This window comes from Streptomyces sp. NPDC001222 (assembly GCF_042896945.1).
Taxonomy (GTDB): Bacteria; Actinomycetota; Actinomycetes; order Streptomycetales; family Streptomycetaceae; genus Streptomyces; species Streptomyces gibsoniae.
The window spans coordinates 454671-510999 of the sequence record NZ_JBIAXT010000002.1 but is presented as its reverse complement, the minus strand read 5'-3'; the positions used below and the strand labels follow the sequence as shown (position 1 = coordinate 510999).

Below are 56329 nucleotides of genomic sequence, written 5' to 3'. Positions count from 1 at the left end.
GCCGGCTGCGAGTGGCGGGGCGGGAGCCGATCCCGGTGCAGGCCCGGATGGTGGGGGCCGACCGGGCCCGCTTCGTCGGGACCGTGCACGCGTCCCCGGACCCCGGACCCGACCCGGATGTCGTCGTGGAGCGCATCCGGTCCGCGGACGGCATCGAGCGGATCACTCTGTACAACGCGACCCCACGCCCCCTGCGGTTGCCGGTGGAGGTGGCCCTCGGCGCGGACCTCGCGGATCTGGGTGCGATCGCCGCGGGCGACCCGGGGCCCGGACTCACCGCCAGCGTGCACGACTCGGCGCTGCGGTGGTCCGGTCCGAAGGGCGACTGCGCGGTCACCGCCGACCCGCCGCCCACCGACGCAGTCGCCTCCGCGGGATTGCTGCGCTGGGAGTGGGTGCTCCCGCCCGGAGGCACACGGAGTCTGGAACTGAGGGTGCGGCCGGACGGCACGGGACCGCTCAGGGCCGTGGGGCGCGCCGCGACGAGCCCCTTCGCGCAGGCCCGGGCCGGCGGAGACGACCCCAGAGTCGAGCCGTTTCTGCGTACGTGTGTCGAGGACCTGCAGGCCCTTCTCCTGAGCGACCCGCTGCACCCCTCCGACATTCATCTCGCTGCGGGCGCACCCTGGCGCTGCGGACCGGCCCCCGCCGAGTCCCTGGCGGCGGCCCGGATGACGCTGCCGCTCGGCACTCGGCTCGCCGCGGGCACCCTGCGCATACTGGCCCGCACCCAGCTCGGGGGCCCGGGCCTCCGCTCGGGCATGATCCCGGGCCCCCGACGGGACGCGGGGCCGCACCTTCCGCCGAGTTGCACGGGCACCGAGGCCACCCTGCTGTTCCCCGTGCTCCTCGCGGAGGCCCGGCGCTGGGGGCTTCCGGAGCGGGATACGGCAGAACTACTGCCCGTGGCCGAGCATTGTCTGCGATGGCTGCGCACCACCGTCGGTGACGGCGTCTACCTCCCCGACCCGCAGCCGGGCGGCTTGCTGCGCTGCGAGACCCAGGCCCATGCCCACCGGGCCGCGGTGCTCGGTGCCGATCTGCTGGACGCGTACGGGCGTCCCGGCGGGCCGCACCTGCGCCAATGGGCCGAGGAACTGCGCGGCGCGTTCTACGGGGACTTCTGGATCGAGGACCGGTCGGGTGGCAGACCGGCGGCCGCGCGCACCCGCGACGGACGGCTGGTTGCGCACCTCGCCGCGGGCGCCGCCCATCTCCTCGACACCGGCCTGCTCGGCTCGGGCACGCCGGCTCCCGGACTGCTCGACAAGGTGAGGATCGAGCAACTCGCCCGGCTGCTCGCCGGTCCGGCCATGGACTCGGGCTGGGGACTGCGCGGCCTGGCCGCCACGGAGTCGGCGTACAACCCGTTCGGGCACCGCGGCGGAGCCGTGCGGGTCCCGGAGACGGCCGTCGCCGTCGCAGGGTTGGTCGCCGCGGGCTACGAGAAGGAGGGGAGCGGGCTGCTGCACGGACTGCTGGCCGCGGCAGAGGCATTCGGACAGCGGCTGCCTGAGATGTTCGCCGGAGAACCGCGCACGGAAGGGGGCGCGCCCCTGCCGCATCCGGCTGCCTGCCGCCCGGCCGCCACCGCGGCCGCCGCCGGGGTGCTGGTTCTGACCGCGCTCGCCGGCATCCGCCCGGACGTCCCGGCCGGGACCGTGACCCTGAACCCCGCCCGCAGCGCGCCGCTCGGAGAGATCGTGCTGAGGGGACTGAGACTCGCGGGAGCCCCGTTCTCCGTGCGCGTCGGGCGCCTCGGCCTTGCGATGGTGGAGGAGGCGGCCGTCGGTCTGCAGCTGAGGGTGTGACCTCGGGACTCGCCCGTGGGTGGTGCACGGTGGCGGCTGGTGACGGCTGTAGCGGACAGATGTGTATCTACCGTCGAAGCGGTTGACGAAGGGAGTGTTTATCGTCAGGCAGACGACTATGATCGCGGCATGCCCTACGACCCGTCAGCCTTTCCCCCCTTCGCTGTCACTGTGGACCTGGTCGTGCTGACCGTGCGCCGCCATGCCCTGTGTGCGCTGGCGGTGCGGAGGGGGGAGCCACCCTTCCAGGGGCGGTGGGCGCTCCCGGGCGGCTTCGTCAGGGCCGACGAGGACCTGGCGCAGGCGGCGGCGCGCGAGCTGGCCGAGGAGACGGGACTGCGTGCACACGACCCGGCGGCACCGGCACAGGACAACGGCGCCCACCTGGAACAGCTGGCCACGTACGGCGACCCCAAGCGTGACCCGCGGATGAGAGTGGTGAGCGTCGCTCATCTCGCGCTCGCCCCCGACCTGCCCGCACCCCGGGCCGGCGGAGACGCCAACAGCGCGCGCTGGGCGCCCGTGGACGAGCTGTTGCAGCAGGGCGGCTACGGCAGAGACGGCGAGCAGGCGGCGCCGCTCGCCTTCGACCACGCGCAGATCCTGGCGGACGGTGTCGAGCGTGCCCGCTCGAAGATCGAGTACTCCTCGCTGGCCACCGCCTTCTGCCCGTCCGAATTCACCGTCGGCGAGCTGCGACGGGTCTACGAGGCCGTATGGGGAGTGGCGCTGGATCCGCGCAACTTCCATCGCAAGGTGACCGGCACGCCCGGCTTCCTCGTCCCCACGGGCGGTACGACGACCCGGCAGGGCGGCCGGCCCGCGCAGCTGTTCCGTGCGGGCGGCGCCACGCTGCTCAACCCGCCCATGCTGCGACCCGAGGTCTGATCACGCTGCGGCCCGAGGTCCGAGCAGTGCGCCGACTTGCGCCTTCCGGTACGGGCCGCGCGGGACGGGAGCCGACGCCCCCCTGTCAGGGTGACCGAAAAAGCAGACATATCGCGCTATCTTGCTTCGAGTGATCCAGGCGATCGGACTGACCGGCGATCCCCGCAAGGACCTGTCGCCCGTCGTCGACGATGTGTCCTTCGAGGCACGCGCAGGTCAGGTGACGGCGCTCCTCGGAGCCAGCGGTGCCGGCAAGACGACCGTGCTGAGGCTGATGCTCGAACTCCAACCGGGCCGCGGCATCACGTACTTCCGAGGCCGACCGCTGCACGGCCTCGCCCATCCCGCGCACGAAGTAGGAGTCCTCCTCGGAGACGTCCCCGGTCATCCCGCCCGCACGGTCCGCGGACATCTGCGCATGCTGTGCGCCGCCGTGGGGGTGCCCGTACGCCGCGCCGACGAAGTCCTCGAAGCGGTCGGACTCACCGGTGTGCAGGACGAACGCCTGGACACCCTCTCGCGCGGCATGGACCGTCACCTCGGCCTCGCCTGTGCCCTGCTCGCCGATCCGCACAGCCTGGTGCTCGACGATCCGGCCGCCGGACTGTCCGCCCGGGAAGGCCGCTGGCTGCACGGCGTGCTGCGGGCGCACGCCGCCCGGGGCGGCACCGTCCTGTTCGCCACGGCCGACCCCAAGGAGGCCGCACTCACCGCCGACCGCGTCCTCACGCTCGACGAGGGCCGGCTCGTCGCCACCCAGGAGGCCGCCGACTTCGCCCGGACCCGGCTGCGACCCCGGGTGACCGTCCGCAGCCCGCACGCCGCCCGGCTCGGTGACCTTCTCGTCAAGGAGGCCAGAATCGCCCGGCGTTCCGTGGAGATCGTCCACGAGGACGGCAACCGGCTGTCGGTGTACGGCAGTACATGTGCCGACGTCGGGGAGACCGCCTTCCGGCACGGCATCCTCGTCCATCAAATCGCCGACGAGATCGCCGACATGGGGCCGACCGCTGGTGCCGGGACGACACCGTCCGCGTCGACGGAGGCGCCGCAGCCGGGTGATCTGCCTCCGCTGCCGCCGCCCCTCAGCGTCCGGTCCGCTCCCAGCCCTCAGCACCCGCTGCGCTATGAACTGCGCCGCGCCACCGGGATCGGCACCGTCTCCCTCGTGGCGGGCGCCGTGCTCGTCGTCTCCGCCGTCGTCTCCCTGCTCCTCGCCCGCGCCGGGCAGGCCCCGCAGCACCGACTGCTGGCCGCCTGGCCGTGGCTGTTCCCACTGCCGCCCGCGGCGCTCGGCGCCGGACTGCTCGGTGCCGCCGCCTTCGGGGACGAGTTCCGTCACCCAGCCCTGGCCGCGGATCGCGCCGGTGTCCCCCGCCGGCTGGGGCTCCTCGCCGCGAAGCTCCTCGTCACCGGGGCGACGGCGGTGGCGCTGGCCTTTCTCGCCGTCGGCTTCGACTTCGAGGTGCTCTCTGTCGTCTACGGACGGAAGGCCGCCGAGGTTCCCGCCGACTGGCTCTCCGCCAGCGCGAGTTGGGCCGGGATGGTCGTGGGATGCGCCTGGGCCGGGGTGCTGGCGGCCGGCATCTTCCGGTCCACGACCGCCGGGCTCGCCGCCGTGCTGGCGGTGCCCGTGGTCGTCGTACCCCTGGTGCGGAACGCGCTGGAGGCAGGGTCCGTCGGGACCGTGGCGGGGTTTGCCGCGCGGATGCGGGAGGTGGTGCTGTCCCGGTGGCCGTTCGGCGGGGAGCGGTATCTGGTCGCCGCGGTGCGGATGATCGCCCAACCCGTGGGTGGCGCACTGGCCTTGTCCCTGGCCGCGCTGCTCGGGGCCTACCTGCTCACCACACTGCGCGGCAGGGCCCGATGAACACCGTCCGTGTCGATCTGTATCTTCCCTGTGCGTAAGTTCCTCGCAGAACGCCCATTTCTTTCCGATAAGGCGTCAATTGCGACAGGGTGAGCGATCACCCTTTCGTGTGCTTTTCACCAAAGACCTCAAGGGAGTTGGAGAGGGCGCCGACAAAGGATCCGTGAGTACCCTTGCGCACACCATGATGACCGCCGCCCGTTCAGCAGACTCCGGCTTGGCCGGACCGGGCGAACTCGACCGCTACCCCTATGCCGAGGCGCCCTCCCCCGACCGCGTCGGCACGCCCTCCTGGGAGGGCGCGGAACAGGAACTGGGCCGCGTCGGCCGCCGCGCCGCGGGCAGCCGCGGACGCGGCCTGCACGGCCAACTCGTCCAGCAGCTCGGCCAGATGATCGTCTCCGGCGACCTCGGCGCGGACCGTCCGCTGGTGCCCGAGGAGATCGGCCAGCGCTTCGAGGTCTCCCGCACCGTCGTGCGTGAGTCGCTGCGTGTCCTGGAGGCCAAGGGCCTGGTCAGCGCCCGCCCGAACGTCGGCACGCGCGTGCGCCCCGTGAGCGACTGGAACCTCCTCGATCCGGACATCATCGAGTGGCGGGCCTTCGGGCCGCAGCGCGACGACCAGCGCCGCGAGCTCAGCGAGCTGCGCTGGACCATCGAGCCGCTCGCGGCGCGCCTCGCCGCCGGGCACGGGCGCGAGGAGGTGCAGCAGCGGCTCGGCGACATGGTCGAGATCATGGGCCACGCCATGGGTCAGGGCGACTCCCTGACCTTCTCGCGCGCCGACGCGGAGTTCCACTCGCTGCTCATCCAGGTCGCCGGCAACCGGATGCTGGAGCACCTCTCGGGGATCGTCTCGGCCGCCCTCCAGGTCTCCGGTGGCCCGGTCACCGGCTGCGACCGCCCGAACGACGCGGCCCTGGCCCAGCACAGCCGGATCGTGGACGCGCTCGCCTCGGGCGACGGCGCGGCCGCCGAGGGGGCGATGCGCCAACTGCTCACCGTCCACCCCGAGGTGGAGCGCGTGGTGCCCGCGCCTCGCGAGCACTGATCCGCGCCCCGCAGCCGGTGTGAACGGGGCAGGGCTCCTCGCCGGGCCCTACCCGTCCCCGCCGCGGCCGGGCGCCGATCTCCCGCCGTCGGGCTCCGTCGGATCCTTCAGGGGCCCGGCGGAGCCCGACGGAGGCCGGAGGCGGCCGGCGGTACCGCCGGGCCGGGGGCGCCGCGGTGGATGTCCGCCGACGGTGCCGGCCGCCGGTGGAATCGGGGGGCGCTCCCGGCCATGGACTCCCGCCGTCGGTCATGGACTTCAGGGCCGGTCGCGGGGCATTTACGGTGGAGGGGCCTGGCGCCGCGAGGACCGAGACATCGATCACGACAGCAATCGATCACCTCTGCCCATATCTGGGCGTTTTTAAGCGGTTACGGGGTGTGACTCGGGCCACGCAGATTGGGCGTAACACTCGTCGGAACTGCGCGATGACCTAAGAGGTGATAGCCGAGGAAGGAATACGGACGCCGTTCACGGCGCTGTCGATCTCCCCGGCCCCCGCCCGCGCCGTCGGCCCATCCCCAAGCCGGCGGTCGGCCCCTGTCCGTCGTGGACGGGGCCGGAAGCCGTTTTCCAACGTTCCGAGAGGTTGTTCGTGTCGGCCAGCACATCCCGTACGCTCCCGCCGGAGATCGCCGAGTCCGTCTCTGTCATGGCTCTCATTGAGCGGGGAAAGGCTGAGGGGCAGATCGCCGGCGACGATGTGCGTCGGGCCTTCGAAGCTGACCAGATTCCGGCCACTCAGTGGAAGAACGTACTGCGCAGCCTCAACCAGATCCTCGAGGAAGAGGGTGTGACGCTGATGGTCAGTGCCGCAGAGCCCAAGCGCACCCGCAAGAGCGTCGCAGCGAAGAGTCCGGCCAAGCGCACCGCTACCAAGGCCGTCGCGGCGAAGACGGTGACCACCAAGAAGGCCGCCGCCCCTGCCGCTCCGGCCGTGCCGGTCGCCGACGACCCGGCTGAGGACGCGCCCGCCAAGAAGGCCGCTGCCAAGAAGACGGCCGCCAAGAAGACCGTGGCGAAGAAGGCCGTCGCCAAGAAGACGGTCGCGAGGAAGACGACCGCCAAGAAGGACGACGTCGAGCTCCTCGAAGAGGAGGTCCTCGAGGAGGCCAAGGGCGGCGGCGAGGAGCCCGAGGGCACCGAGAGCGCCGGCTTCGTGCTCTCCGACGAGGACGAGGACGACGCGCCCGCGCAGCAGGTCGCGGCGGCCGGTGCCACCGCCGACCCGGTCAAGGACTACCTCAAGCAGATCGGCAAGGTCCCCCTGCTCAACGCCGAGCAGGAGGTGGAGCTCGCCAAGCGCATCGAGGCCGGACTGTTCGCCGAGGACAAGCTGGCCAACGCGGACAAGCTCGCCCCCAAGCTCAAGCGCGAGCTGGAGATCATCGCCGAGGACGGTCGGCGTGCCAAGAACCACCTCCTGGAGGCCAACCTCCGTCTGGTGGTCTCCCTGGCCAAGCGCTACACCGGCCGCGGCATGCTCTTCCTGGACCTCATCCAGGAGGGCAACCTCGGTCTGATCCGTGCGGTCGAGAAGTTCGACTACACCAAGGGCTACAAGTTCTCCACGTACGCCACCTGGTGGATCCGTCAGGCGATCACCCGCGCGATGGCCGACCAGGCCCGCACCATCCGTATCCCGGTGCACATGGTCGAGGTCATCAACAAGCTCGCGCGCGTGCAGCGCCAGATGCTCCAGGACCTGGGCCGCGAGCCCACCCCGGAGGAGCTGGCCAAGGAACTCGACATGACCCCGGAGAAGGTCATCGAGGTCCAGAAGTACGGCCGTGAGCCGATCTCCCTGCACACCCCGCTGGGTGAGGACGGCGACAGCGAGTTCGGTGACCTCATCGAGGACTCCGAGGCGGTCGTCCCGGCCGACGCGGTCAGCTTCACGCTCCTCCAGGAGCAGCTGCACTCCGTGCTCGACACGCTGTCGGAGCGCGAGGCGGGCGTCGTCTCGATGCGCTTCGGTCTCACCGACGGTCAGCCGAAGACCCTCGACGAGATCGGCAAGGTGTACGGCGTCACGCGTGAGCGCATCCGCCAGATCGAGTCCAAGACGATGTCGAAGCTGCGTCACCCGTCGCGCTCCCAGGTGCTGCGCGACTACCTCGACTAGGCCTCGGCCGACAGCGACGAGGGGCCGGTTCCCCGGGGAACCGGCCCCTCTGCGTGTGCGCGATCCGGCGAGCTGGATCACTGTGGGTGTTCCATCGGTACGTCACAGTGAGGAGTGCACATGCGCCGCCACTTCGCCCGAGCGCTGGTCCTGTCAGCCGCAGCTGCATTGATACAGCTGGGATCCCCTGCGCCCGCCACGGCGGACAGCGTCGTCATCGGGGGCTTCCCGGTGGACATCTCCCAGAGTCCGTGGACGGTGGCCATCGCCAGCCGTGACCGGTTCGGAGGTACGCGAGCCGGACAGTTCTGCGGAGGTGTGGCGGTAGGCCGGTCCACGGTCCTGACCGCGGCTCACTGCATGACCGCGGCCGTTCTGGGCGCACCGCCAGGACGGGTGCGGGATCTCAAGGTCATCGCGGGACGCACCGACCTGCTGTCCGCCAAGGGCGCGGAGATCCCGGTGCAGGCCACGTGGGTCAACCCCCGGTACAACGGGGAGACGAACTCGGGTGACTTCGCCATGCTCACCCTGGCCTCCCCGCTTCCGCCGAGTTCGGTGATCGGGATGGCGGCAGCCGGCGACCCCGGCTACAAGCCCGGTGCGACCGCGACCGTGTACGGCTGGGGCGATGTGTCGGGGGATGCCGAGTACGCGCACAGCCTGCGGGCCGCGAACCTCCAGGTGCTTCCGGACACGGACTGCGCACGGGCCTACCCGGGCGGTTCGGACGGGAAGTACGACGCCCACTCCATGCTGTGTGCCGGAGAGCCCACTGGCGGGCGCGACGCCTGCCAGGGGGACAGCGGGGGCCCGCTGGTCGCCAATGGGCGGCTCATCGGTCTGGTGTCCTGGGGCAGCGGCTGCGGGCGAGCAGGGAGCCCAGGGGTCTATACGCGCATCTCCGAGGTCGTCAGGACCCTGGGCGGCGTCCACTGAGCAGGGCTTTCCGTTTGCCGGACGTCGGGGGCCAGGCGCTCGCCGCGCGAGTCGACCCGGCCCGCTTCGTGTCTGCTGACGGCTGTCTCGAGAGAGTGCACCGGGCGGGCATCGCGAAGGATGCCGGCCGGCTGCGCCCCTACGAGTACGGGCGGCCATCCCCGTGTGAGAAGGGTGGTCGCCCGTTCACCGGCCTCGGCGCCGGCGTCGGCTCGTCGTGATGCGAGGTGTCAGCGTTCCTCTTCGGAAGCGTTCGCCGGAACGGAGGTGAGCCGCTCCGTCTCGTCCTGTATCTCAGCGGCGATCTTCTTGAGTTCCGGCTCGAACTTGCGCCCGTGGTGGGCGCAGAAGAGCAGTTCTCCGCCGCTCAGGAGGACGACGCGCACGTACGCCTGGGCGCCGCAGCGGTCGCAGCGGTCAGCGGCCGTCAGCGGGCTCGCGGGGGTCAGAACAGTAGTCACGTCGCCTCTTCTCTAGCTCGACGAGCTGTCGTACCAGGGTCAACATCCAACCAGGCCGAAAACGTTCCCGCTCGCGGCTTTTCCTCGAAAATTTCTTTCCGAGCCGGCTGTCTGTTGCCGGTTGGCGGCGAATGTGCCGTATTGCGTGTCTTGTGTAGTACGGATTCGCGCTGTCTGTCGATTGTCGCGTCCTCCCGGCGGGGTTGCCGGTTGTTCATGAGGACGTGCCCGGAGCCTAAATGGTTCATGCCTCGAAGGGAACGTGATGTGCGCTTCACCTCCCCATGAGGATCGAACGCTCGTGCGAGTCTGGACTAGTCTGGGTCCAGACGAGGGTGGCGGTACAACGGCTCTACCAGGCCTCGGTACCCTCGGACCGATGACCGAAGCCGGCCCCTTACCCAAATGGGCCCCATCCAAAATTCAGCGAGGAGCGAACCGCGTGACCGCCGAGACGTCCGTGCCGTCCACAGCGCTGCTGACCGGAGCAGACCGGGACGGTTCCAACTACACCGCGCGGCACCTGCTCGTCCTCGAAGGTCTCGAGGCCGTACGCAAGCGCCCCGGCATGTACATCGGCTCGACCGACAGCCGCGGTCTCATGCACTGCCTCTGGGAGATCATCGACAACTCCGTCGACGAGGCCCTCGGTGGACACTGCGACCACATCGAGGTGATCCTGCACGACGACGCCTCGGTGGAGGTGCGGGACAACGGGCGGGGCATCCCGGTCGACGTGGAGCCCAAGACCCGGCTGTCCGGCGTCGAGGTCGTGATGACCAAGCTGCACGCGGGCGGCAAGTTCGGCGGCGGCTCGTACGCCGCCTCGGGCGGTCTGCACGGTGTCGGTGCGTCCGTGGTCAACGCGCTCTCCGCGCGCCTGGACGTCGAGGTCGACCGCGACGGCCACACGCACACGATCAGCTTCCGGCGCGGTGTGCCGGGTGCCTTCGCCGGCGAGGGCCCGGACGTGAAGTTCGAGAGCAGGAGCGGCCTGCACAAGGCGAAGAAGATCCCCAAGACCCGCACCGGCACGCGGGTCCGCTACTGGGCCGACCGCCAGATCTTCCTCAAGGACGCCAAGCTCTCCCTGGAGACGCTGCACCAGCGCGCCCGCCAGACCGCGTTCCTGGTGCCCGGCCTGACCATCGTCGTCCGCGACGAGTACGGCCTCGGTGAGGGTGGCAGCAAGGGTGAGGAGTCCTTCCGCTTCGACGGCGGAATCAGCGAGTTCTGTGAGTACCTGGCGACCGACAAGCCGGTCTGCGACGTCCTCCGTTTCTCCGGGCAGGGAATCTTCAAGGAGACCGTCCCCGTCCTGGACGACCATGGCCAGATGACGCCCACCGAGGTCACCCGGGAACTGGGCGTCGATGTCGCGCTGCGCTGGGGCACCGGGTACGACACGACGCTCAGGTCGTTCGTCAACATCATCGCCACCCCCAAGGGGGGCACCCACGTCGCCGGCTTCGAGCAGGCCGTCACCAGGACGATGAACGAGGTGCTGCGCGCCAAGAAGCTGCTGCGCGTCGCCGAGGACGACGTCGTCAAGGACGACGCCTTGGAGGGCCTTACCGCCGTCGTCACGGTCCGACTGGCCGAACCTCAGTTCGAGGGTCAGACGAAGGAGGTCCTCGGCACCTCCGCGGCACGCCGCATCGTCACGAACGTGGTCTCCAAAGAGCTGAAGGACTTCCTGACCTCCACCAAGCGTGACGCGGCCCAGCAGGCCCGCACGGTCCTGGAGAAGGTCGTCGCGGCCGCCCGCACGCGCGTCGCCGCCCGCCAGCACAAGGACGCGCAGCGCCGTAAGACGGCCCTGGAGTCCTCCTCGCTGCCGGCCAAGCTCGCCGACTGCCGCAGCGACGACGTCGACCGCAGCGAGCTGTTCATCGTCGAGGGTGACTCCGCGCTCGGTACGGCCAAGCTGGCCCGGAACTCCGAGTTCCAGGCGCTGCTGCCGATCCGCGGCAAGATCCTCAATGTCCAGAAGTCGTCGGTGACGGACATGCTGAAGAACGCCGAGTGCGGTGCCATCATCCAGGTGATAGGGGCGGGGTCCGGCCGGACCTTCGATCTGGACGCGGCCCGCTACGGCAAGATCATCATGATGACCGACGCCGACGTGGACGGCTCCCACATCCGGACCCTGCTCCTGACGCTGTTCCACCGCTACATGCGGCCGATGGTCGAGGCGGGCCGGGTGTTCGCCGCGGTGCCGCCGCTGCACCGTATCGAGATCGTCCAGCCGAAGAAGGGCCAGGACAAGTACATCTACACGTACTCGGACCGCGAGCTGCGCGACAAGCTCCTGGAGCTGCAGAGCAAGAACATCCGGTACAAGGACTCCATCCAGCGCTACAAGGGTCTCGGCGAGATGGACGCCGACCAGCTGGCCGAGACGACGATGGACCCGCGCCACCGCACCCTGCGCCGGATCAACCTCTCCGACCTGGAGGCCGCCGAGCAGGTCTTCGATCTGCTGATGGGCAACGACGTCGCACCGCGCAAGGAGTTCATCTCCAGCTCGGCGGCGACGCTGGACCGCTCGCGCATCGACGCCTAGCCACCCGGGGGACGGTCGGAGGGCGGTCGGGGAAGGCATTCCGTGGACCGCCCTCGGGCCGTGCGGGGCCGGGCCGGGGCAGGGCGACCGGACAGCCGTCCACCCGTGGGTGGAGACCGAGGGCCTTCCAGGTTCCACCCACGATCCACCTCGGCTCCGATCCGGCTGACCAGCCGATCTCCGTAGCGTCATAGGCGTCGACAGCACTCGCCGTCGACAGCTCCTTTTCCGCTCACGGAGGCTGTGATGTCCGGGCTTGTCAACGGGGTGGCGATCGTGGCGGTGGCCGCGCTGGTGATCGTGCGGCAGTTCCGCGCTCGCCGGATAGACGCCGATCGGCGCTGGTGGCTCCTGCCCGTGATCCTGGCCGCCGTGGCGCTGCGCGGGGCCGGGCCGCTCGATGCCCACCATCGCACGGAGTCCGCCGTACTGCTGGGCATCGAGCTGCTCATCGGACTGGCCACCGGGGCCGGCTGGGCCTGGACGACCCGTGTATGGGCCGAGGCGGACGGCGTCGTGTGGAGCAAGAGCACCAAGGCGAGCGTGGCGGTCTGGATGCTCGGCATCGCCCTGCGCGTCGGCCTCTTCGCCCTCGGTGCGTCGCTGGGCGTCCACCAGGACGGTTCCGCCCTGCTCATGGCCCTCTCGGTCACGCTGCTGGTGCGCTCCGGGATCCTGGTCTGGCGTGCGCGGTCCGGCATTTCCTCGCCCCGTCAGGCCACGGCGTACGGTGACGGCGTGCCCCGGCCCACGTGGAAGGAGCGTGTATGACGGAGAGCACGTGGACACGCTGGCCCTCCCGTGAGGCGCTCGACCGGCGGAGGCTCTCGGAGCCCAGGCGACTGCTCGTCTGGATCGTGAGGATGCTGGTCCTCGGCATGCTGTTGTGGGGCGTCTTCCGCAGTGATCATGTCCACGGCTGGGGTGCGGTCGCGGCAGCGGCGGGCCTCATCGTGACCGCCCTGCTCGCGTGGGCCTTCTTCCGCACCACGCTGGCGCACAGACTCTGGCCGTCCCTGGGGCTTGTCGCCGTGCTGCTCGGGCTGGCGGTCGCGGCACAGGCCACCGGCTTCCGGGTGCCGGCCCTCGTGATCTGGTGCGGCTGCGGCATCACCGCCCTGGAGCGGCTGCCGCTCGCGGCCGCCGTGCCCGTGACCTCGGTCGCGCTCGCCTCCTATGCCGCGGTCGACGACGACGTGTGGCTGACCACCGCTGCCACGGTGGTGGGCATGGCGCTCGCCGGCTATGTGCTGCGCCTGGACGCGGAGGCCCGGGGCAACGCCCAGCGGCTCCTCGCCCAGGAGCGAGCCGCCCGTGCGGCCGAGAGGGAGTCGGCGGCGCTGGTGGAGCGGGCCCGGATCGCCCGGGAGATCCACGATGTGCTGGCCCACAGTCTCTCGGCCCAGATGGTGCATCTGGAGGCGGCCCGGTTGCTGATCGAGAACGGAGCCGAGCGGGACAAGATCCTGGAGCGGGTGGTGGCGGCCCGGGGCATGGCCCGGGAAGGACTTGCCGAGACCCGGCAGGCGCTCTCCGCCCTCCGGGGCGAGATGTCCCCGATCGAGGACTTCCTCAGCGACCTCGTCGCCGCGGCGCACGGTGCGGACGTCACCGTCGCGGGTGATCGCAGACCGCTGCCCGCCGAGGCTTCCCAGGCGGTTCGCAGGGTCGCCCAGGAAGCCCTGACCAACGTCCGCAAGCACGCTCCCGGCGCCAAGGTGCACCTACGGCTGGAGTACGCCGAGCACCAGGTGACGCTGGACGTCAGGGACTCGGGCGGTTCGCCGGGCGAGCTGACCGGATCGGGGGCCGGGTACGGTCTCCTGGGCATGCGGGAGCGTGCCGAGCTGCTGGGCGGGTCGCTGGACGCCGGGCCGGGCGAGGAGGGATTCGTGGTGACGCTGAAGGTGCCCCTATGACGGAGGAGGACAGCAGGAAGCCCGCCCGGGTCGTGGTGGCGGACGACCAGACGGTGGTGCGCGAGGGCATCGTGATGCTGCTCGGGCTGCTTCCCGGGATCGAGGTCGTCGGTGCCGCCGCGGACGGTGACGAGGCGGTGAAGCTCGTCGCCGAACTCGCCCCGGACGTCGTGCTGATGGATCTGCGGATGCCGCGCTGCGACGGTGTCGAGGCGACCCGGCGTATCCGCGCGGAGCACCCGGGGACCCAGGTCGTGGTGCTCACCACCTTCGCGGACGACGATTCGCTGTTCGCGGCGCTGAGAGCGGGGGCGCGCGGCTATCTCACCAAGGACGCGGGCGGGGACGAGATCGTGCGGGCCGTACGGAGCGTGCTCTCCGGGGACGCGGGTCTGTCACCGGGTGTCCAACGGCGCCTGCTCGAGCGGCTGTCGCAGCCCGAGCCGGAGCCGGCCGCCCCCGCGGTCGCGCCGGACGGACTCACGGCACGGGAGACGGAGGTGCTCATGCTGATCGCCGACGGGCTGTCCAACCAGGAGATCGCCCGCAGACTGCATGTCTCCACGGCCACCGTGAAGACCCACATCAACAACCTCTTCGCCAAGACGGGGGTCAAGGACCGTGCGCAGGCGGTCCGTTACGCCTATGCGCAGGGGCTGGCGAGACCCCCGTCGAAGTGAGTCACCTGATGGGGTGAAGAGCCCTGAGAAGAAGAGTCGGGGATCTTCCCGATCTGTCCATCCTTGTGGCATGAAGTCAAGCAATGGCCATTTCCGCAGCCGCGGGGAGGGCCCCGAGAGTTCGGTCGAGAAGCGCGAAGGCCGCGCTCCGGCCCCGGAAGGCGCCGGCACGGACGGCCAGGCGAGCTACGAGGACCCCTGGCAGGACGCGCTCACACCCGGCTGGGGCGAACTGGACGGAACGGGCGCTCCCGCACCCGATGTGCCGCGCATGCGCACGGAACAGGAGGAAACCGGCCGGGTGGCGGACGTCTACCTGGAGGTTCAGCGCAGCGAGGCGTTCCGGGAGGTGCGCCGCAGATACCGGCGGTTCGTGATCCCGGGTTTCGCCGTCTTCTTCACCTGGTACGTGGGGTACGTGGTGGCGGCGCAGACGGCCCCCGGGCTGATGGGCCGGCCGGTGGCGGGCTCCGTGAACGTGGCGATGCTCGCGGGGTTGGGACAGTTCCTCACGACGTTCCTTCTCACCTGGGCGTACGCACGGCATGCTCGGCTGCGCAGGGACCGGGCCGCGTTGGATCTGCGCTGGGACACCCAGGAGCTCACGCGAGGACTCAGGGGTGGCGAGCGGTGACCGGACACCATCAGGCGCTGGCGCTGGTGCTCTTCAGCGTCTTCGTCGCGATCACACTGGGGATCACGACCTGGGTGAGCCGCAACCGGCACGGGTCGGCGGAGGAGTTCTATGCGGGCGGGCGGCTGTTCTCGTCCATGGAGAATGGTTTTGCCATCGCGGGCGACTACATGTCGGCGGCCTCCTTCCTGGGTGTGACCGGGCTGATCGCGCTCTTCGGGTACGACGGGATGCTGTATGTGGTGGGCTTCCTGGTGGCCTGGCTCGTGGTGCTGTTCTTCGTGGCCGAACTGGTGCGCAACTGCGGGCGGTTCACGCTCGCGGACGTGATCGCGGCGCGGATGCGTGAACGGCCGGTGCGGATCGCTGCGGGCATGTCCTCGGTGACGGTGTCCGTGCTGTATCTGGTGGCGCAGATGGTGGGAGCGGGCAGCCTGGTCGCGCTGCTGTTCGGGGGCACCAGCGCGGGCGCGCGCGCCTGGACGGTGATCGTCGTCGGCGCGCTCATGGTGATCTATGTGTCGATGGGCGGCATGCGGGCCACGACCTGGATCCAGATCGTCAAGGCCATGCTCCTGCTCGGCGGCACGATCGCGCTGACCGTGCTCGTCCTGGTGCGCTTCCACGGGAACGTCGATGTGCTGCTGCACACGGCGGCGGAGCGCAGCGGGCACGGTGAGGCGTTTCTCGCGCCGGGCCTGAAGTACGGCGGGGACTGGACCGCGCGGATCGACTTCATCAGCCTGGGCCTTGCGCTGGTGCTGGGCACCGCCGGGCTGCCGCACATCCTGTCCCGCTTCTACACGGTGCCGACCGCCCGGGCCGCCCGGCGCTCGGTGGTCTGGTCGGTCGGGCTCATCGGCGGTTTCTATCTGATGATGATCGTGCTCGGCTTCGGTGCCGCCGCCGTCGTCGGACCCAGCGCGGTGCGGGAGTCCAACGCGGCCGGGAACACGGCGGTGGCCCTGTTGGCGCTGAACCTGGGCGGCGGAGCGAACTCCACCGGGGGAACGGTCCTGTTCGCCATGGTCGCCGCGATCGCCTTCGCCACCATCCTCGCGGTCGTCGCCGGAATCACCCTCGCGTCCTCGGCCGCCGTCGCCCACGATCTGTACGCGTCGCTGCGGCGGCGGCGCTCCAGGCCGCCCAGCGAGGTGGCGGTGGCGCGGGTCGCGGCGGTCGGGATCGGCGGCGTCGCGATCGGGCTCGGGCTGCTCGCCCGCGACCTCAACGTGGCCTTCCTGGTGGGGCTCGCCTTCGCGGTCTCCGCGTCCGCGAACCTGCCCGTCCTGATGTACGCGCTCTTCTGGCGCAACTTCACGACCAGGGGCGCCGTGTGGGCGGTCTACGGCGGTCTCGTGCCCGCACTGGGACTGGTGGTGCTGTCCCCGGTCGTCTCGGGCAGTCCCGGATCGCTCTTTCCGAGCGTCGACTTCCAGTACTTCCCGCTGCAGAACCCGGGCATCGTCTCGGTCCCGCTCGGCTTCCTCGCGGGCTGGCTCGGCACGGTCACCTCGGCGGAACCGGCCGACGAGGCCAAGCACGCGGAGACCGAGGTCCGGTCGCTCACGGGCGCCGGGGCCGTCTGACGGTCCCGGACGCTGGGGCTCCTCCGGTGACGTACCCGACGAGCCGGGGCGCCCGCGCCGAGGGTCCCGGTGCCGGCCGCATCGCCTCCCGGCGGGCCCCGGGGCAAGGCCCGGGTCCCGTCGGGCCGTTGCCCTACGGCGCCACCCACGTGTACTGGTGTTCCGGCCGCCCCGTGTCGCCGTACTTCAGGGAGAGCCGCAGGCGCCCGGCCTGTTCCAGGTGGCGCAGATAGCGTTGGGCGGTGGAGCGGCTGAGGCCCGTTCTGGTGGCCACCTCGTGGGCGGAGAGCGGCTGTTCGGCCTGGTGCAGCACGTCGCAGATGAGGTCCGTCGTGGGTTCCGAGTGGCCACTGGGCAGCCTGGGCGACGAGGCGACCGGGGTGGTGCGCAGCGCGCCGAAGATACGGTCGACCTGTTCCTGGCCCGCCACCCCCCGGCCGCCGACCCGGTCGACGGTGCGGCGCAGGGCGGCGTACGAGTCGAGGCGGGTGCGCAGGGCCGCGAAGGTGAACGGCTTCACCAGGTAGTGCAGGGCGCCCAGCCGCATCGCGTTCTGCACGGTCGCCACATCGCTCGCCGCCGTGATCATGATGACGTCCGTGCCGTGCCCGCGTTCCCGCATGTGGTGGACCAGTTCCAGACCCGTCTGATCGGGCAGATAGTGGTCGAGCAGGACCAGGTCGATCGGGGCACGCTCCACGGCGGCCAGCGCCTGGGCGGCGCTGTGTGCGCGGGCGGCGACCCGGAAGCCGGGAACCTTCCCCACGTACTTCGCGTTGATCTCGGCGACGCGGAAATCGTCGTCCACGACCAGGACGTCAATCATCGGGCCTCTCTCCCTCAAACCCAGGCGAGCGTTAAGCCCGTGTTTCGGCTCCGCTGTTGTAGCGCGAGCAAAATGAGCACAACAGACTCTTGCAAGCAGAAGACGGGGTTGCGCTCACAAGACTGCAGTTGTGGCCCGCACCACATCTACGGTCCCGGCCATGAGCACAGACACCAGCCCCGCCATCGAGCTACGGGGCGCGAGCAAGATCTTCAAGACCCCGTCGGGGGGTCTGCACACGGCCGTCCGGGACCTGAACCTGACGGTGGGGCGTGGCGAGTTCGTCGCCGTCGTGGGGCCCACCGGGTGCGGCAAGTCGACGACCCTGACCCTGGTCAGCGGTCTGGAGGAGCCCACCGAGGGCGAGGTCCTGGTGGCGGGCGAGCCCGTCGCGGGTGTCGGGGCCAAGGTCGGTTTCGTCTTCCAGCAGGACGCCACGTTCCCCTGGCGCACCGTGCTGTCCAACGTCATGGCAGGCCCCCGTTTCCGTGGCATGCCCAAGGCGGAGGCCCGGGAGAAGGCGCGCGAGTGGCTGGGCCGGGTCGGGCTCGCCGCGTTCGAGGACCGCTACCCGCACCAGCTCTCCGGCGGCCAGCGCAAGCGTGTGGCCCTCGCCGCGACCTTCGTCAACGACCCCGAGATCCTGCTCATGGACGAGCCGTTCTCGGCGCTCGACGTGCAGACCCGGGCGCTGATGTCCGACGAGTTGCTGGAGCTGTGGGAGGGCACGGGCGCCTCCGTCGTCTTCGTCACCCACGACCTGGAGGAGTCGATCGCGCTGGCCGACAAGGTCGTCGTGATGACGGCCGGCCCCGCGACCGTGAAGCGGGTCTTCGACATCGATCTGCCGCGCCCGCGCAAGGTGGAGTCGGTGCGTCTGGAGCCGCGGTTCATCGAGATCTACCGCGAGATCTGGGAGTCGCTCGGCGAAGAGGTCCGCATCACCCGCGAGAGGGGTGCCGCCCGTGTCGCCTGACGTCATCTCCGCGCCGGCCACGGTCGAGGCGCCCAAGACCGACCGCGTCCACTCACGCGCGCGTGCCGCCCGCAAACGCAGGGCCGTCGTCCTGCTGGCGCGTGTGCTGCTGCTGGTCGCCGTGCTGGGCCTCTGGGAGGTGCTCGCCCGGACCGAAGTCATCGACCCGTTCAACTTCTCGATGCCGTCGAAGATCTGGGACCAGATCTACACCTGGATCACCCACGGCACCGCGCTCGGTTCGCTCGGCGAGCAGATCTGGGTCACCCTCCAGGAGGCGCTGCTCGGCTGGATCATCGGTGTGGTGGCCGGTGTGCTCTGCGGTATCGCGCTGGGCCGGGTCGCCTTCCTCGCCGATGTCCTCGGCCCGTACATCAAGGTGCTCAACTCGATCCCCAGGATCGTTCTCGCGCCCATCTTCGTGATCTGGTTCGGGCTCGGCCCGTCGTCCAAGGTGGCGTCGGCCGTCGTCCTGGTCTTCTTTCCGGTGTTCTTCAACGCCTTCCAGGGCGCCCGCGAGGTCGACCGCAACCTCGTCGCCAACGCCCGCATCCTGGGCGCCAGTGACCGGCGTGTGACCCTTCAGGTCGTCATCCCGTCGGCCACCTCGTGGATCTTCACCAGTCTCCACGTCAGCTTCGGCTTCGCCCTCATCGGCGCCATCGTCGGCGAGTACATCGGGGCCACCAAGGGCGTCGGTCTGCTCGTCGCCCAGTCGCAGGGCACCTTCAACGCGGCGGGTGTGTACGCCGCGATGGTCATCCTCGCGGTCGTCGCGCTGGTGGCCGAGGGACTGCTCACCTTCGCCGAGCGCCGCATCTTCCGCTGGAAGCCGTCGGACTCCGAGCACTGACCCTTCTCTTCGCTCCTTCCCCGCTTGTCTCTCCCGCACCGCCATCTCACAAGGACGTGAAACGCCATGCGCAAGTCCGCCAGAATCGCCGCTCTCGCCGCCAGCGGCCTGCTCGCCGTCACCTCGCTCACCGCCTGTGCCAACGACGCCGCCTCCACCGCCTCCTCCGGTTCCGGCAGCAAGGGGGACGGCAAGGGCGAGAAGGTCAAGATCATGGTGGGCGGCCTGGACAAGGTCATCTACATGCCCGCCATGCTCACCCAGCGGCTCGGCTACTTCGACGCCGAGGGCCTCGACGTGGAGCTGCTGAGCGAGCCGGCCGGCGTGCAGGCCGAGACGGCGCTCGTCTCCGGGCAGGTCCAGGGCGCCGTCGGGTTCTACGACCACACGCTCGATCTGCAGACCAAGGGCAAGCACGTCGAGTCCGTGGTGCAGTTCTCGCACGCGCCCGGTGAGGTCGAGATCGTCTCCGGCAAGGCTGCCAAGGACATCGGCTCGCCCAAGGACTTCAAGGGCAAGAAGCTCGGGATCACGGGCCTCGGTTCCTCGACGGACTTCCTCACCAAGTACCTGGCGGTCAAGAACGGCGTGCAGGTCGACGAGTTCAGCCCGGTCGCCGTCGGAGCCGGTCCGACGTTCGTCTCCGCCCTCCAGAAGGGCTCCATCGACGCCGGTATGACCACTGACCCGACCGTCGCCACGGTCATCCAGAAGAACCTCGGGCGGGTGCTCGTCGACATGCGCACCCCCCAGGGGTCGCAGGAGGCGCTCGGCGGCCCGTACCCGTCGTCCAGCCTCTACATGCAGACGGACTGGGTCGACAGCCACAAGGACACGGTCCAGAAGCTGGTCAACGCGTTTGTGAAGACCCTGAAGTGGATGGCCACGCACTCCGCGAGCGAGATCGCCGCGAAGATGCCCGCCGACTACTCCCAGGGCAACCAGACGCTCTACGCGAGCGCCATCAAGAGCACGCTGCCGATGTTCACCGCGGACGGCGTGATGCCCGAGAACGGGCCCGAGACCGTCGAGAAGGTCCTCAAGGCGTTCAACCCCAACATCAAGAACGCCAAGATCGACCTCGACAAGACGTACACCACGGAGTTCGCCAAGAAGGCCGCCGGCTGAGCCCGCCGGCCGTGCCCTCAGGCGCGGGCCGTCCAGGAGTAGCGATGCTCCGGGCGGCCCGCGTCGCCGTACTTGAGGGTCAGCGTGGCCCGTCCCGTCCGCTCCAGGAGCTTCAGATAGCGCTGGGCGGTCTGCCGGCTCAGTCCGGTCCGGTCGGCGATCTCCTGTGCGGACAGCGGCTGTTCGGCGTTCATCAGGGCACGACGGACGAGGTCCGCGGTGCTGGGGGAGTGGCTTCTCGGGAGCCCCGACACCGAACCGGCCGACAGGGCCCCGAAGATGCGGTCGACCTCGGGCTGCTCGGCCTCACCGCCGCCGTCGAGGGTGCGGCGCAGTTCGGCGTAGGCCTCCAGCTTGGCCCGCAGGCCCGCGAACGCGAAGGGCTTGACCAGGTACTGCAGGACCCCGTGCCGCATCGCCGCCTGCACGGTCTGCACATCACGGGCCGCGGTCACCATGATCACATCGGTGTCGTGACCACGTCGGCGCATCTCCTGGACGACCGCGATCCCCGTGTCATCGGGCAGATAGTGGTCCATCAGCACCAGGTCCGGTCGGGGCGGGGCCTCCAACAGGCGCAGTGCCTCCGCCGCGCTGTGTGCCTTCGCGGCCACCCGGAAGCCGGGGACCTTCTCCACGTACGCGGCGTTGACCCGCGCGACGCGCAGATCGTCGTCCACCACCAGGACGTCGATCGGCCGGCTCATCGCGCCCCCTCCTCGCGCCCGTGCACGGCTGCGCGCAGGCCGGTTTCGCTGTCTCCGGGTGTCTTCTGCGTGGGAATGAGGCCCCGGCGGTCCTCGGCCGGCGGGCCCGGCTCCTCGAGTGCCTCCGGCAGTACGACGGTGAACTCCGCGCCGCCGCCCTCAGCCTCGTCCACATGGGCCGTGCCGCCCTGGCGTTCGGCGAGCCGGCGCACCAGCGACAGACCGATCCCGCGTTTGCCGTAGGCCGGGGGCTGCTTGGTCGACCATCCGTCGGTGAAGACCAGCTCCCGCCGCTCGGCCGGGATTCCGGGCCCCGTGTCGCACACCCGGAGGACCGCCGTACGCCGCTCGGCGCGCAGCTCGACCTCCACGCGCGCGTGCGGTGTGCCCGCTACGGCGTCCAGTGCGTTGTCGACCAGGTTCCCCACGATCGTGACCACCCCCCTCGGATCGATCAACCGGTTCGGCAGCAGCGTGCGGTCCGCGATCCACAGAGCCACACCGCGCTCCGCGGCGACCGTGGCCTTACCCACCAGCAGCGCGGCGAGCAGCGGATCGTGGATCTTCTCGGTGACCTGTTCCGCGGTGGCCCGGTGATCGCCCACCACCTCGCCGACGAACTCCACGGCCTCGTCGTACATCTCCAGTTCGAGCAGCCCCAGGAGCGTGTGCATTCGGTTGGCGTGTTCGTGGTCCTGGGCGCGCAGGGCGTCGATCAGGCCGCGTGTGGAGTCCAGTTCGCGGCCCAGCTGCTCCAACTCGGTGCGGTCGCGCAGGGTGGCGACGGCGCCTCCGTCGTCGGTGGGCATACGGTTGGCGACCAGGACCCGATGACCGCGGACGGTGAGCAGATCGGTGCCCGTGACCCGTCCGGCGAGCACATCGGTCGTACGGCCCTCGCCGAGCGCGTCGTCGAGGGACCGGCCGACGACCTCGTCGCCGATGCCCAGCAGCCGCTGCGCCTCGTCGTTGAGGAGGCGCACCCGGCCCGTGTGGTCAAGGGCGACGACGCCCTCCCGGATGCCGTGCAGCATCGCCTCCCGCTCGGCCAGCAGTGCCGAGATGTCGGAGAAGGCGAGGTCGCGGGTCTGCCGCTGCACCCTGCGCGAGATCAGATACGCGGCCAGCGCGCCGATCGCGAGAGCCGCGCCCGCGTACGCGAACAGCCCCGGTATCGCGTGGATCAGCCCGGCCCGCACGCTGTTGTACTCGATGCCCACGGAGACCGCGCCGATGATCCGGCCGTGCGCGTCCCGCAGGGGCACCTTGCCGCGGGCCGAGCGGCCCAGGGTGCCGCTGTCGATCTGCATGACCTCCCTGCCGGCCAGGGCCTCACTCGGGTCGGTCGAGACCTTCTTGCCGATCTGCGTGGGGTCCGTGTGCGACCAGCGCACATGCCGCATGTTCATCACCACGACGTACTCGGCCCCGCTGGCCTTGCGGATACGTTCCGCCTCGGCCTGCACGGGCCCGTCGACCGACGGCCGTGTCGACTGAAGGTCCTTGGCGATCTGCGGCTGGGCGGCCGTGGCCTGCGCGATCGCCAGGGCCTGACGCATCGCCTGGTCGTCCAGCATGTGACCGAGCGGGGCCAGGAACAGCCCGGTCGCGAGCACGGCGACGCCCGCGGCGATCGCCACCAGCATGAGCAGGAGCTGCGAGAACATCCGCCGCGGCAGCCCGAGACGCAGCCGTCGTGCAGGGGGAGATGGGCTCATGCGTACGACGGTACGGGGACGGACGGCCCCTGCCATAGGTGGGGTGACACCGATCTCCCGGGGCGCCCGCGGGGCCGGCGGCTCAGCAGTGCGCGTGGTCCGCGAGGGCCGTGGCAGGCAGTTCCCGCACCGACACGACGTCCATCCGGGCCGGCGAACCCAGCGGCGAACCGCAGCTTTCCTGGCGCGGCGGCAGAGAGGCGCCCTGCGCCACCAGAACGCGCCAGAGCCGGCCGTCGTTGTGGGCGACGGTGACCTCCCAGCGCGGCGCGGCACCGTCCGTGCGGACGACGGTCAGCGCGTCCGCCGCGTACTCGTGGGCCGATGTGCGCACCGCCAGCTCCGCCGCCTGCGCGGGCCGCTCCCAGGCGGAGCTGCCACGGCAGCCCTCCACCACGACCCGCCCCTCGCGAACGCCGTGCAGGACCTCCTTGACGTGCGGGGCCTGGGCCCGCCCGTACGCGTACCCGAACGGAAGGACGAGGAGTGTGGGGGAGAAGCGGTGGCCGCCGAGGTGGGTGACCTCCCAGACACCCTCGACCCCCGAGGCCGCCAGCTCGGCCGCGAGCGGGCGGCCCAGCAGGGCGCAGCAGCGGTCCCGCCTGCCGTTGGTGCAGACGAGCGCGAGGGGGGCGCCTGTGTGGGGCTCGCCCCGGAGCGATACGTCGAAGCTACGGGGATCGCCGCTCCCGAGCGCCGTGAAGTCCAGGTCGAGCAATCGCTCCGGCTCAGCCGTCGTGGCGGCGTGCAGCCATACCTTTCCGGGGACGGTGTGGGCCGCATACACCTGCCGTAGGGCGGGCGTGCCGTGGTCGGCGTGCCGGCCGGGGCGGCGGATGAGCGCGATGCGCACGCCGGTGCCGTCCGTGGCCGCCTCCAGGGCGCGGCCGAGCGCCTGATCCAGATGGCTCGATGTGAGCGCCTTCGGGCCCCAGGGGCCGGGCTGCTCCAGAAGCAGCCAGGTCCTGGCGGTCGCCGCGGTCCCCGCGAGGGGCTCGTCGAGGTCCCGGGACGCGGTCGTGCACGTACTCACAGAGGTGAGCCTAACCTGACTTCCTCTGTGCTGACTTCCAGCCTCGCGCTCCTGGGGCGCGTCGAGGCGCGCCAGAACCTCGGCCGGAGCGTGCGGAGGAGCGGCGATCACGCCGCGAGCTGCCTGAGCGTCGTGTCCGGCACCCGAAGTGACGCCCCGTCAGGGGGGCGACCGGTGATCCGCCCGACTCACCCTCCCGGCCTCCGGCGCCGGACTCGGCGGGCGCTCGTCGTGGCGGTCGTGCCGCAGTGGCGGGAGGGGCCGATCGACGCCACGCCACCCCCTTAGGGCACAAAGATTTGCCTTAGTGCGCGAAAGTGCTAGCCTGCTTCTAAAGCACATATTCGCGCTTTAAGGAACGGTGCGAGGTCGGGCAAAGCCGTCGATCGCATCCCGTCGCCGCTCCCGGAGCCGCACACCCGGAGACGAACATGAGTTCCACGCAGCCCTTGCTTCAGCCGTACAAGATGCATGACCTCGCTCTGGCGAACCGCGTGGTCATGGCCCCGCTGACCCGGAGCCGCGCACGCAACAGCGACCTCCTGCCCACCGACCTCCACGTCGAGTACTACGGGCAGCGGGCATCGGCCGGCCTGATCATCTCCGAGGGTGTGTGGATCAGCCGCGACGCGGTCGGATGGCATGACGTCCCGGGGCTGTACACCGACGAGCAGGTCGCCCACTGGAAGCGCGTGACGGACGCGGTCCACCAGGCGGGCGGTGTGATCTTCGCGCAGCTGTGGCACACCGGCTCGGCCTCTCACCCCGACTTCTTCGACGGCCGCCCGCCCCTTGCGCCGTCGGCCGTGAACCCCGGGCTGCTGTCTCCGACGTCGTCCGGCCGCCGGCCGACCGTGGAGCCCCTGGCGATGTCGGCGCAGGATGTCCGGCAGACGATCGCCGACTATGCGACGGCGGCCCGCAACGCCATGGCGGCGGGATTCGACGGTGTCCAGCTGCAGGCGGGCTTCAACTATCTGATCAGCCAGTTCCTCAACCCCCGCACCAACGTGCGCACGGACGTCTACGGCGGCTCGATCGAGAACCGTTCCCGGTTCCTCTTCGAGATCATCGAAGCCGTCGGTGAGTTCGTCGACCTGCGGCGCGTCGGCGTGAAGGCCGGACCCGCCTGGGGCGAGACGGGAGAGTTCGTCTCCGGGCCTGAGGCGCTGACCGAGAGCGAGTATGTACTTGGACGGCTCAACGACTACGGGCTGTCACATCTCCTGCTCATGGGCATGATGGCCGATGCCGCCGGAGGGCCGTTGGAGGACATGGCCGGCGACGGGATGTTCCGGCACTTCCGCAAGGTCTATCAGGGCACCGTCATCGCGAACGTCGGTTTCGACCGGAGTCGAGGGAACGCGGTCCTGGCCGACGGCCTGGCCGATCTGGTCGCCTACGGGCAGCCGTTCATCGCAAACCCTGATCTGCCGGCCCGGTTCGCCGCCCGTGCGCCGCTCGCCGAACCGAAGAGGGAACTCATCTACGGTCCGGACGCCGCCGGCTACATCGACTACCCGTCGCTGGAGGCGTGAGGCGGGCACCGGTGACCGGATGGCCGGTGTGCTGCCTGCCGGGCCCGGGTGCGCCGTCCGTGCGCGACCCGGGCCTGTCGGCGAGGTCCGCAGGGCTGCATCGGATCTTCCGGCCCCGAAGGCCCGAAATCCACGCAATTGCACCACTTCGGATAGTGTTGTCTGTATCTTTCCTGACCGGTTTGACAGGTGGGGAGATGATGTCGGGCAAGAGCAGGCATGGCCCGGACGTGGCGGGAGCGGGCGGGGCTGCCGGCGATGTCCGGGAACCCCCGCCCCTGGCGTCCGTACACAGTGCGGGATCGAGCACGTACGAACTGCTACGGAACGCACTCGACCGCGCGATCGCGGAACTCCAGGCACTGGGTGGCATGGTGCATCTCGGGACCCCGGGGAGCCGCAGCCTGTACCTGGCAGTGGACGATGGCCTCCAGGGGCCGTCGGCCCGGCACTGGGACGAGGTCGACCGCGGCTCGCCGAACGCGCCTGCCTGCGCGGTCCGCACGAACGCCCCGGCATGGACGGCGGTGAGTCCCGGCCTCGACCCGTCCCCTCCGGGCCTGCCCACGGGAACCGGACTGCTCTCGGTGCCGATACCGGCCCCGGACGAGCCGCTCGGCGCGCTCTCCGTCTTCACGCGCAGGCCGCAGGAGCCGGTACTGCACCGGCAACTGACGGCCGTGGCGGTCCGGATCGCCGACTGTCTGCACGGCGGCGCGGGACATCCCGGGCCCGCGGACACGGGACGCCCGGGGTGCCACCCCGCTGCGGCCCCCTCCGTCGGATTCTGGGGCTGGGACTTCGGTACCGGCAGGGTGATCTGGGACCGTGCCGCGCTCGACATCCTGGGGATCGACGCGAAGGGGTTCGACGGGCGGATCCGTACATGGCGGCGGCTGGTCCATCCGCAGGATCTGCCGACGGTGCTGGCCCGGGTCGACGAGGCCATCCGGGCCCACACGCTCTGCCAGGTGGAATTCCGGGTCCGCCAGCCGGACGGCAGCCTGCGCCGGGTGGAGGTCCGGGGGCAGGCTTCGAGCCTCGACGACAGCTCCGGCCCTCGTCTGGCCGGGATCGTGCGGGACGTCAGCTCGGGCCACCTGGCCGGGGAATCGGCGGAGCAAGCCCTACGACGTATGCGCGACGGATTCCTGGCCGTCGATCGCACCTGTCGGATCACCTTCGCCAATCCGGAGGCCGAGCGCCTACTCGCGCCGTCGGGGCAGTTGCTCGGGAGTGTGCTGTGGGAGGCGGTGCCCGCGCTGCGCGCGCTGGGTCTGCAGTCCGGGGCCGAGGACGTGCAGACCGAACTGGACATCAACTCGGACACCGGCCGGTGGCTGCATGTGCGACTGACCCCGCTGCCGGACGGCCTGACCCTGTGGGTCACCGACATCAGCAGCACCAGGCGGCGGCAGGCCGAGGAGGCCGCCGCCGAGGGCGCCGCCGTCGAGCGCACGGCCCACATCGCCGAGTTGACCCAAGCCCTGGCCGTAGCGGTCACCGGACACGATGTGGCCGATGTGACAGCCACCCGCATGGCGCCCCTGTTCGGAGCCAAAGGCGTCGGTGTGTGGGTTCACGAAAACGGGCGAACGTTTCTGGTGGGCAGCTGCGGCTACTCGAACGAGACCCTGCACCGGTTCGAAGGCGCCCGCGTCTCCGACCTCCCCGTGTCCGTCCAGAGCTTCATCACAGGCACTCCGCACTTCATCTCCTCTGTCGAGGAGTTCATCGGCCGCTACCCGGAACTCTCGGACCTGCCCGCCGCGAGCGGGGCCCAGGCGTGGGCCATCCTGCCGCTGATGGCCTCCGGGCACTCCGTAGGCGTCGCCTGCATCGTCTACGAGCGTCCGCACCTCTTCAGCAGCGAAGAACGCACCCTGTTCACAGCGATGAGCGGCATGGTCGCCCAGGCCATGGAGCGAGCCCGGCTGTTCGACGCCGAGCACCGCCGCGCCCATGAGTTCCAGCGCGGTCTGCTGCCCCGGACCCTGCCCGCCCTGCCCGTTGTGAGCACGGCCGCCCGCTACCAGCCCGCCGGTGACGGCATGGATGTCGGCGGCGACTGGTACGACGTCATCCCGCTGTCGTCCGAGCGGGTCGCCCTGGTCATCGGAGACGTCATGGGCCATGGCCTGGCCGAGGCCGTCACCATGGGCCGCCTGCGCAGCGCGGGCCGTACGCTCGCCGATCTGGAGCAGCCGCTGGACGAGCTGTTCTTCCACCTCAACGAAGTCGTGAGTACTTTCGGGGACGACTTCTACGCCACCTGCCTCTGCATCGTCTACGACCCGGCCGGCCAGGTGTGCCAGGCCATCACCGCCGGCCATCCCCCGCCGGTCGTAGTCCTGCCCGACGGAACCACCTACTTCCCCGACCTGCCCGTCAACTCGCCGCTCGGTGCCGCAGCGCCGCCCTTCGACACGGCCGAGTTCAGCCTGCCGGACGGCGCCCTGCTCGCGCTCTACACCGACGGCCTCGTCGTGTCCGGCGAGCTGGACATCGGCGAAGGCATGGACCGATTGGCCCGCCACCTGCGCCTCGACCGACCCGGTCCTGTGTGCGCCCAGGCGACGGAGACCCTCGACGACCTGTGCGACCGCCTGATCACCACCCTGCTGCCCGAGCAGCACATCGTCCGCGACGACAGCGCGCTGCTCGTCGCCCGCGCCCACGCACTGGCTCCCGAGGACATCTTCTGCCGGCAACTGCCGGACGACCCCAAAGCCGCCGGTCAGGCTCGTACCTGTGTCCGGGACCAGCTCGCCGCCTGGAACCTGGACGAGCTGATCACGACCACCGAACTCGTCGTCAGCGAACTCGTGGGCAACGTCGTACGCCACGCGGGAGGACCGATCACGCTACGGCTGCTGCGCGGACGGGCCCTTGTCTGCGAGGTCACCGACGGGAGCCCCACGATGCCCAGGATCCGCCGCGCGACCGACACCGACGAGAGCGGCCGCGGGCTTCAGTTGATCGCCGCTCTCACCAGCCGCTGGGGCGCCCGCTACACCGTCTCCGGCAAATGCATCTGGACCGAGCAGCCCTTGACCGCCGACCTGTCCTGGTGAGCCCGTGAGGACTTCCTACCCGCCGAGTTCCGCCGCGACCCTGTCAAGGCACGCCTGGTAGAAGCCCACCATGGCGGTCGTGGCCGCCTCCTCGGTGACTCCCGGCGCGGGCTCGAACTCGGCGGCCCAGTCGATCGCGGACCGGTCCGGGCCGAGCGCCGTCACCGTGAGGCGAGCGGTGAAGTCCCGGACGGGGACCGGCCCGGGGTCGTCGAAGCGGTAGTGGTGAAAGAGCGGTCCCTCTTCCATGAGCCTTTCGACGAGCCGCGCGCCGTCACGCATCGTGATGACACGGGTCTGCTGGTCCTCGTTCTTCTGGACACCGGCGACGCCCGGCATCCACTTCTCCACGGCGTAGAAGTCACCGATGAGATCCCACACCTCGGCGGCGGGGGCGTCGTAGTGCTGGTTCAGGCTGAAGGCGGTCATGTGCTCGGTCCTCACGGGTGCCGGTGTGGGCTATCGGTGGCTGAGGGCGTCCTTGCCGGCGATGTGTATGTCGGCTTGGTGGGTGACGCGGGTGCCGAGGTGTTCGGCGGTGGCGATGTCGGCGGGGTGGACGGTGTCGGTGCCGCCGTCCTGGGGGGTGGAGGCGGCAGCGCCGATCCAGTAACCGAGGCGGTTGAGGTCGTTCTCGTCGGCGGTGAGGGCGTTCCAGCCCGGGGGGAGGCCGAGGCCGACCCAGATCATGTGGTGTTGGGTGGCGAGGGCGGTCATGAAGGCGAGGGTGTTGGACTTGTCGCCGCTCTTGGAGGCGGAGTTGGTGAAGCCGGCGGCGATCTTGTCGGCCCAGGTGTTGTTGAGGTAGCGGCGGCTGGTGGCCTCCGCGAAGGCGTGGAAGGCGGAGGAGGCGCCGCCCATGTAGGTGGGGGAGCCGAAGATGATGGCGTCGGCGTCGTCGAGGCGCTGCCAGTCCTCGTCGGTGATGGTGTCGACGGGGATGGAGGTGACGTCGGCGCCTGCCTTTTCGGCGCCGCGTCGGACGGCTTGGGCGAGGACGGCGGTGTGTCCGTAGCCGGAGTGGTAGGCGATGGCGATGCGGGGGCGGCGGGTGGTGGTCATGCCGGATTGCTCCTTGAGTAGGTCAGGACTCCAAGCTAGATCTGACCTCTTTTAGAGGTCAAGCCCCTGCGGGGGTGCTGGGTGTAGTGTGAGGGTTATGTCACAAGAGGAGCAGGTGCCGGGCCTGGATCCGGAACGGCCGATGGACATCCTGGACGCGGCCTGTCCGAGCCGTGATGTGTTCGTGGACCTGGCGGACAAGTGGGCGCTGCTGATGCTGCTGAGTCTGCGGGAGCGGGGTGTGCAGCGGTTCTCCGAACTACAGCGGTCCATCGGGGGGATCAGCCGCAAGATGTTCTCGCAGACCCTGCGGACCCTGGAGCGTGACGGGCTGGTGGTCAGGACGGTCGACCCGCGGGCCACGCCCCCGCTGGTGCACTACGGGCTGACCGACCTCGGCAGCGAGATCGCCGAGGAGACCCGCGTCCTGTGCACGTGGACCCACACCCGCGCCGCCCAGGTCTACGCCGCCCGTGCCGCCTACGACCGACGCACCGCCGACTGACGGCCGGGAAACCTGGTGACGCCAGGTTTCCCTGGTGTACGCGTCCGGACCTGATGCGGGCTCACGATAGATTCAGGTCCATGACGACGAGGTCGCGGCGCAGTCAGTACGCGAAGGGAGTCGCCCGGCGCGCGGAGATCCTCCGAGTGGCGCTGAACGCCTACCAGTCCTCGGGTCGGCAGGGGCCGACGCTCCGGTCCATCGCGCAGGCGGCGGGGCTGACCGAGGCGGGGGTGCTCCACTACTTCGACAGCAAGGATGCGCTGCTCGTGGCCGTCCTCGAGGAGCGTGACCGCACATACGCCGAGACCTACGACCTCACGACCTTCGACGGTGTGTGGGGCGTGGTCGCCCACACCGTGCAGACGCCCGGCCTGGTCAAGCTCTTCGTCGACATGAGCGCGGCCGCCGCCGACCCTCGGCATCCCGCGCACTCGTTCATGCTCCAGCGGTCCGAGGCGCTCAACGAGCGGGCGCGAAAGCTGCTCGGACCCGGTCGTGCCGCCCAGGCCCGCGTCCTGATCGCGGCACTCGAAGGCTTGCAGATCCAGTGGCTCAGGGACCCTTCCGTGGACGTCGTCGGCGACCTCAAGGCCCTGCATCGTGCGCTGACCGACGGGGACGCACCCGCTTGACCGGGCGCCGACCCGATGGCCAACACGCGCTGAATTTCGCGCAGTCTGGCGAAAAAGAGCCGTCGGGTGTTTTACGCAAGGGGGAATTGCGGGCCTCAACCATCCCAATTCTCGCCGGGCGGCGACATTTTTCGCTCACCTGATCACCGGTCGGACAGTCCGGCTTGTGAAAGCGCCCGACAGCCACGGACACTGATGTTGTTTCAGGAGCGGATGGTGCCATGAAATGATCGGCCTACTCCACGGTATCCACTCTTAATTAACGCTTGGACATCGCATGAGGCAGACGCAAGGGAGTCCGGCAAGGGCCTCCGACACCGGCACGGACAACGAGGTCGAGTCCTGGGGCACCATGACCGGCGACGACCTCAGGGCCTGGGGCATGGACTCGCTCTACGAGGCCGCCGACGCGGAGACCGACGAGGAGCGCGCCCACCCAGGTGCCCCCGGTGAGGGTGGGGCGCCGGCGACGGCCACGGAGGACCACGGCCCGGTGGCGAGTGTCGCCGAGGACGGGGTCGCTCCGACAGCCGCGGAGCAGGCCGTCCCCGCCACGCCGGACAGTGAGGCCGAGGCGGCGCCGCAGCCGATGGAGGGGACCGCCGCCGGATCGGACAACCCTGCTCCTGTCCTCGTGGTCCCTGACACCCCGCCTCTGCCGTCGGAACAGCCGTCCCCCGTCGTCGCAGCCGCGCACGGCGTGGAGTACGGGGTGGCCGCGGCGGCCGCTCAGGAGGCGACGGCCACGGCAGAAGCACCGGAGCTCTCCGTCTCTGCCCCCGAGGAGATACAGCCGGACGACCTCGCCGGCAGCGCTCCGGTCTCCGCTGAAGGTCAGGCCGCTGCGGTGGGCACCGAGGAGGCTCCGGCTGCCGCGATCGGTGCCGAGGCGGCTCCGGCCGCCGTGGAACGTAAGGCGCCCGGGATCGGTGCCGAGGCGGCTTCGGGCGCCACGGAGGTTCAGGTCGCCGGGATCGGTGCCGAGGCGGCTTCGGGCGCCACGGAGGTTCAGGTCGCCGGGATCGGTGCCGAGGCGGCTTCGGGGGCCACGGAGGTTCAGGTCGCCGGGATCGGTGCCGAGGCCGCTCCGGCCGCCGTGGAACGCAAGGCGCCCGTGATCGCCGCCGAGGCGGCTCCGGCCCCGGCGATCAGTACGGAAGCGGCCCCGGTCGCCGCGGTACGTCAGGCCCCCACGATCGGCGCCCAGGCGGCTCCCGTCGCCGCTGACCGCGCCACGCGCAACGTGCGCCGCTCCGGCAGGCCGCTGCTCGCTGCCGCGAGCGCCGCGGGAGTCCTCCTCGTCGGGGGTGGCCTGCTGTTGTTCGGCCGCGGCCAGGAGGACCAGAAGCAGCAGGCCGAGCAGCACGACACCCCGGTTCGCGCCGTACTCGGCGCCGAGGACGCCGGCGCCGGGACCCCGGACGCCTCGGCCGGGACCGCCGGAACGAGCGCTCTCACCTCGACCGGAACCGGCAAGCACCGGGGACCCGCCGCGAAGAACGAGAAGCAGGCCGTGACAGCGTCCCCGAGCGCCGTGCCCCAGCAGCGGAGGACGCCCAAGCACGCCGTGCCTCGCAGCAGCGCGGTGCCTGTCCGGCACACGGTCACGAGCCCCAGGCACACCGCCGACCCGCACGCGCACGCGAGCACGGTGGTGATCCAGGCGACCCGTACCCTGTCCGCCGGGCAGTCGTGGTCCGCCACTCTCGCTCACCTGACGATGCAAGGTGACGGCAACCTGGTCCTCTACGACGAGCAGGGACACGCCCGGTGGGCGTCGAACACCTTTGGAGCGGGCAACCATGCCGTCTTCCAGGCGGACGGCAACCTGGTCGTGTACAACAGCGCGAACCAGGCCGTGTGGTCGTCAGGGACCGAGGGACACAACGGCGCCGAACTGGTGCTGCAGAACGACGGCAACGTCGTCATCAGCCAGGGCGGTGCCGCACTCTGGGCGTCCGGCACGCAGCACTGAGCGGGTTCGACGGTCCGGCACGGCGAGCCTGCTGCACGAGTGGGTTCGCCGCGCACGGGGCCACCCGCGCTGTGTGGGGTGGCTTGCTTCACACAGGGCTGCGGAATGCAAGCTTCCTTGTTGCTGGTTCTTCTCGACGACAGGCCGGAGCCACAGTGCCTGGGGAACCACGCATCGATCGGGAGCAACCATGAAGCGACACGGAGCCGTTCAGGAGATTCCTTGCCTCCGCCGCGTCCGTATCCCCGGCAGTGTTCTCGCCCCCCGTCCCTGTGCGCGGATGCGCCCGAACGACGCACTGGGGACGCCTTCCACCGGCACCGACGCACCGCGCCCCGCAGCCGGGTGACCGTACCCGGCCTCGTAGGCCGTGACGAGAAGGATTCGGCTACGCGGTACGCAGTGTGGAGAGCGCTGCGTGCGCCGTGTCCCTGAGGACGCTGTCGGCCATGCCGCTGCGGGCCAGGCAGTCGATGCCTCTGATCGTCGCCAGCATGAGACAGCCCAGGGCCCTCGCGTCCTTGCCCGGATCGACCTCGCCGGCGGCCTGGCCTTCCCGCACGGCCGCTTCGAGGGCGCCGGCGATCTCCTCGTAGGCACTCTTGGCGATCTTGGCCACCTCCTCGTCGATCGCCGCCAGGTCGACCGTGACCTTGGTGAGGTAGCACCCCCGTCGCGGGGACCGGAGGAACGTGCCGTCGATGACACCGAGGAGGTAGTCCTCGACGCGCCGCACCGGTGAGAGCCCGCTCTCCGCGGACAGCGCCTGCCGGGCTCCGGCGGCCAGCCCCTCGCAGTAGTCGCGGAAGGTGCGCAGGAACAGCTCGTGCTTGTTCCCGTAGGCCTTGTAGATGCTGCCCTTGCCCAGGCCGGTGGCCTCCATGAGGTCATACGTCGAGGTGCCGTCGTAGCCCCGGGACCAGAACTGGTCCCGGATGACGGCCAGCATGTGCTCCTCGTCGAACTCCCGTTTCCTGCCCATCTGGATCTTCACCCCTCCCGGCGTCGTCGGACGCTGTCACGGCATGTCTCACTGAGACACCATCGTACAGATTTGTTGACCGACTGGACCACATCGTGCTTCGATAGTGGTCCAGTTGGTCAACAAACCTTGTGGAGGATCCCATGCACGAGAACCGGACCCAGACCGAACGGAACAAGGCCGTTGTCCTCGAGTTCCTGACGACCGCGTTCAGCTCCAAGGACTTCACCGCGCTGGAGCGGTATCTGCACCCGGACTACATCCAGCACAACCCGTTCATCCCGCCGGCCAAGGCCGGACTGCGCGGGTTCATCGCCGGCCTGCCCGATGCCACCCGCTATGAGCCGGGCGCGATCATCGCCGAAGGCGACCTGGTCATGGTGCACGGCCGCTACAGCGGCGCGGCCGAGACGCCCCTCGTCGGCATCGACATCTTCCGCTTCGAGGACGGCCTGGTGGCGGAGCACTGGGACGTCCTCCAGGACGAGGTGCCCGCGAGCGACACCGTCGCGGGCAACCCCATGTTCACCCCGCGGACCGAACTGGCCGGCCGCTAGGGGGTGTCTGACGATTCGCGCCGGATCAGCGCGCGGCGTCTTGCGCAGGGGGCACCTCCCAGCGGTAGCCGGGGGAGCATCGCAAGGCGGAGGATCCCGCGTACCGGACGTACTCGGGTGATCGGACAACGCGGCGAGGTGCCGTGCCCGGGGCACCTCCCAGCCGCCAGGCCGGGGGAGTCGCGCGCGGGAATTGTCAGACACCCCCCAGCCCCACCCGGCGCAGAGCACCCCGAAGGCGCGTCCACCCGGCCGGGCGGTGCGCCGGGGGTGCCGCCGTCAGGTCAAGGTGCGTTGCGGAGAGCCGGCGGCCCACGCTGCGATGTCCTCGACCGCGTCCCGGTAGAAGACCTCGTACAGATCCCGGCTCACATAGCCGATGTGCGGGGTCACCACGGCGTTGTCCACGGAGCGCAGAGGGTGATCGGCGGGCAGCGGTTCGCGGTCGAAGACGTCCAGTGCCGCCCCCGCGATCCTTTTCTCCCGGAGGGTGCCCAGGAGCGCGGTCTCGTCGATCACAGGCCCTCGTGATGTGTTGACCAGGATCGCTGTGGGCTTCATCAGGCGCAGTTCACGCTCGCCGACCAGCCCGCGCGTGCGCTCGCTGAGCACGACGTGAACGCTCAGCACATCCGAGCGAGCGAACAACTCGTCACGTGAGACGTACGCCACGCCCTTCGCCCGAGCGTCCTCCGGTTTGAGGTTCTGGCTCCAGGCGATCGTCTCCATGCCGAAGGCCCGGCCGATCTCCGCCACACGGGTACCCAGCCGACCCAGGCCGAGGACGCCCAGAGTGGCACCGTTCAAGCTGGTGCCCAGCCCCACCTGCCAGCCGCCGTTGCGAACGGACTCGACCTGCTGAGGAATCAGGCGCGTGGCGGAGAGAATCAGGCCCCACGTCAGTTCGACCGTCGGATACGAGAAGTACCCTGTGCCGCACACGGTGATGCCCAGCTGCCGGGCGGTGTCGACGTCGATCGACGCGTTGCCCGGGCCGGTGGTGACGAGCAGGCGCAATTGCGGGAGTTGACGCAGTGTCGACGCCGGAAAGGGTGTGCGCTCACGCATGGCCACGACCACCTCGTAGCCGGCCAGAGCCGCCACGGTCGCCGTCTCGTCGGCGAACGCCTCGTCGAAGACGTCCACTTGAGCGCCCAGTGAATCCCAGTCCGCCAGACTCAGGGCTACGTTCTGGTAGTCGTCAAGAATCGCGATCTTCATCGTTGGTTTCAGCTTTCGTCATCGGCATCTACCGGTGTGCCGTGTGGCGCTCGGAGTCGAAGTCGGCCACCAAGATATTGGGACTGGTGAGCGCGTACGCCGCGCTGAGCACATAGATCTTGTTCTTGCTCAGAGCCACCGAGGTCGGGCCCTGCAGTCCGTCCTGACCAGTGAGAATGATGGTGTGGCTGCCATCGGGGTGGATCAGCGCCACTTCGTTGGCGAGGTTCAGCGCACCCACCACTTCATCGGAACGGCCGACGAAGGTGAAGTCGTCGAGCGTGGTGAGGCCGGTCGCCTTGGTCTGTGCCGCTCCGGCGCTCCCCTCCGGGTGGATGGGTACGCGCAGCAGCTCACCATGGTCCGTGTTGGCCGCCCACAGGGCCCCGTTGTGCAGTTTGAGGCCGTTGACACCCAGCAACTTGTCAGGCTCGTAGGCCGCACCCGAGGCCCAGGGGGTCGGTTTGCCACCCGTGATCGGCGCCCGCCAGATGATCCCCCGGGTGGAGTCGGCCACATAGAGCCGGCCGGACCGCCTGTCGAGCGCCATGCCGTTGGGGAAGCTGTTGGCCGGAAGCGCCACCACGCGCTGAGGTCTGCCGCCCGGCCGTATGCGCCACACACCCGTGAGCGCGTCGTCCCCGGCCGCGTACCCCACATACAGCGTCCCGTCGGCGGTACGCACCAGTCCGGTGGCGAGGCTGAAACCCAGCGCGGGAGTGTGGGCACCGCCGTCCGCCGGCAACGGAAGTTGCGCCAGCGGGCGCTGACGGCCGTCAGGTGTCACCTCCTGCACCTGAGCGGCACGGGCGAGCACGACGTCCAACGTGCCCTTCGGCGTCACGACCACGTTCTCGGGCTGCTGCCCGGCCTTGAGGTCGTACTGCACGAGGACATGGGGATGTGCGGCAGGGGGCGTCGCGGCCTGCGACGGCTGAGCCATCACCGACGTTGCCGCCAGGGCCCCGACGGTGGCGGCTGCGACGAGTGCGAGCCCGGGTCCGCGCATGATCACGATCACTCCTGGATGCTGATCCGTTGAATGTGTGGGTGGCCAAGCAATGAGCGGCCGGGACCAGGGCTGAGCCAGTGCCCCGACGCCAGCCGCGTGTTCGTGCGCATCCGCCGTCGAGGGGAGACCCCGCTCCGGATGGTTCAGCCGACGGTGATGTCGGCGAAGTCGATGCTGACGAGGATCGGCTCGGGCAGGGCCCGGCCGCCCTCCTGCACGGGGACGACGTACCGGTGGGTGGGGAAGACGAGGCCCGCGGCGGTGATGTGCTGTTCCGAGTAGTGAGCGGCCGGCGCGCCACCGAGGACCTCGGCGGCGTAGTCATGGCGGCGCAGCAGGCCGGAGGCGTCGTAGTGGAAGACCTGTTCCTTGCTGTGGGTGGCCATGTCCTGGGGGAAGCGGGCGTGCAGTCGGCGCCACTCCTCGCCGGCCTCGTTCCACGGCTCGAGTTCCTGGACCTGTACGCCGGGACGGGTGAGCAGGTAGGGGGCCGTCAGGTAGTTCCAGAGCGCGTAGCCGCAGAAGTAGAGGGCGTGCAGCTGGTCCCACGGGGTGTCCGGGCCGTGACCGGCGAAGGCGTCGCGGGGCGCGGTGCGTTCGGCGAGGACTTCCCCGTCGGGGGTTTCGACGGCGACTCGGCCGGGGGTGAAAACGCCTCGGAGCCCTGCGCCGGTGAAGTTGTCGCTGACCGCGTGCTGTTGCTGGACGTCCACGGTGATGTCCGTGTCGGCGAAGATGCCTTCCTGACCGCGCATGCTCCACAGCAGTCCGCCCACGGAGCCCTGTGCGCGGATGGTCTTCGCCTCGCGCCAGCGAGGAAGACCTCCGTGGGCGTCGAGGACGAGATCGAGTAGCTCGGTCATGGTGATGTTCTCCATTTCACGTGGACGAGTCGGCCGCCCACCGCCGAGGCTGCGGCGCGGACCCTTTGTGCGGCGGGGGAGGGGAGAGAGAGGCGACGTCGGCGCTGTTGGGGACCGGTACGTGAAGGTCGTGTGCTTCCTCCGCAGCTTCGATTATCTGACACACCTCAATCGCTGTCGCGGGCGTCATACGGTCCCTCGGACCGCCGCGCGAACACACCGTGACGATCAGGCTCGGCCATGTGTGGCGGCGCTGACCTGCTCGGCGATCCAGGACGCGGCGAAGCGGGTCCAGGTCGACGCCTCACCGGCATCCTGGGCAAGGCCCAGACTGTGGGGTCCATGGGGGAACACATGCACCGTGTGGGGCACGTTGTCGGCCGCAAGCGCCGTGGCGAGGCGGTAGGTGTGCTCAGGCCACACATAGGGATCCTCCGCCGTGTGCCATAGGAAGAAGGGAGGAGCCGACGGAGTGACCAGTGTGTCGAGCGAGGTCGCACGACGCAGCGTCGGCGACGCGTCCTCACCCAGGAGCACGACCTGTGAGGGGCGGTACGTCTCGGTCTCCATCGAGGTGATCGCGTAGCCGAGCACGGCGAACTGGACCGACGTCAGCTCGCCGGCGTTCGGAGCGAGGGCCGCCAGGCCCGCGAGGTGCCCACCGGCCGAGAAGCCCACCAGCCCGATCGTGTCGGCGCCCTCGGCTCGCAGCCGCCCGATCTCGGCTTGAAGTGCCGTGAGCGGTGCGGGATGCCGCACACCGAGCGGATACCGGAAGACGCTCGCCTCCCAGCCCAGCCCGTTGAGCCAGCCGACCACCGGCTCGGCCTCGTGCGGCGCGTGCTGCACATAGCCGCCCCCGGGCAACACGATCACATGCACAGACATCTCGTCGTCCCCTCCCCATGACCGGGCACCTTCCTCCAGTTGACCATGACCACGTGATGCCGCTGCATCACATGAACAGGTGACACGGCCGATCGCCAAACACACCAAACATCAACCTTGCAGACGCTCACGGCAAACGCCGTCGGTGAACCGCCCCGAACACCCAGGAGTGCTTGGCTATAGTCTGGACACCACACACTTGGAGGCAACCACTTCACCGAGGCTGCACGGCGTAGCGACACCTCTGAACAGGAGTTTGAGCAACGTGGCACCGTCTCCGGTTCTCCGCGGCAGGTCTGCCGCCATCTCGGAGGCCCTCGCCGAGCTGCGCCGCACACGACGAACCGGCCAAGGCAGAGTGGTCGTCATCGGCGGGGAGGCCGGCATCGGTAAGTCGGCGGTCCTCGCCGCGCTACGGCGTGAGGCTCGCGCGGCCGGCTGCCGGGCGACGTGGGTCAAGGCGCGGACGGCAGACCGGCTCTCTCCCGGCTCAGCACTGCTTCTGGCGCTGAGCTGCGGGCGGGAGCCTCTTCTGTTGAGCAGTCAACTCGCTGCGGTCTCCAGCCTGGTGGACGAACCGACGGTGTTCATCGACCATGTCGCCAAGCTGCTCGACGAGGCGGTCGGTGAATCACCCGCGCTGATCGCCATCGACGACCTGCAATGGGTGGACCATCTGAGCCGCATGGCCGCGTACGCGTTGCCCGAGCGGCTGTCCGGGAGCCCGATCGTCTGGATCTACACCACACGTGACTCCGCTCATGACGTCGCCGAGAGGCTGCACGACGGCCACTCGCCGGTCCATGTGCTCGATCTCGGCCCGCTGTCCCGGAGCGCCCTGGTCGAGCTGGGCCGGGACCTGCTCGGTGAGGAACCCGACGCATTCGTTCTGGATCTGCTCGGACGGGTGGGGGGAAACCCTTTCTACGCGGTTCAGATGCTGAAAGCGGTGGCTCACGCGCGTGAGCGAGGGGAGGCCTTTCCCCATGTTCCGCCGGAGTTCATCCGTGCCCTGCGTCGCCGTCTGGCCCCCCTGTCCGATGTGGAGCTCCTGCTGGTCCGCCTCATCGCGACACTGGGCAGGCCGGCGACCTTCGGTGAGCTCACCAGGCTCCTCGACACGTCCGAAGCCCCCCTGTCGACAGCGATCGAGACACTGCTCGGGGTCGGGTTGCTGGAGTACGAGGGACACGCGCTCACCTTCCGCCACGACCTTGTGCGCGAGTCCGTCTACGAAGAACTCTCCTCCGGCATCCGGCGTGGACTGCACCAGAGGTGTGCAGACTTCCTGCTCGCGGAGGGCGCCGGCCCCCTGTCGGCCGCAGCCCATATCCGTGTCGCCGCCTCGAACGGCGACGAGGACGCAGCCGAGTTGCTGATGCAGGCCGCCGAGGAGGCTCGGGGCTCGATGCCCGACACCGCGGCCGAACTGGCCCTTGCCGCATTCGAGCTCCTCAGGCCCGACAGCCGTGCCCGGCACGGCCAAGGACTACGCGCACTGCGTGTGCTCGCCGCGGCGCAGCAGGGATCGGCCGTCATCACCGTGGCCGACGCCATGCTGGCACACGCGACCTCGCCCGAGTCGATGGCGGCCATAGAGATCGAGGCGTCCCAGGCACTGCGCCAGGGAGGCAGAACCGCAGACCTCGTCGAGCGGGTGAGGGCGCGGCTCGCCGATGACATCTCCGAGGGCGCACGCGCCCGCCTCATGGCCAACTGGGCCCTGGTGGCAACGGGGTACGAAGGTGGCGACGCCGTGCTGGCACGGGCCCAGGAGGCCCTGGAGCTGGCCCGCCGTGCACAGGATCGTGCGGCGGTGGAGACCGCGGAATACGCACTCGCGGAACTCGCGATGAAACGCGGATCGCATGCCGAGGCGCTGCGGCGGACACGCCGTGTGCAAGCGGCGGCCGGTGACGCCCGCCCGTCCGCCGAGGTGCTCTCCCTCCAGCTTCTCGATCGGTTCCCCGAGGCCCAGGAGGAGATCTCGGCGGCAGCGCGGACACAGACCTGCACCCTCCCCTCCGTCGCCTACGCCCGGATGTGGCAGGACTTCGGTCTCGGACGTGGGGAGGACGCCAGAGCCGGGGCACGCACGGTCGTCGGAATGACGGAGCAATTCGGTGATGCCGAGTACGGGCTCGCCGCGCATCTGATCCTTTCCCTGCTTGCCCAGGCGGCAGGCGATATCGATGAGGCCCGCGCCGAACTGGCGGCGGGTGTGCGGCTGAACAAGCACAACGATCCCGTATGGGCCCAGGCCGCAGACGTGGTCGACGCGGCGCTCCTGGCCGCTACGGGAGACCTCGACGCCGCACTGGCGCTACTGCGTCCCCGTCTGGCGGAGGCACTCGACCGGGGAGCGTACTGGCCGTGGCAACCGGGACTGATGGTCATGGTCGCCCATATGGGACTCGCCGCGGGGGACCGCACAGTCCTCACCGAGGCGGCCCGCATCGCGGAGGAGGGCTCCCGCAGAAACCCGGGCGTTGCCAGCTTCGAAGGGGTCGCGTACCACGTGCGCGGTCTGGCAGCCGACGACATCGATCTGTTGCGTACCGCGGACAGTGTCCTGGCCAGGAGCCCGCGCCCGGTGCTCCAGGCCTTTGTCGCCTCCGATCTGGGACGCTCCCTGTTGGACAAGGGACTGCGATCGGAAGCCGTCACACAGGTGGAGCGGGCCTGGAAGATCTACGACGAGATCGGCTACACCGTGGCGGCCGAGGACAGCCGCCGGCTGCTGAGCAGCGTCGGGGTACGCCGAGCTGAATGGTCGGCGCGATCGGCACGTCCGGCTTCCGGGTGGGATGCGCTGACCCGCACGGAAGTCACGGTCGCCAAGCTGATCGGCGGCGGACTGACCAACCGTGCCGTCGCCGTGGAAATGGGGATCTCGCCCAACACCGTAGGCACCCATATGAGGTCGATCTTCAACAAACTCGGCATTCATTCCCGCGTGCAGCTGGCGAACGCACTGCGTGATCATTCGCCGGGAGTACTTCCCGCGAAATGACCCCTGAGGTGGTCGCAGTACCCCGGGACTGATGATCCGGGGGATGTGGGGTGGCCGGTGCTGCGGCAAAAGACAAGGCAAGGAGGTCACCCACTCCTTGCCACTCTCAAGATATAGCGCATTGGGGGCCTTGCGGCAAGGCCCCGTTCGTGCTGCACAATCTCCGGCCGAAGCCAGTACCTGCGGAAAACACGGATTCGCCGGAGTGCGCGTGCCGCTGCATCACGCGGGAGCGGACGGCCGAAATCCCCTCTCGTCGAACGGGCGTGGTGATGATTGATGTGATCGTGGTCGGCGGCGGACCGACCGGCTTGATGCTGGCCGCTGAGCTGCGGCTGCACGATGTGCACGTGGTCGTGCTCGAGAAGCTGCCCGAGCCGACCGAGCAGTCCCGTGGACGCGGCCTGCACACCCGAAGCGTCGAGATGATGGACCAGCGCGGCCTCCTGGACCGGTTCCTCGCGGTCGGTGAGAAGTTCCGGGTCGGCGGCTTCTTCGGCGGTATCCACAAGCCGTGGCCGGACCGGCTGGACACGGCACACCCGTACGGCCTCGCCATCCCGCAGCCGGTCACCGAGCAACTCCTCGGCGAGCGCGCCCTCGAACTCGGGACCGAGATCCGGCGCGGCTGCGAAGTGGTGGGACTGAGTCAGGACGAGGACGGGGTGACCGTCGAGACGGCGGACGGTACGCGACTGCGCTCGCGCTACCTCGTCGGCTGCGACGGCGGCCGCAGCACGGTGCGCAAGCGGCTCGGCGTCGGTTTCCCCGGCGAACCCGCCAAGGTCGAGACACTGCTGGGCGATATGGGGGTGACCGAGGATCCGGCGACGGTCGCCGCCGTCGTCGAGGAGGTCCGCAAGACCCAGCTGCGGTTCGGCGCCATCCCCCTCGAAGGCGGCATGTACCGCATCGGCGTGCCCGCCGACGGTGTGGCCGAGGACCGCGCCGCCGCGCCGACCCTGGAGGAGTTCAGAAAGCAACTGCGGACCTACGCGGGCACCGACTTCGGGATTCACTCGCCCCGCTGGCTGTCCCGGTTCGGCGATGCCACCCGGCAGGCCGAGCGCTACCGGGTCGGCCGGGTGCTGCTGGCCGGCGACGCGGCCCACATCCACCCGCCGACCGGCGGACAGGGGCTCAACCTCGGCGTGCAGGACGCGTTCAACCTCGGCTGGAAGCTGGCCGCCGCGGTCGACGGCTGGGCTCCGGACGGCCTGCTGGACAGCTACCACACCGAGCGCCACCCGGTGGGCGCCCGCGTGCTGGACAACACCCGCGCGCAGATCACACTGCTGGGGACCGACCCGGGTCCGGTCGCACTGCGGGAACTGCTCTCGCAGCTGATGGACTTCGAGGAGGTGAACCGGTACGTGACCGAGATGATCACGGCGGTCGGGGTCCGCTACGACTTCGGTGAGGGCCATGAACTGCTCGGCCGGCGGATGCGGGACCTGAAGCTGAAGCAGGGTCGTCTCTACGAGCTGATGCACGGCGGCCGTGGGCTGCTGCTCGACCAGACCGGTCGGCTGTCGGTGCGGGGCTGGGCGGACCGGGTCGACCACGTCGTCGACGTCAGCGAGGAACTGGCCGCGCCCGCAGTGCTGTTGCGGCCGGACGGCCATGTCGCGTGGGTCGGTGAGGATCAGCAGCAGCTGCTCGGCCGGCTCCCCACATGGTTCGGTGCGCCTGTCGACTGAGGGCGTGTGGCACATGTTTTTCCTGCCGACCGATGAGGGCATGGCACACCAGACCGTGCCGCACGACCGATCAGGGCGTCGTGACCGGTACGCGCCGTGATGCGCGCCGCGGCGACGCAACCGACGACCCCGAAACATGACCGTGCCACTGACTCACCATCATGAACATGTGGATTTCCGGACGTATTGGCACACCGCACATCCGATACACTGCCCTAAAGGGAGGATGGCGATGTCCGTAGAGGCAAACGACCGACCGGGTTTGACCGACGCATACGCGACGCGGGTCCGTGCAGACCTGGAGCGAGTGGACGCCGAGATTGTCGAGGTCCAAGCCAGGCTCAAGGCGTTGGCCGTCGATCGCGCCCTGCTGAGCAAACTGTGGGAGAACATCTTCGGTGAGTCGGGGCCGATGTCTCCGGTCACCGAGTCCGGTCCGGCGGAGGCGCCGCGGTCTCCACTGCCCGAGGAGGCTTCCGCGCCGGAGAACGGGAGCGGCGCCGGGGAGCGTCGTAGGCCCGGCGGACGCCGACGCGGCCCGCTGGTCAGGGATGTCGTGCTCGAGTTCCTGCGCGAGGCCACCGAACCCGTCTCCGTCCGCGACGTCCACGTCGCGCTCCGGAGCTCGCCCATCGCCCCTCCGGGCAAGGTGGTGGTGAGGAACACCCTGGAGTCGCTGGTCGCCAAGGGTGTCGCGCGCAGGTGCCGTGACGGCCAGTCGGTCAGGTACTCGGTCGAGGGGGCTCAGGAACCGCAGACCGAATCCTGACACGTTCCCCCATGGGCACACCATGTGCCGTGCGGTGCGGATGTGTCCGCGTTGATGTTGCCCGTTGGGGCACAGTGTTCGTTCGGGGACTGCGAAGGCTCTGCTGGTTGTGATCCTTGGCTATGATCGTGGTAGCCCGCAGGGGCCTTCCCCCGTGGCCTCTGCGGGCCTCGGCCTGCCGGTCTCCCCCTCGACGGACGGCCGGTCGCACCCCATTACAAGACACCGGCACGGATGGCATGTGCCACTGCCTGGGTGCGGTTCGCGACACCCAGGGTGTTGACCACACCATGGATGATGTTCTTGATCGTCCTTTCCGAGTACCTCAGGCGCAGGGCTATCTGGGCCGTGTCGAGTCCCTCGGCCAGCAGGTTCAGGACCGTCAGATCTCTGACGCTCAGGCCGAGGTCAGGATCGTTCCGGTTCTCCAGTTGCCTGAAGTGACGGATGATCGGCCCCAGCAACGCGGGCGGCACCGCGGCATGTCCGTGATGCGCGGCCTTCGCGACCTCGACGAGGTTGTCGAAGGTGGCCTCGCCCCGGGACAGGAACGCCACCACCCCGAGGCCCACGGCCTTCAGCAGGCTGGGTTCGCTGATACCGTTCGCGACCAGCACGACAGGCGCGTCCGCACAGCGCTCCGACTCCCTCCCGATGTGCCTGAGCACCTGGTCCGTGACCTCGGTCGCGAGCACGACACAGACATCGACTTCACACGTGGATTCCGGGGGTACGACGCGCACTTGAGCGTGGTGCGACAGGGCCGCCACGGCGCCCTCGAGGGTGAGCTGATCGTCCGCCGTCACCGACAGTGCGACCGGGCAGTCGTCAGGAGTCGCGGCCGTGGGCATGTCTGCCGACGGCTCCTCCCGCGAGTGACCGGCGGCGCTCTCCGTGTCGGAGACTTTCCGTTGCATTGTTTGGAGGCTGTTCTCCAAAGTGCTTCTCCTCGTCGTCCCGCGCAGCTCGTGGGACGACGCAACGTCGCAGATAGGAAATGTCACAGGGCCCGGTGCGAGAAGTCACTTGCGCTGTGACAAGCCCGTTCTCCCTGCGCATGTGTCTTGAACCTAGCGACATGTGCATCGGATTGCACATGTCATGGCGGTCAGGACTGCTCGGCTGTGGTGTTCGCCTCGGCACGGGGCGGGACCGGGGGAGGCCCGGGCTGTCTCGCGGTGCCGCAACTGTACCTGATCGTTGTCCGGACAACCCTTGATCCTCCATGTGCTCCTCTGTCATCGCTCGTAAGTTTGTGGACACTTGGCGAGCGGCTGGGCACACGCTTCACATCCTTCCGGCCGTAATTGCTGACCTAGTGGCGCGTGTGGGTGCGGCACTGGGTGAACAGTCCGAGGGCGGCGGTGGCGAGGATGACGACGCCGTAGCCGAGGACGGTGGTCTGGAGGCCGAGCGGAGCGATCAGGAGTCCTGCGATGATCGCCGGCACTCCGAAGCTCAGATAGGCGACCAGGTAGACGGAGGCGAAGAGCCCAGCCCTCTCATGGGGCCGGACGAGCGGGGCGACGCCTCGGACGGCACCGGAGAAGGAGGCGCCGAAGCCTATGCCACCGAGGATGCCGCCCACCCACAACAGGGAGAGCATGCCGGCGGCGACACCGGCCTCGATCACCGCTGTTCCCAGCAGCACACCCGCCGTGCCGACGAAGATGGTGCGACGCGCGGTCAGACGGCCGAGGAAGAGGCCGGCCACGGCTGCCGCTGCGGGCTCGACGAACGCGGTGGCGCCGTTGAGGAGACCACTGTGCAGGCCTAGGAGGTCCCGGAGGATGGTGGGGACGAGCCCCATGAACAGACCGGCCAGCATCCACGCGGCCATGTGAACGGGGACGCTCGCCACGAACTCACGACGTGCGGCCCGGGGGACGGAGACGTGGGGGACGAGGGTGCGTGCCGCTCCGGGAAGTTTGGTCACGGTCTCCGCGGAGAAGGCGGCGACGGCCGTGCCGATGACCATGACGGCCGCGAGAGCGGTGAACACGATCACGGTGGCGTGGCCGGTGAACTGGATGGCCGTGCCGGTGAGCAGCGCTCCCAGTCCGAGTCCGCCCGCCGGGGCGATGCTGGTGATGATGGTGCCCAGCTTCTTGTGGCGTTCGGGGGCGTGTTCCACGACAGAGGCGGAGAAGGCGCTGGTGGCTGCTCCGGTGGCGATGCCCTGGATGGTGCGGGCCGCGATGACCCACCCGATGTCCGGGGCGAAGACGAACATCAGCATCGCCCCGAGCTCCACGAGGAGCGAGGTGACGAGGACGGGGCGGCGTCCGATGTGGTCGGACAGGGAGCCGGTGACGAGGAGGGCCGCGAGCAGGCCGAGGGCGTAGGAGGCGAAGGCAACGGTCAGCACCCAGGCGGGGAAGTGCCATTGCTGCTCGAAGACGACCAGGAGAGGCGTGGGCGCGCCCGCGGCGAGGTAGAGCGCGGCGAAGACGGCGGCCGACCCGGCGAATGCCGTGCCGGAGGGGAGCAGTCTGCGGGCGCGGGGGGATTCGATGGCGGTGCGGCTGGAACTGCGCTCGGGCCTTGATCGGGTGAGGGACACCTTAAAGCCTCCTAAGGCAAAGGCGTGTGCGTTAGTAGCACTATAGAGCCCTCGAAGCCTTAATGCCAACTGCTGTGCGTTATAGTAGGGGCATGGCTGATGAATCCTCCCCGCGGCGGCGCACCGGCGGCCGTAGCGCCGTAGTGCTGGCGTCCATCCGGAAGGCCGTCGAGGAACTGATCGCCGAACGCGGCAGTGACGCGATCACCGTTCCGATGGTCGCGGAGCGCGCGGGAGTGAATCACTCCAGCATCTACCGGCGCTGGGGTGACGCGCGGACCATGATCAATGACCTTGCGACCTACCGGCTGGACCCGGACCGCGGCCTTCCGGACACGGGAGACCTACGCGCCGATCTGGCGGCCTGGGGCCAGGAGATGGTGAGCCACTACAGCGTGCCGGTGAACGCGGCCCTGCTGCGGGGCGGGGCCGCGGCGGCCGGTGAGAGCGAGTCGGACTGCCTGCGCGACCGGCGGGCGGAAGCGGCCGGTTTCGCGGCCCGGCCGGGCAGCACCTTCACCGGCGACGATGTCATCGACCACCTGGTGGCCCCCATCATCTACCGGGCGATCTTCCTGCCCTGGACGCTGCCCGACGTGGACCCGCGCGCCTACGTCGACGAACTCTGCGACCGCTCCGACTGACCAGCGCCGTCACGCGGTGTGGTGCTGGAAGGCGCGGCGATACGCCGTGGGCGTGACGCCCGACGGCGTCACGGAACCGCGCGCATGTCGGCGCCGCTGCCGAGGCCGCACCGGGTGGCGATCTGTTCCACCCGGAGGTCGGTGGTCTCCAGGAGTTCTCGCGCACGGTTGACGCGGGCGGTCACGAGCCACTGGTGGGGACCGACGCCGTGGGTGGAGCTCTTCGAGGTCATCGGCGGTGGCCCGGTGGGTGGTGACGGTGCGGCCGTCGAGCAGTCCGGCCGCGGCGGGGGCGAAGGCGCCGGTGCAGACGGAGGCGATCCGGATCCCCGCGAGCGGCGAGTTTCAGAGCGGCCCTCACCCGGGGGCGCGGGGGCGCCGGCAGTCGTCCGTCACCCCCTTGACCGGGTGGGCGATCCTCCTGTCGCGGCTGTCCGCCGGGTCGGACACCCTTGTCGGCAGCCCGGTCGCCGACCGGCGCGACGCGGGCGCCCCGGCCTCATCGGCTTCCTCGTCAGCTCCCTGGCCCTCCGCGTCGACCTGTCCGGCTCACCCACCGCCGCCGAGGCCCTCGACCGTACCCGGGCCCTGGTCAGCGAAGCGCCCCTCGAACGGGTCGTGGACCGGGCGGCGACCGCGCCGACGGACTCGCCCGACGGTGCCGCGCCGTCGGGCGCGTCCGTGGTGAGGGTGCCGGCCGAGGGTTTCGTCGACGCCGTGGCCAAGGCGCTCTGAGGCGCCCTCAAACCGAAGTGACCACGCTGAGATCCGCGGTGACCGCGGTGAGGACGGCATCGGCGGACGGGTCGAGCAGGAAGAAGTGCCCGCCCGGGAAGAGCCGGAGGGAGCTTGCCCCGCTGGTGGTGGCCGACCAGCGCCGGAGGTCCGCCATGGACACGTCGTCGTCCTCGCCGCCGAGCACCGAGACCGGACAGTCCAGCGGTGGGCCGCCCGGCTCGGTGAAGGAGTCGTAGAGCGCATAGTCGGCACGCAGCGGCGGCAGGATCAGGTCCAGCAGCATGAGGTTGGCCAGGATCTCCTCGGGAGTGCCGCCCATCTCCCTCAGTTCCTCGATCAGTTCGGCGTCCGTCCAGCTTCCGCGGCCCGGTTTGGCGGGGGTGGAACCGGGGCCCGCGCAGCCACTGACCAGCAGACGGGCGGGGGCCGGGGCGCCGTGCCGGGCGGCGGCCTTCGCGACGCCGTACGCGAGCAGGCCGCCCAGGCTGTGTCCGAAGAGCGCGTACGAGCCGCTCAGGAACGGGCGCAGCGCGGTGTAGAGCTGCTCGACGGCATCCTGATAGTTCGTCAGGCAGGGGTCCTCCACCCTTGTCTCGCGTCCCGGCAGATGCACCGCCAGGACCTCGATGTCCGTGGGCAGAGCGGTGGGCCAGCCGCGGAACAGACTGGGGCCGCCGCCCGCGGGGTGGAAGCAGAGCAGGCGAAGGCGGGCGTTCGGACGGGCGGCGAGCGGACGCACCCAGGCAGTGGCGACGGGCATGAGGGAGCTTTCCGGTCAGGAGGGCGGTGAGGTGAGCGAGGGCCCGGAGACGGTGCGCCGCTGCTCCGGTTCATGCCCGCCGAACACCCGCTGTGCGGTGATGGTTCAGGCTAGCTTTCCCGGTCGCTCGGTAGATGACGGCGCACTACGTCGAGCAGATCAGGACCCTCCGGCCCGCGGGCCCGTACCACCTGGTGAGCTGGTCGCCCGGCGGTGTGGCGGCGCAGGAGACGGCCGTGCAGCTCCTGGAGGCCGGAGAGGAGGTTGCGAGCCTGGGCACCAGGCCGTGGGTCCGAAGCCTGAACCGGGCGGTTGACGCGTTCGGTGCTGCGGCTCAGGTGGCGAGCTCCAGCCAGACCGTCTTGCCACGGCCACTGGGTGAGGTGCCCCAGATGCGGGCGAGGCCGTCGACGATGACGAGCCCACGTCCGTGTTCGGCCTGCGCGCTCTCCTCTTCGAGGACGGAGATCGAGGAGGGGATCGGGGGCGCCGAGGCGGAGTCCCGGACCTCCAGACGAACGTGGTCCGGGTACTCGCGCAGCCGCAGGTCGACCTCGCTGTCGGCGTGGATCAGGGCGTTGGTCACCACTTCGGAGACGATGAGTTCCAGATCGTCCGCCGTCGCGTCCCGGCCCCATTCGTGCATGCTGTCGCGGACGAATCTGCGCGCTGTGCGGACGCCCCGCAGATCGTGCCGCTGGATCATCATGCGGTTGACCCGGCCATGGGCACCCGGCAGCGCGCCTTCGTAGCGGGCGAGCAGCAGGACGACGTCGTCACGGCGCTCCGGCGGGTCGGGGACCGCGGCGGTGAGCCGGTCGGCGAGCCTCTCCAGATTGCCGCCCGCCTCCCGGATGCCTACGGAGAGCATGGACTGGGCGATGTCCACCACGTCCGCGGTCTGCCGGCCGGCGAGGCCGTCGGTGTAGAGGAGCAGGAGCGAGCCGGCCTCCAGGGTGATGGCGAATGCCTGGTAGGGGGAGTCGGACTGCATGCCCAGCGGTACGTTCGGCGGTGCGTCCAGTGCGTGGACCTCTGCGTCGGGTCCGCGCAGCAGGGGTGCCGGATGGCCGGCCAGGGCCACTTCGAGCAGACCGCCGGCAGTGTCCAGGCAGGCGAAGCAGCACGTCGCCGTCAACTCGGTGCCGAGTGCGGCGAGGCACTTGCCGGCCCGGTTCAGCACCGCTGCCGGTCCGTGGCCCTCGGTGGCGTAGGCGAGCACCGTGCTACGAAACTGGCCCATGGCCGCCGAGCTCTCGATGCCATGGCCCTGCACGTCCCCGACGATCAGCCCCATCTTGTCCTGGGGCAGGGTGATCACGTCGTACCAGTCCCCTCCGACCCCCGTGGTCGCCGGGGCGGGCAGGTAGCGGGCGGTGGTGACCACCTGCGGCAGGTCCGTGAGGATGCGCGGCAGCAGTGTCTTCTGAAGACTCACGGCGAGCATGTGCTCGCTCTCGCTCAGACGGGTTCGTTGCAGAGCCGGCGCAACCATGTCCGCCATGAACATCAGCACCGCCTGCTCCTCGGACTCGAAGGAGTGTTCCTTGGCGAAGCCCAGGGAGCAGACACCCGTCGTCCGCCCGCTGGCCCGCAGCGGCAGGAAGGCCCACGCGTTCTGACCGACGTCGGGCCCGTCGGGGTAAGCGGCCAGCAGGCCGGCGCGGTCCCGGAAGAACCTCGGGTCACGGCCCAGAACGGTGTCGGCCTCCGGTGTGCCGCCGTCGGCGCGCGAGCCGTGCAGATGCTTCACGGTCTCGGCGGACCTGCCGCTGTGGCCCACCACCCACAGCCGGCCGTCACGGACCAGGCTCAGGACGAGGACCTGGGCGCCGAAAGGCGTCATCATGCGCATCCGGGCAGCCTGGGTGACGTCATCGGTGTCCAGCGCCTCATTGAGCGCGTCGCTGAGCTTGCTCAAGTGATACATGCAGGTCATCGGGGCGGAGCCGGGGACACCGGGAAGGCCCCAGCCCCCCGCACGGGACGCCGCGGACGAGGAGCGTGATCCGAATACCGCGGGCACGAGCAGGGGCGCGGGCCGAAGCGCGAGCGAAACCCCCTGCTCCACCAGCGAGGCCAGCCCGCGCGCCAGCCGGTCGCCGGACTCACGGAGCTGCTCGCGCAGGTCGTCGCTCAAAGTGCCCGCCTGCGACGGCATCCGGAGGACGGTGAGCACCCCGAACCGGCGCTCGGCGAAGATCAGGGGCGTGGAGACCACGGTGTAGGGAAAGGGCCCGAGCCCGGCGTACCGCGCCTCGTTCGGAGACACCCACGGCTCCCCGATGACCACCACACTCCCGGCCTGCCAGGCCTGCGCGGATGCGTACGGGGCGTCCGGTGCCAGCCGCTCCGGCACCATGAAGATCGAGGGAGGGGTGCCGCAGATCATCGCCGCGCCCAGCTGTCTCTCCGACGGGCTGTAGAGGTAGACGATGCTCGCTTCGGAGTCCATCCGCTCCACCGCTTCGCGCGCCGCGGTGGCCAGCAGCGCGTCGAGCGCTGCTGCGTCTCCTTCAGCGGCGCCGCAGAGGGGGCTGGGGCTGCCTGCCGCGTGGCGACTCATGATTCTCTTTCTGAGATGACCGATGCGCGTGAGTCTCTTTCTGAGATGACCGATGCGCGCGGCGGGGCGGTCGCCACGGCCGCACGGTCGGTCGCCCCTGTCTCGCTGGCCGGATGTGCGATCCACTCCCATGGTTACTCCGGAGGGCCATGAGTGCAGCCGCGATCCGTCGTTGTGAGCCACCCAGCCGGTCATGTGCCGTAATGAGACGAACCCCCTCCGTGACTTCATGGGATGGCAGCCGTCTCCGCGCCGAGGCCGGGCGGGCCCCCGCGTCCTGTGGACCCACACCCGCGCCGCCCAGGGCCACGCCGCCCGCGCCCCCCCACGACCGACGCACCGCCGACTGACGATCTCCAGAGCCCGATCGCTCCCCACGCAGAGCGCCCGGCTGGGAGACCCCAGCCGAGCGCCCGCGGAAGCGACTCGGAGTCCGCTGAGCCGACCCTGCGGGTTGTCCGGACGCCCGCGTTGTCACCGCGTCAGCGTGCGTCCCTCGTCCCCCTCGACGACGGGGGTACCCGGCAGCGGAGTGGCCTTTCCGGGCTGCACGTTCCGCGGTTCCGCGCCGGGGACCTCGGTGAGAACGGGCCCCGCCGGGTCCGCCGGGGTGAGGGTCGGGTCCACCGGGTGCGGGTGCACCTGGCTGACCGCGGGCATCAGCGGTTGCGACTGGTGCCGGTGCGACGGGACGGGGTGCGGGTGCGAGTGCGGCGCCGCGGCAGCCACCCCGCCGGAGGCGAGAAGTACGACCACCGCACCGGCCGTCACCATGTTGCGTCGGCGTGCGATGCCGCTCCGTCGGATCGTCATGGGATCAGCTCCTTCATGAGGGGGACGGCGCCGGCCTCGGCCCGGCCCCGGTCCCGTGGGGAACGAGTACGGATCGACTCTCGCTCTCGCCGGCTGAAGGCCCGCTGAACGTCCTGAAGACCCTCTTCAGCGCCCGGTGCTCTCGATGCGGAAAAGTAAGCGGCATGCGTGTGCTGCTGATGGACGACGGCGCCCGACTCGTGGAGCTGCTCCAACAGGGCCTTCGAGCAGAAGGGTTCGCGGTTGACGCCGCGAGCGACGGCCTCGAAGGTCTGGCGAAGGCCGCGGCCGACGACTACGACGTGATCGTTCTCGATGTCATGATGCCCGGCCTGAACGGCTACAAGGTCTGCGCCCACCTGCGTTCGGTCGGCGACAACACCCCGATCCTGATGCTGACGGCGAAGGACGGTGAATACGACGAGGCCGAAGGGCTGGAGACCGGCGCGGACGACTACCTCACCAAGCCGTTCTCCTTCGTCGTCCTCACCGCCCGGCTGCGCGCCCTGATGCGCCGCTCCCGCCCCGAACGCCAGATCGTCCAGCACTTCGGGGACCTGGAGATCGACACGGGTGCCCGCCGCTGCCGCCGCGCGGGAACGGACATCGCCCTCACCCCCCGTGAGTTCGACATCCTGGCGCTGCTCGCGGCCACCCCGGACGTGGCCGTCAGCAAGGCGGCCGTCCTCGAACGAGTCTGGGACAAGGCGTACGAGGGCGGTCCGAACATAGTGGAGGTCTACGTCAGTGCTCTTCGCCGGAAGATCGACAAACCCTTCGGCCGCGCCAGCATCGAAACCGTGCCCGGCCGGGCCTACCGGCTCCGTTCCGACGGTGCCTGACCGCGGACGCCGTTCGCGCCCGCGTCCACGGCCACGGCCACGGACGGTACGCGGGCGCGCGACCGCTGCCGTCGCACTGGTCGCCGGTCTGGCCCTCGTCGTCTGTTCGGCGGTTCTCCTCTACGCCGTCCACAGCAATCTGGTCGCCTCCGCCCAGACCGAGGCTCGCAACCAGGTCGACAAGGCGGCTGAGCGACTCGGCTCCGGCACACCCCCGGCGGAGGTTCAGGCCGCTCTACCGCAAGTCAGCCTGGACACCGCCCCCTCCACCGAGGCGCCGGTGACCGGCCCGCCGGCCTCCGGGGTCGCCAGTGCCGAGATCAGCACCTCTTCCGGGTTGGTCCTGATAGAGGCCTACCCCAACCTCACTCCCGCCCACACCGCGGTCATCACCCTGACCTGGGTCCTGATCCCGTCCATCGCCCTGCTGGTCCTCCTGGTCGTCTATCTGACCTGGTACGCCATGGGCCGGGCGCTGCGACCGGTCGAAGGCATCCGTGCCGAGTTCGCCGACATCACCGCCCACAGTCTTCAGCAACGTGTCCCCGTCCCCGACTCCGACGACGAGGTCGCCCTGCTGGCGACGACGATGAACGGCTCTCTCGATCAACTCCAGCGTGCTGTCGGCCGCTTGCGGACCTTCACCTCGGACGCGTCCCACGAACTGCGCGGCCCCCTCACCACCTTGAAGACCCGCCTCGAACTGGCCATGGCCCGTCCCGACCGGGCCGAATGGACCGCCGTCGGCCGCGAAGCCCTGCGCGACACCACCAGCCTTGAAGAGATCGTCGCCGATCTGCTGCTCCTCGCCCGCCTGGACGCGCGCCAGCCCCTGAAGCTCCGGCCGCTGGACGTGGCCGACCTCCTGCGGCGGACCGTCGCCGAGCGCTACCCCGAACGACCCGTCGTCCTCGTCGTACACGCCGATCCCGAAGAGAGACTCCCGGGCAGCCCCACAGCACTCTCCCGCCTGTTCACGAACCTCCTCGACAACGCGCTGCGTCACGCGGACAGCACTGTGACCGTCGAACTGTGCGGCAGCGAGAACGAGTTGGTCGTCGAGATCAGGGACGACGGTCCGGGTATCCCCGAATCCGACCGTGAGAGGGTCTTCGACCGCTTCACACGTCTGGACAACGCCCGCACCCGCAGCGAGGGCGGCTCAGGCCTCGGCCTCGCCATCGCCCGCGACATCGCCACGGCCCACGGAGGAACCCTCACCGCTCAAGCCCCCCACCCCACCGACCACGGCGCCCGTATGGTCCTGACCCTGCCCTTGCCCGAGCGCGGCTGAGGAACCCGGCGGAGTGCCCGACGCGCTCGCCGGCGGTGGAGAGCTCGAGCGAAGCGGCGGACGGCATCGGTGAAGGCGTCCGGGGCGTCGAGGCCGCGTCACTGTCCCGCGCTCGAAGACCCTGGGCACCGCACCGGCGGCCGTCATCGGTTCCCCCCGGGTGGTAGCGTCCGTGACGTCCAGCCGACTGTCGCGGCGCGCTCCGCCCTCACCGGTCGAGCGAGAGCCGGACAGTGCTCGGGCAGCCAACCGTGGTCGCGGGCTCGCGAGTTCATCAGGAGGCGTCGGACGGACGTCGGTGGGAGAAGGGGCGCACGTTGAGTCAGCCGTCGTCGGGTCCGCAGCAGATTCCGGTCGTCGTACTCGCCGGATTCCTGGGTTCGGGCAAGACCACCCTGCTCAACCATCTCCTCCACCACAGCGGAGGCAGCCGCATCGGCGCGATCGTCAACGACTTCGGGGCCATCGAGATCGATGCGATGGCGGTCGCCGGGGCGCTCGGCGACTCCACGGTCTCCCTCGGCAACGGATGCCTGTGCTGCGCCGTCGACGTGAGCGAACTCGACGGCTATCTCGACCGGCTCGCCCAGCCGTCCGCCGGTATCGACGTCATCGTCATCGAGGCCAGCGGGCTCGCCGAGCCGCAGGAGCTCGTCCGTATGGTGCTCGCCAGCGAGCAGCCGCGGGTCGTCTACGGGGGACTCGTGGAGGTCGTCGACGCGGTGGAGTTCGACGCCACCCGGCAGAAGCATCCCGAGCTCGACCGGCATCTCGCCCTCGCCGACCTCGTCGTCGTCAACAAGACCGACCGGGTCGGCGAGAGCGGCCGGAGCGACGAGGGCGAACGGGTCCTCCGGCTCGTGCACACGCTCACCGACGGGGCCGCGGTCGTACCGGCTGCCTACGGGCGCATCGATCCCGAGCTGCTCTTCGACTGCCGGCCGGCCGAGGAGCGGATCGGGCAGCTGTCCTTCGACGACCTCCACCGGCAGCACGACCACGACGACGGCGAGGACGCCGAGGACAGCGAGGACGGCGGGTGCGGCCGCGGGCATGACGACCCGGACCACCCGCACCCCGCACACCACGCGCACCACACCCATCTGCACGCGGCCTACGACAGCCTCTCCTTCCGCTCCGGCGTGTCCATGAACCCCAGGCGGCTGCTGGACTTTCTGGACACCCGGCCGGAGGGGCTCTACCGGATCAAGGGGTACGTCGACTTCGGCGCCGCGGACCCGCGCAACCGGTACGCCGTGCACGCGGTCGGCAGGTTTCTGCGGTTCTACCCGGAGCCGTGGGGCGCCGGCGACGAGCGGCTCACCCAGCTCGTCCTGATCGGGTCCGGCATCGACACCACCGCCCTGCGCAAGGAGCTACAGGCGTGCACGGACGACGCCCCACAGGCCGACGGGCACAGCATGTGGGGTGTTCTTCGCTACGTCCAGGACAAGGAGGCCGGGGCCACCGAGAACCTCGGTGACCCCGGCGACCCGCGGGACTGACCTACATCGGTCCCGCCACCGCCGCGACCGTCTTGGCCAGTGACACACCCGAGCCGTCACGCCGCGGGTCCATCTCGGGCAGCTCGGCCGGTGTGCCGTTCTTCTGCGCGGCCCGGGCCGGCACAGGGCCCGCCCAGGCGAGTGACAGACAGTCCTCGCCCTTGAGGAACCGCTGGCAGCGGACACCGCCGGTGGCCCGGCCCTTGCGCGGGAACTGGTCGAACGGGGTCAGCTTGGCGGTCGTCTGCACCGAGTCGTCGAGCGTGCCGCGCGAGCCCGCGACGGTGAACACCACCGCTTCGACCGCCGGGTCCACCGCCGTGAAGGAGATCACCTTCGCGCCGTCGGTGAGCTTGATGCCCGCCATGCCTCCCGCCGGGCGGCCCTGCGGACGCACCTGGGACGCCGGATAGCGCAGCAGCTGCGCGTCGTCCGTGATGAAGACCAGGTCCTCCTCGCCGGTGCGCAGTTCGACCGCGCCGACGATCCGGTCGCCCTCCTTCAGCGTGATGACCTCCAGCTCTTCCCTGTTCGTGGGGTAGTCGGGGACGACACGCTTGACCACGCCCTGTTCCGTACCGAGCGCGAGGCCCGGGGAGGACTCGTCCAGCGTCGTCAGGCAGACCACCGTCTCGTCCGCCTCCAGGGAGACGAACTCCGACACCGGCGCGCCCCCGGAGAGGGTCGGGCGTGCCGCCGTCTCCGGCAGCTGCGGCAGGTCGATCACGTTCACCCGCAGCAGCCGCCCGGCGGACGTCACCGCGCCCACCTCGCCGCGCGCCGTCGCCGGAACCGCCGAGACGATCACGTCGTGCTTCGCGCGCTTGCCCTCGGTGTCCTCCTCGAACGGGTCGCCGTTCGCCGTCCGTGCCAGCAGGCCCGTCGACGACAGCAGCACCCGGCAGGGGGCGTCCTCGACCTGCAGCGAAACCGTCGGGGCCGGAGCGCCGGAGGACTCCAGGAGGACCGTGCGCCGCTCCGTGCCGAACTTCTTGGCCACCGCGGCCAGTTCGGTGGAGACCAGCTTGCGCAGCTC

At 70.1% G+C, this 56329-nt stretch carries 48 protein-coding genes and 1 pseudogene (2 of these 49 only partly in view); 30 read left to right on the top strand and 19 right to left on the bottom strand.

Annotated features, from left to right (window positions below; translation table 11 throughout):
• The 6 genes from ACFY2Z_RS05330 to ACFY2Z_RS05305 all read left to right on the top strand — a co-directional run.
• Nucleotides 1-1811: the 3' portion of a glycogen debranching N-terminal domain-containing protein gene (locus ACFY2Z_RS05330; protein WP_390742827.1), read on the top strand. It extends 196 nt beyond the left edge of the window; the window shows 1811 of its 2007 coding nt (coding positions 197-2007); its start codon lies beyond the left edge, outside the window; it ends in the stop codon at nt 1809-1811.
• 129 nt (nt 1812-1940) lie between these two features.
• Nucleotides 1941-2699: an NUDIX domain-containing protein gene (locus ACFY2Z_RS05325; protein WP_390742826.1), complete on the top strand. Its 759-nt coding sequence runs from the start codon at nt 1941-1943 to the stop codon at nt 2697-2699.
• 130 nt (nt 2700-2829) lie between these two features.
• Nucleotides 2830-4569 (top strand): ATP-binding cassette domain-containing protein, encoded by a 1740-nt coding sequence (locus ACFY2Z_RS05320; protein ID WP_390742825.1) that lies wholly within the window; start codon nt 2830-2832, stop codon nt 4567-4569.
• 163 nt (nt 4570-4732) lie between these two features.
• Nucleotides 4733-5620 (top strand): FadR/GntR family transcriptional regulator, encoded by an 888-nt coding sequence (locus tag ACFY2Z_RS05315; RefSeq protein WP_390742824.1) that lies wholly within the window; start codon nt 4733-4735, stop codon nt 5618-5620.
• Nucleotides 5621-6215: 595 nt separating this feature from the next.
• On the top strand, nt 6216-7745 hold the full coding sequence (locus tag ACFY2Z_RS05310; RefSeq protein ID WP_390742823.1) for an RNA polymerase sigma factor: 1530 nt from the start codon (nt 6216-6218) through the stop codon (nt 7743-7745).
• Between the two features lie 120 nt (nt 7746-7865).
• Nucleotides 7866-8684, top strand: coding sequence for a S1 family serine peptidase (locus ACFY2Z_RS05305; RefSeq protein ID WP_390742822.1), 819 nt, complete (start codon nt 7866-7868; stop codon nt 8682-8684).
• 230 nt (nt 8685-8914) lie between these two features.
• Here the strand turns inward: ACFY2Z_RS05305 and ACFY2Z_RS05300 are convergent, their stop codons facing one another.
• Complete coding sequence (locus tag ACFY2Z_RS05300; RefSeq protein ID WP_311691844.1) at nt 8915-9145, bottom strand: hypothetical protein; 231 nt, start codon at nt 9143-9145, stop codon at nt 8915-8917.
• A gap of 442 nt (nt 9146-9587) precedes the next feature.
• Between ACFY2Z_RS05300 and ACFY2Z_RS05295 the strand changes: the two genes are divergently transcribed.
• The 6 genes from ACFY2Z_RS05295 to ACFY2Z_RS05270 all read left to right on the top strand — a co-directional run bounded on the left by ACFY2Z_RS05295 (nt 9588) and on the right by ACFY2Z_RS05270 (nt 16533).
• Entirely contained in the window at nt 9588-11711 is a 2124-nt protein-coding gene (locus ACFY2Z_RS05295) for a type IIA DNA topoisomerase subunit B (RefSeq protein ID WP_390742821.1), read from the top strand.
• A 246-nt stretch (nt 11712-11957) separates the two neighbouring features.
• Complete coding sequence (locus ACFY2Z_RS05290; RefSeq protein ID WP_390742820.1) at nt 11958-12482, top strand: DUF1453 domain-containing protein; 525 nt, start codon at nt 11958-11960, stop codon at nt 12480-12482.
• Entirely contained in the window at nt 12479-13630 is a 1152-nt protein-coding gene (locus tag ACFY2Z_RS05285; protein ID WP_390742819.1) for a sensor histidine kinase, read from the top strand. The genes ACFY2Z_RS05290 and ACFY2Z_RS05285 overlap by 4 nt, the downstream gene beginning before the upstream one ends.
• The gene (locus tag ACFY2Z_RS05280) at nt 13627-14310 is read left to right on the top strand and encodes a response regulator (protein ID WP_390742818.1); all 684 of its coding nucleotides are present in this window, start codon (nt 13627-13629) and stop codon (nt 14308-14310) included. Before ACFY2Z_RS05285 ends, ACFY2Z_RS05280 begins: the two co-directional genes overlap by 4 nt.
• A 70-nt stretch (nt 14311-14380) precedes the next feature.
• Nucleotides 14381-14944, top strand: a complete 564-nt coding sequence (locus tag ACFY2Z_RS05275) for a DUF485 domain-containing protein (RefSeq protein ID WP_390742817.1) — start codon at nt 14381-14383, stop codon at nt 14942-14944.
• Nucleotides 14941-16533 carry a cation acetate symporter gene (locus tag ACFY2Z_RS05270; protein ID WP_390742816.1) on the top strand — a complete coding sequence of 531 codons (1593 nt, stop codon included), beginning with the start codon at nt 14941-14943 and terminating at the stop codon, nt 16531-16533. The genes ACFY2Z_RS05275 and ACFY2Z_RS05270 overlap by 4 nt, the downstream gene beginning before the upstream one ends.
• 133 nt (nt 16534-16666) lie before the next feature.
• Here ACFY2Z_RS05270 and ACFY2Z_RS05265 read toward each other — a convergent pair whose 3' ends face one another.
• Complete coding sequence (locus ACFY2Z_RS05265; RefSeq protein ID WP_390742815.1) at nt 16667-17359, bottom strand: response regulator; 693 nt, start codon at nt 17357-17359, stop codon at nt 16667-16669.
• Between the two features lie 160 nt (nt 17360-17519).
• Between ACFY2Z_RS05265 and ACFY2Z_RS05260 the strand changes: the two genes are divergently transcribed.
• The 3 genes from ACFY2Z_RS05260 to ACFY2Z_RS05250 all read left to right on the top strand — a co-directional run bounded on the left by ACFY2Z_RS05260 (nt 17520) and on the right by ACFY2Z_RS05250 (nt 20316).
• On the top strand, nt 17520-18335 hold the full coding sequence (locus ACFY2Z_RS05260) for an ABC transporter ATP-binding protein (protein WP_390742814.1): 816 nt from the start codon (nt 17520-17522) through the stop codon (nt 18333-18335).
• Nucleotides 18325-19188 (top strand): ABC transporter permease, encoded by an 864-nt coding sequence (locus tag ACFY2Z_RS05255; protein WP_390742813.1) that lies wholly within the window; start codon nt 18325-18327, stop codon nt 19186-19188. The genes ACFY2Z_RS05260 and ACFY2Z_RS05255 overlap by 11 nt, the downstream gene beginning before the upstream one ends.
• Nucleotides 19189-19254: 66 nt before the next feature.
• Complete coding sequence (locus ACFY2Z_RS05250) at nt 19255-20316, top strand: ABC transporter substrate-binding protein (protein WP_390742812.1); 1062 nt, start codon at nt 19255-19257, stop codon at nt 20314-20316.
• Between the two features lie 17 nt (nt 20317-20333).
• Here ACFY2Z_RS05250 and ACFY2Z_RS05245 read toward each other — a convergent pair whose 3' ends face one another.
• From ACFY2Z_RS05245 to ACFY2Z_RS05235, 3 genes are all read right to left on the bottom strand, one after another.
• The gene (locus ACFY2Z_RS05245) at nt 20334-21023 is read right to left on the bottom strand and encodes a response regulator (protein WP_390742811.1); all 690 of its coding nucleotides are present in this window, start codon (nt 21021-21023) and stop codon (nt 20334-20336) included.
• Nucleotides 21020-22741, bottom strand: coding sequence for an ATP-binding protein (locus ACFY2Z_RS05240; RefSeq protein WP_390742810.1), 1722 nt, complete (start codon nt 22739-22741; stop codon nt 21020-21022). Before ACFY2Z_RS05240 ends, ACFY2Z_RS05245 begins: the two co-directional genes overlap by 4 nt.
• Before the next feature lie 82 nt (nt 22742-22823).
• Complete coding sequence (locus ACFY2Z_RS05235; RefSeq protein WP_390742809.1) at nt 22824-23774, bottom strand: sucrase ferredoxin; 951 nt, start codon at nt 23772-23774, stop codon at nt 22824-22826.
• A 431-nt stretch (nt 23775-24205) separates the two neighbouring features.
• On the opposite strand from ACFY2Z_RS05235, the gene ACFY2Z_RS05230 reads away from it, so the two are divergent.
• Nucleotides 24206-25312, top strand: coding sequence for an alkene reductase (locus ACFY2Z_RS05230; protein ID WP_390742808.1), 1107 nt, complete (start codon nt 24206-24208; stop codon nt 25310-25312).
• A gap of 197 nt (nt 25313-25509) precedes the next feature.
• On the top strand, nt 25510-28386 hold the full coding sequence (locus tag ACFY2Z_RS05225; RefSeq protein WP_390742807.1) for a SpoIIE family protein phosphatase: 2877 nt from the start codon (nt 25510-25512) through the stop codon (nt 28384-28386).
• Nucleotides 28387-28401: 15 nt separating this feature from the next.
• Here the strand turns inward: ACFY2Z_RS05225 and ACFY2Z_RS05220 are convergent, their stop codons facing one another.
• Nucleotides 28402-28815, bottom strand: coding sequence for an SRPBCC family protein (locus tag ACFY2Z_RS05220; protein ID WP_390742806.1), 414 nt, complete (start codon nt 28813-28815; stop codon nt 28402-28404).
• Nucleotides 28816-28845: 30 nt separating this feature from the next.
• The gene (locus ACFY2Z_RS05215; RefSeq protein ID WP_390742805.1) at nt 28846-29448 is read right to left on the bottom strand and encodes a flavodoxin family protein; all 603 of its coding nucleotides are present in this window, start codon (nt 29446-29448) and stop codon (nt 28846-28848) included.
• A gap of 97 nt (nt 29449-29545) precedes the next feature.
• Here ACFY2Z_RS05215 and ACFY2Z_RS05210 point away from each other — a divergent pair, with 97 nt between their 5' ends.
• The 3 genes from ACFY2Z_RS05210 (at nt 29546) to ACFY2Z_RS05200 (ending at nt 32563) form a co-directional block, all read left to right on the top strand.
• Entirely contained in the window at nt 29546-29953 is a 408-nt protein-coding gene (locus ACFY2Z_RS05210) for a winged helix-turn-helix transcriptional regulator (protein ID WP_390742804.1), read from the top strand.
• Nucleotides 29954-30033: 80 nt separating this feature from the next.
• Nucleotides 30034-30588 carry a TetR/AcrR family transcriptional regulator gene (locus ACFY2Z_RS05205; RefSeq protein WP_390742803.1) on the top strand — a complete coding sequence of 185 codons (555 nt, stop codon included), beginning with the start codon at nt 30034-30036 and terminating at the stop codon, nt 30586-30588.
• 277 nt (nt 30589-30865) lie between these two features.
• Nucleotides 30866-32563: a hypothetical protein gene (locus tag ACFY2Z_RS05200; protein ID WP_390742802.1), complete on the top strand. Its 1698-nt coding sequence runs from the start codon at nt 30866-30868 to the stop codon at nt 32561-32563.
• A gap of 388 nt (nt 32564-32951) precedes the next feature.
• Here ACFY2Z_RS05200 and ACFY2Z_RS05195 read toward each other — a convergent pair whose 3' ends face one another.
• Nucleotides 32952-33557 carry a TetR/AcrR family transcriptional regulator gene (locus ACFY2Z_RS05195; RefSeq protein WP_390742801.1) on the bottom strand — a complete coding sequence of 202 codons (606 nt, stop codon included), beginning with the start codon at nt 33555-33557 and terminating at the stop codon, nt 32952-32954.
• Nucleotides 33558-33688: 131 nt separating this feature from the next.
• Between ACFY2Z_RS05195 and ACFY2Z_RS05190 the strand changes: the two genes are divergently transcribed.
• Entirely contained in the window at nt 33689-34102 is a 414-nt protein-coding gene (locus tag ACFY2Z_RS05190; RefSeq protein WP_390742800.1) for a nuclear transport factor 2 family protein, read from the top strand.
• Nucleotides 34103-34381: 279 nt separating this feature from the next.
• Here the strand turns inward: ACFY2Z_RS05190 and ACFY2Z_RS05185 are convergent, their stop codons facing one another.
• The 4 genes from ACFY2Z_RS05185 to ACFY2Z_RS05170 form a co-directional block, all read right to left on the bottom strand.
• The gene (locus ACFY2Z_RS05185) at nt 34382-35323 is read right to left on the bottom strand and encodes a D-2-hydroxyacid dehydrogenase family protein (protein WP_390742799.1); all 942 of its coding nucleotides are present in this window, start codon (nt 35321-35323) and stop codon (nt 34382-34384) included.
• A gap of 28 nt (nt 35324-35351) precedes the next feature.
• The gene (locus tag ACFY2Z_RS05180; protein WP_390742798.1) at nt 35352-36332 is read right to left on the bottom strand and encodes an SMP-30/gluconolactonase/LRE family protein; all 981 of its coding nucleotides are present in this window, start codon (nt 36330-36332) and stop codon (nt 35352-35354) included.
• A gap of 146 nt (nt 36333-36478) precedes the next feature.
• Nucleotides 36479-37198 carry a hypothetical protein gene (locus ACFY2Z_RS05175; RefSeq protein WP_390742797.1) on the bottom strand — a complete coding sequence of 240 codons (720 nt, stop codon included), beginning with the start codon at nt 37196-37198 and terminating at the stop codon, nt 36479-36481.
• Between the two features lie 228 nt (nt 37199-37426).
• The gene (locus tag ACFY2Z_RS05170; protein WP_390742796.1) at nt 37427-38086 is read right to left on the bottom strand and encodes an alpha/beta hydrolase; all 660 of its coding nucleotides are present in this window, start codon (nt 38084-38086) and stop codon (nt 37427-37429) included.
• A 145-nt stretch (nt 38087-38231) separates the two neighbouring features.
• On the opposite strand from ACFY2Z_RS05170, the gene ACFY2Z_RS05165 reads away from it, so the two are divergent.
• From ACFY2Z_RS05165 to ACFY2Z_RS05155, 3 genes are all read left to right on the top strand, one after another.
• Complete coding sequence (locus tag ACFY2Z_RS05165) at nt 38232-41099, top strand: AAA family ATPase (RefSeq protein ID WP_390742795.1); 2868 nt, start codon at nt 38232-38234, stop codon at nt 41097-41099.
• A gap of 272 nt (nt 41100-41371) precedes the next feature.
• Nucleotides 41372-42799 (top strand): rifampin monooxygenase, encoded by a 1428-nt coding sequence (gene rox / locus ACFY2Z_RS05160; RefSeq protein ID WP_390742794.1) that lies wholly within the window; start codon nt 41372-41374, stop codon nt 42797-42799.
• 232 nt (nt 42800-43031) lie between these two features.
• Nucleotides 43032-43568, top strand: a complete 537-nt coding sequence (locus ACFY2Z_RS05155) for a hypothetical protein (protein WP_390742793.1) — start codon at nt 43032-43034, stop codon at nt 43566-43568.
• 215 nt (nt 43569-43783) lie between these two features.
• Here the strand turns inward: ACFY2Z_RS05155 and ACFY2Z_RS05150 are convergent, their stop codons facing one another.
• Both ACFY2Z_RS05150 and ACFY2Z_RS05145 read right to left on the bottom strand, forming a co-directional pair.
• Complete coding sequence (locus tag ACFY2Z_RS05150; RefSeq protein WP_390742792.1) at nt 43784-44419, bottom strand: LuxR C-terminal-related transcriptional regulator; 636 nt, start codon at nt 44417-44419, stop codon at nt 43784-43786.
• A gap of 464 nt (nt 44420-44883) precedes the next feature.
• Nucleotides 44884-46131, bottom strand: a complete 1248-nt coding sequence (locus ACFY2Z_RS05145) for an MFS transporter (protein WP_390742791.1) — start codon at nt 46129-46131, stop codon at nt 44884-44886.
• A gap of 92 nt (nt 46132-46223) precedes the next feature.
• Between ACFY2Z_RS05145 and ACFY2Z_RS05140 the strand changes: the two genes are divergently transcribed.
• Nucleotides 46224-46775, top strand: coding sequence for a TetR/AcrR family transcriptional regulator (locus ACFY2Z_RS05140; protein WP_390742790.1), 552 nt, complete (start codon nt 46224-46226; stop codon nt 46773-46775).
• A gap of 68 nt (nt 46776-46843) precedes the next feature.
• Here ACFY2Z_RS05140 and ACFY2Z_RS05135 read toward each other — a convergent pair whose 3' ends face one another.
• Nucleotides 46844-47008 (bottom strand): helix-turn-helix domain-containing protein, encoded by a 165-nt coding sequence (locus ACFY2Z_RS05135; protein ID WP_390742789.1) that lies wholly within the window; start codon nt 47006-47008, stop codon nt 46844-46846.
• A 175-nt stretch (nt 47009-47183) separates the two neighbouring features.
• Here ACFY2Z_RS05135 and ACFY2Z_RS05130 point away from each other — a divergent pair, with 175 nt between their 5' ends.
• A complete protein-coding gene (locus ACFY2Z_RS05130; RefSeq protein WP_390742788.1) occupies nt 47184-47510 on the top strand; it encodes a hypothetical protein in 327 nt (108 codons plus the stop codon).
• A 7-nt stretch (nt 47511-47517) separates the two neighbouring features.
• Here ACFY2Z_RS05130 and ACFY2Z_RS05125 read toward each other — a convergent pair whose 3' ends face one another.
• Entirely contained in the window at nt 47518-48273 is a 756-nt protein-coding gene (locus ACFY2Z_RS05125) for a thioesterase II family protein (protein ID WP_390742787.1), read from the bottom strand.
• 134 nt (nt 48274-48407) lie between these two features.
• Between ACFY2Z_RS05125 and ACFY2Z_RS05120 the strand changes: the two are divergent.
• Nucleotides 48408-48539, top strand: a pseudogene (locus ACFY2Z_RS05120) (thioesterase domain-containing protein); the annotation flags it as partial.
• Nucleotides 48540-48607: 68 nt separating this feature from the next.
• On the opposite strand, the gene ACFY2Z_RS05115 reads toward ACFY2Z_RS05120, so the two are convergent.
• Entirely contained in the window at nt 48608-50839 is a 2232-nt protein-coding gene (locus tag ACFY2Z_RS05115; protein WP_390742786.1) for a SpoIIE family protein phosphatase, read from the bottom strand.
• Nucleotides 50840-51313: 474 nt separating this feature from the next.
• Nucleotides 51314-51652, bottom strand: a complete 339-nt coding sequence (locus ACFY2Z_RS05110; protein ID WP_390742785.1) for a hypothetical protein — start codon at nt 51650-51652, stop codon at nt 51314-51316.
• Nucleotides 51653-51816: 164 nt separating this feature from the next.
• Between ACFY2Z_RS05110 and ACFY2Z_RS05105 the strand changes: the two genes are divergently transcribed.
• From ACFY2Z_RS05105 to ACFY2Z_RS05095, 3 genes are all read left to right on the top strand, one after another.
• On the top strand, nt 51817-52494 hold the full coding sequence (locus ACFY2Z_RS05105) for a response regulator transcription factor (protein ID WP_390742784.1): 678 nt from the start codon (nt 51817-51819) through the stop codon (nt 52492-52494).
• A complete protein-coding gene (locus tag ACFY2Z_RS05100) occupies nt 52487-53788 on the top strand; it encodes a sensor histidine kinase (RefSeq protein ID WP_390742783.1) in 1302 nt (433 codons plus the stop codon). The genes ACFY2Z_RS05105 and ACFY2Z_RS05100 overlap by 8 nt, the downstream gene beginning before the upstream one ends.
• Before the next feature lie 317 nt (nt 53789-54105).
• Nucleotides 54106-55293 carry a CobW family GTP-binding protein gene (locus tag ACFY2Z_RS05095; protein WP_390742782.1) on the top strand — a complete coding sequence of 396 codons (1188 nt, stop codon included), beginning with the start codon at nt 54106-54108 and terminating at the stop codon, nt 55291-55293.
• A 1-nt stretch (nt 55294) separates the two neighbouring features.
• Here the strand turns inward: ACFY2Z_RS05095 and ACFY2Z_RS05090 are convergent, their stop codons facing one another.
• On the bottom strand, nt 55295-56329 hold the final stretch of the coding sequence (locus ACFY2Z_RS05090) for a DNA topoisomerase (ATP-hydrolyzing) subunit A (RefSeq protein WP_390742781.1). It continues 1422 nt past the right edge of the window; only the last 1035 of its 2457 coding nucleotides appear in the window; its start codon lies off the right edge, out of view; the stop codon is at nt 55295-55297.

Excerpts from the sequence above, each read along its gene's own strand:
- ACFY2Z_RS05205 (WP_390742803.1), top strand. The coding sequence starts at position 30,034 with ATGACGACGAGGTCGCGGCGCAGTCAGTACGCGAAGGGAGTCGCCCGG.
- ACFY2Z_RS05305 (WP_390742822.1), top strand. The coding sequence starts at position 7,866 with ATGCGCCGCCACTTCGCCCGAGCGCTGGTCCTGTCAGCCGCAGCTGCA.
- ACFY2Z_RS05245 (WP_390742811.1), bottom strand. The coding sequence starts at position 21,023 with ATGAGCCGGCCGATCGACGTCCTGGTGGTGGACGACGATCTGCGCGTC.
- ACFY2Z_RS05230 (WP_390742808.1), top strand. The coding sequence starts at position 24,206 with ATGAGTTCCACGCAGCCCTTGCTTCAGCCGTACAAGATGCATGACCTC.
- ACFY2Z_RS05180 (WP_390742798.1), bottom strand. The coding sequence starts at position 36,332 with ATGCGCGGACCCGGGCTCGCACTCGTCGCAGCCGCCACCGTCGGGGCC.
- ACFY2Z_RS05175 (WP_390742797.1), bottom strand. The coding sequence starts at position 37,198 with ATGACCGAGCTACTCGATCTCGTCCTCGACGCCCACGGAGGTCTTCCT.
- ACFY2Z_RS05225 (WP_390742807.1), top strand. The coding sequence starts at position 25,510 with ATGATGTCGGGCAAGAGCAGGCATGGCCCGGACGTGGCGGGAGCGGGC.
- ACFY2Z_RS05215 (WP_390742805.1), bottom strand. The coding sequence starts at position 29,448 with ATGACCACCACCCGCCGCCCCCGCATCGCCATCGCCTACCACTCCGGC.
- ACFY2Z_RS05290 (WP_390742820.1), top strand. The coding sequence starts at position 11,958 with ATGTCCGGGCTTGTCAACGGGGTGGCGATCGTGGCGGTGGCCGCGCTG.
- ACFY2Z_RS05115 (WP_390742786.1), bottom strand. The coding sequence starts at position 50,839 with ATGAGTCGCCACGCGGCAGGCAGCCCCAGCCCCCTCTGCGGCGCCGCT.
- ACFY2Z_RS05185 (WP_390742799.1), bottom strand. The coding sequence starts at position 35,323 with ATGAAGATCGCGATTCTTGACGACTACCAGAACGTAGCCCTGAGTCTG.
- ACFY2Z_RS05150 (WP_390742792.1), bottom strand. The coding sequence starts at position 44,419 with ATGCCCACGGCCGCGACTCCTGACGACTGCCCGGTCGCACTGTCGGTG.
- ACFY2Z_RS05250 (WP_390742812.1), top strand. The coding sequence starts at position 19,255 with ATGCGCAAGTCCGCCAGAATCGCCGCTCTCGCCGCCAGCGGCCTGCTC.
- ACFY2Z_RS05125 (WP_390742787.1), bottom strand. The coding sequence starts at position 48,273 with ATGCCCGTCGCCACTGCCTGGGTGCGTCCGCTCGCCGCCCGTCCGAAC.
- ACFY2Z_RS05260 (WP_390742814.1), top strand. The coding sequence starts at position 17,520 with ATGAGCACAGACACCAGCCCCGCCATCGAGCTACGGGGCGCGAGCAAG.
- ACFY2Z_RS05135 (WP_390742789.1), bottom strand. The coding sequence starts at position 47,008 with ATGACCTCGAAGAGCTCCACCCACGGCGTCGGTCCCCACCAGTGGCTC.
- rox (WP_390742794.1), top strand. The coding sequence starts at position 41,372 with ATGATTGATGTGATCGTGGTCGGCGGCGGACCGACCGGCTTGATGCTG.
- ACFY2Z_RS05105 (WP_390742784.1), top strand. The coding sequence starts at position 51,817 with ATGCGTGTGCTGCTGATGGACGACGGCGCCCGACTCGTGGAGCTGCTC.
- ACFY2Z_RS05200 (WP_390742802.1), top strand. The coding sequence starts at position 30,866 with ATGAGGCAGACGCAAGGGAGTCCGGCAAGGGCCTCCGACACCGGCACG.
- ACFY2Z_RS05275 (WP_390742817.1), top strand. The coding sequence starts at position 14,381 with ATGAAGTCAAGCAATGGCCATTTCCGCAGCCGCGGGGAGGGCCCCGAG.
- ACFY2Z_RS05220 (WP_390742806.1), bottom strand. The coding sequence starts at position 28,815 with ATGACCGCCTTCAGCCTGAACCAGCACTACGACGCCCCCGCCGCCGAG.
- ACFY2Z_RS05140 (WP_390742790.1), top strand. The coding sequence starts at position 46,224 with ATGGCTGATGAATCCTCCCCGCGGCGGCGCACCGGCGGCCGTAGCGCC.
- ACFY2Z_RS05325 (WP_390742826.1), top strand. The coding sequence starts at position 1,941 with ATGCCCTACGACCCGTCAGCCTTTCCCCCCTTCGCTGTCACTGTGGAC.
- ACFY2Z_RS05210 (WP_390742804.1), top strand. The coding sequence starts at position 29,546 with ATGTCACAAGAGGAGCAGGTGCCGGGCCTGGATCCGGAACGGCCGATG.
- ACFY2Z_RS05190 (WP_390742800.1), top strand. The coding sequence starts at position 33,689 with ATGCACGAGAACCGGACCCAGACCGAACGGAACAAGGCCGTTGTCCTC.
- ACFY2Z_RS05110 (WP_390742785.1), bottom strand. The coding sequence starts at position 51,652 with ATGACGATCCGACGGAGCGGCATCGCACGCCGACGCAACATGGTGACG.
- ACFY2Z_RS05265 (WP_390742815.1), bottom strand. The coding sequence starts at position 17,359 with ATGATTGACGTCCTGGTCGTGGACGACGATTTCCGCGTCGCCGAGATC.
- ACFY2Z_RS05155 (WP_390742793.1), top strand. The coding sequence starts at position 43,032 with ATGTCCGTAGAGGCAAACGACCGACCGGGTTTGACCGACGCATACGCG.
- ACFY2Z_RS05285 (WP_390742819.1), top strand. The coding sequence starts at position 12,479 with ATGACGGAGAGCACGTGGACACGCTGGCCCTCCCGTGAGGCGCTCGAC.
- ACFY2Z_RS05280 (WP_390742818.1), top strand. The coding sequence starts at position 13,627 with ATGACGGAGGAGGACAGCAGGAAGCCCGCCCGGGTCGTGGTGGCGGAC.
- ACFY2Z_RS05170 (WP_390742796.1), bottom strand. The coding sequence starts at position 38,086 with ATGTCTGTGCATGTGATCGTGTTGCCCGGGGGCGGCTATGTGCAGCAC.
- ACFY2Z_RS05240 (WP_390742810.1), bottom strand. The coding sequence starts at position 22,741 with ATGAGCCCATCTCCCCCTGCACGACGGCTGCGTCTCGGGCTGCCGCGG.